This window comes from Leclercia adecarboxylata, assembly GCF_023639785.1.
GTDB lineage: Bacteria > Pseudomonadota > Gammaproteobacteria > Enterobacterales > Enterobacteriaceae > Enterobacter > Enterobacter adecarboxylatus_D.
Window position 1 is genome coordinate 3,890,447 of the sequence record NZ_CP098325.1, and the last position, 57,267, is coordinate 3,947,713.

The window sequence follows — 57,267 nt, forward strand, 5'->3', positions numbered from 1 at the left end:
CTGTGGCTAACGCATTACAGCCGCCCCTGCGCCCTGCGCTCGGCAAGGCTCTGCTCGAAGTTTTGCATGCCTGCCTGCTGCCCGGTCTGGATCACGCCGGGCAGTTGCCAGGTTTTACCTTCCCGGATCAAATTTGCTGCGGCAGGGGTATTCACCAGCAGCTCAAACAGCGCAACGCGACCCTGCTGGTTATCCCTTTCGAGCTTTTGCGCCAGCACGGCGCGCAGGCTACCTGCCAGCTGCTTACGCACCGGCTCTTTTTCCTGCGCGGGGAAGGCATCCACCAGCCTCTCTACCGCCTGAGCCGCTCCCCGGGTATGCAGGGTCGCCAGCACCAGATGCCCCGTCTCGGCGGCGGTAAGCGCAAGGCGGATTGTCTCGCTGTCACGCAGTTCGCCCAGCAGGATCACATCCGGATCCTCACGCAGGGCAGCTCTTAGCCCGTCGGCAAACGACGGGCAATGCAGGCCAATCTCCCTCTGCTGCACCAGGCAGCGCTTGCTCTGATGGATAAACTCCACCGGATCTTCCAGGGTCAGGATATGCCCGTCGCTATGGTGATTAAGAAAATCGACCATTGCCGCAAGGGTGGTGGATTTCCCACTGCCGGTTGCCCCGGTCACCAGAATCAGGCCGTTATCGTTGGTCAGCAGCTCGGGTATCGCCCGCGGCGTCCCCAGGGTCCGCAGCTGCGGACACTGCTGTGCCAGCAGACGCAGCGCCAGCGAACACCCTTGCGTATGGGCAAAGGCGCTGGCACGCAGCCGGTGGCTCTCCAGCGCGACGGCAAAATCCACCTGCCCCTGGGCGTACCAGGCTCCCTGCTGCTCATCGCTGAGCCAGCTTTTCAGCAGCATGGCGACATCCGGCCCTGGAAAAGGGGCGAATTCCATTTTCCCGCGCCGCCGCCAGCGAGGTGGCGCGTTACTGCACAGGTGTAGATCCGACACGTTATGCTTTACACTAAGGGCCACAATTTCTTCCATATCCATTTAATGATCCCCGGAAAATGAACGACATTGCGCATAACCTGGCACAGGTCAGGGACAAAATCTCAGCCGCAGCAACAGGTTGCGGCCGTGCTTCAGAAGAAGTTTCGTTGCTTGCAGTCAGTAAAACCAAACCTGCGAGCGCCATCGCAGAAGCGATTGACGCAGGCCAGCGCATGTTCGGTGAAAACTACGTGCAGGAAGGGGTGGAAAAGATTCGCCACTTCCGGGAAGCCGGCACCGCGGATCTGCAGTGGCACTTTATCGGGCCCTTGCAGTCGAACAAAAGCCGGCTGGTGGCAGAGCATTTCGACTGGTGTCATACGGTCGATCGGCTGCGCATCGCCACCCGTCTGAGCGAGCAGCGACCGGCAGAGATGCCTCCACTTAACGTGCTGATTCAAGTCAATATTAGTGATGAAAACAGCAAATCCGGTATTGCGCTGGAAGCGCTTGACGAGCTGGCGGAACAGGTGGCTACGCTGCCCGGCCTGAGGCTTCGCGGGTTAATGGCGATCCCGGCGCCGGAGTCAGATTACGACAGGCAGTTTGCCGTTGCCCGGCAAATGGCTGTAGCATTTGAGGCGCTTAAAACACGCTTCCCAACGGTCGACACGCTTTCACTGGGCATGACGGACGATATGGCTGCCGCGATTGCGGCTGGCAGCACCATGGTGCGCATCGGGACTGCTATTTTCGGCGCGCGCGATTACACCCAATAATAAGGAAACCTGAGGAACGCCATGAAGACGTTGACCTTCCTGCTCTCAACGGTCATTGAACTGTATACGATGGTGCTTTTGTTACGCGTCTGGATGCAGTGGGCCCGTTGTGATTTTTACAACCCCTTCTCACAGTTTGTCGTGAAAGTCACCCAGCCGATTGTCGGGCCCCTGCGCCGGGTGATCCCGCCGATGGGGCCTATTGACAGCGCTTCTCTGCTGATTGCGCTGATCCTGTGCGTGGTAAAAGCGATAGTGCTGTTTATGGTCATCACCTTCCAGCCGATCATCTGGATCGCGGCGGTGTTGATCCTGATAAAAACGATCGGCCTGCTGATTTTCTGGGTGCTGCTGCTGATGGCGATCATGAGCTGGGTAAGCCAGGGCCGAAGCCCGGTGGAATACTCTCTGATTCAGCTCGCCGACCCGCTGCTGCGCCCGATTCGTAATCTGCTGCCGGCCATGGGCGGAATCGATTTTTCCCCGATGATCCTCGTCCTGCTGCTGTACGTGATCAACATGGGTATCGCTGAACTGCTGCAGTCCACAGGCAACATGCTGCTGCCGGGGCTGTGGATGGCGTTATGAGTGCTGTCAGCACTTGCGCCGACGGGCTGGTTTTACGGCTGTATATTCAGCCAAAAGCCAGCCGTGATTCGATTATCGGGCTGCATGGCGACGAAGTAAAAGTCGCCATCACCGCGCCCCCTGTAGACGGCCAGGCGAATGCCCACCTGGTGAAGTATCTGGCGAAGCAGTTTCGCGTCGCGAAAGGCCATGTGCTGATCGAGAAGGGTGAACTGGGACGCCACAAGCAGGTCAAAATTCGTAATCCGCAACATATCCCGACGGAAGTCGCGGCACTGATACAACAGGATTAACACATGCAAAAAGTTGTTCTCGCTACCGGTAACGCCGGTAAAGTGCGCGAGCTGGCCTCGCTGTTAAATGATTTTGGCCTGGACGTGGTTGCCCAGACCGAGCTGGGCGTGGACTCTGCCGAAGAGACCGGCCTGACGTTTATCGAAAATGCCATTCTGAAGGCGCGCCACGCTGCACAGGTCACCGGCCTGCCAGCGATTGCCGACGACTCCGGTCTGGCAGTGGACGTGCTTGGCGGTGCGCCGGGGATCTACTCCGCCCGCTATTCCGGCGTCGATGCCAGCGACCAGCAGAACCTTGAAAAACTGCTGGACGCGCTCAAGGAGGTACCGGATGAACAGCGCCAGGCACAGTTCCACTGCGTACTGGTCTATATGCGTCATGCCGAAGACCCAACGCCCATTGTCTGCCACGGCAACTGGCCGGGCGTGATCGCCCGCGAGGCGGCAGGTAGCGGCGGCTTTGGCTATGACCCGATCTTCTTTGTCCCGACCGAGGGCAAAACCGCTGCGGAACTGACCCGCGAAGAAAAAAGCGCGATCTCCCACCGTGGACGCGCCCTGAAACTGTTACTGGAAGCATTACGTAATGGCTAATTTGCCACCTCTGAGTCTTTACATTCACATCCCGTGGTGCGTGCAGAAATGCCCGTACTGCGATTTCAACTCGCATGCGCTGAAAGGCGAAGTGCCTCATGACGATTACGTCCAGCATCTGCTTGCCGATCTGGACGCCGACGTTGCCTGCGCCCAGGGACGTGAAGTTAAGACCATTTTTATCGGTGGCGGTACGCCGAGCCTGCTCTCAGGCCCGGCGATGCAGACGCTGCTGGACGGCGTGCGTGCGCGCCTTAATCTGGCAGCGGATGCAGAAATTACCATGGAGGCCAATCCGGGGACGGTTGAGGCCGACCGTTTTGTGGAGTATCAGCGCGCCGGGGTGAACCGTATATCCATTGGCGTACAGAGCTTCAGCGAGCCGAAGTTAAAGCGTCTGGGACGAATTCATGGCCCGGATGAGGCGAAGCGTGCCGCGCACCTGGCAACGGGTCTGGGATTGCGCAGCTTTAACCTCGACCTGATGCACGGCCTGCCCGATCAGTCTCTGGAAGAGGCGCTGGACGATCTGCGCCAGGCCATTGCGCTGAACCCGCCGCACCTGTCGTGGTATCAGCTGACAATTGAGCCGAACACGCTGTTTGGATCGCGCCCCCCGGTACTGCCTGACGATGACGCGCTGTGGGATATTTTCGAGCAGGGCCACCAGCTTCTGACCGCCGCCGGGTATCAGCAGTACGAAACCTCGGCCTACGCAAAGCCGGGCTACCAGTGTCAGCACAACCTGAACTACTGGCGTTTTGGCGATTACCTGGGCATTGGCTGTGGCGCTCATGGCAAAGTGACTTTCCCGGACGGGCGTATTCTGCGTACCGCCAAAACGCGCCATCCGCGTGGCTATATGGAAGGACGCTATCTTGAGCGCAGCCATGATGTCGAAGCCGAAGATAAGCCGTTCGAGTTCTTTATGAACCGCTTCCGTCTGCTGGAAGCCGCACCGCGCACGGAGTTTACGCTGTATACCGGATTAGCGGAGTCGGTGATTCGCCCGCAGATTAACGAGGCGCTGGCGCAGGGGTATCTGACCGAGAGCGCAGATTTCTGGCAGATTACCGAGCATGGCAAACTGTTCTTAAATTCCCTTCTTGAGCTGTTCCTCGCCGAAGATTCTGAAGCCTGATTCCGGATTTTGCATCCCGTTCTGCTGGCTGAGGGAAAAGCTGGCAGAGTGTGGGGATGGAAATTATCTATTCTTATGCAAAACGGCTCCGCCGTGATATGACCAAAGAAGAGAGACGGCTCTGGTATTTGTTACGCAGCCGTCGGTTCGCTCATTATAAATTTCGTCGCCAGCATCCTGTCGGGAATTACATTCTGGATTTCGTTTGTTGCGAGGCTCGTCTGGCTATCGAGCTGGATGGAGGACAACACGATGAAAGAGAAGAATATGACCAGCAGAGAACCGCCTGGCTGGATCAAAAAGGCTGGCGGGTGATTCGGTTCTGGAACAACGAACTCTGGAATAACGAGGAAGGGGTGTTAGAAAAAATATTAGCTACCCTGCAAACGCTTCTACCCTCACCCCGGCCCTCTCCCTGAAAGGGAGAGGGAGAAAACCACTCCCGTGCCCGCCTCGGGCAACAGACTGTTCCCTCTCCCCTTGGGGGAGAGGGTTAGGGTGAGGGGCCCAGACCGCACTAACCTACTTCAGCGACCCCACCAGCCCCTTACGGCTCTCTTCCAGCGAAACCACGCGTTTACACACGTCTTTGCCGAATTTCTGGAAATCCGCTTCCTGGTTTTTCCATTCGTTCTGAATAGAGGTTTGCAGGCCGCCCAGGCTACCCAGCACGCCCTGCAGCGGGTTGCCACCGCCCTTCAGCACCGCTTTGGCGCCCATCTCGTTAATGCTGTCCTGCAGAATGCCGCCCATCGCCTGGTTCACCAGCTGCTGCCCGTCGGCACGCACCTGGTCGATCGCCTGATAGTGGAACGTCAGGCCATCAGTACGATGTTCAATAATGCGGTTCATCTGCTCTTTTAGCTGCGCGTCCAGTTTGGTCAGGCGCGAGCGCATGTTGCTGCTCTCCCCTACCTCTTTGGCGATGATCTTATCCAGCGCAACACGGCCTTTTTCCACGCGGGTCTTCGCGCCTTCATCGATCCACGGCAGCGCGCTGCGCAGATCGGCCTGGTAATCTTTCGCCTGTTCACGCTGGGCGGCGCTGAGCGGGTACTGCTTACCGTTGAACATGACGTTGCCATCAGGAGTGATCACCAGGTTGCCGTTCTCACCTTTTACCTGCACGGTTTGTGGACTGAGGATCACATCGTCGCGCGGCGTGACTTCGCATTTGTACTCTGCGTGAGCAGTCAGAGCCGTGGTCATTAAAGCCGCAGCGAGCAGCGTTTTGCGCATCATATCTTCTCCCTCATACAAAATGGGCCAGCAATTGCTGGCCCCTGATGCTCTATTAGTCCCACCAAATGTCGAAAAGTTCGCTGATGCGCACCTCTTCGAATTTGTGGTCTTCCAGCCACTTGCGCACGATGGCCTGATGTTCTTCAGTGCACTGGCCAATCTCCTGTTTGCAGATCAACCCTTCCCACGCCAGGTAGCCGCTGCCGTCAAACGCCAGCTTGTTCGGCTCGATAACTTCATTGATGAACGCATCCACGTCTTCATCAATTTTTTCTACGCTGGTGCCTTCCGGGAAACGCCACGCAACCGAAAAACCAATCTCCTGGAACTCGTCGATGTGCATTTTCTTACGCAGACGACGGCTACGGTTCTTTGCCATTATTTCACCCTCTCGAACATTAAGTCCCATACGCCGTGACCAAGACGATGGCCACGCTGTTCAAATTTGGTTACCGGACGTGATTCAGGACGCGGCACATAGTCATTGCTCTGCGACTGGTTTTTATACCCGTCGAGACCTGACATCACTTCCAGCATGTGTTCCGCATACTGTTCCCAGTCGGTCGCCATGTGGAAAACACCACCCAGCTTCAGCTTGCTTTTGACCAGTTCGGCAAACGGTGCCTGAACGATACGGCGTTTATTATGACGCGCTTTGTGCCATGGGTCAGGGAAAAAGAGCTGAACCATGTTCAGAGAATTGTCAGGAATCATCTTGTGCAGCACTTCTACCGCGTCGTGACACATGACGCGCAGGTTCTCAACGCCCTCTTCATGCGCCGTCGCCAGGCAAGCGCCCACGCCCGGTGAGTGTACCTCAATGCCGAGGAAGTTCTGCTCCGGGCGCGCTTTTGCCATCGTTACCAGCGAAGCGCCCATGCCGAAACCGATCTCCAGGGTAATCGGCGCATCGCGGCCAAACAGCTCAACAAAGTCGAGCGGCTGGTCGGTGAACTCAACGCCCATCACCGGCCAGTAGTTATCCAGCGCGTGCTGCTGCCCTTTTGTCAGGCGCCCCTGACGGCGGACAAAGCTGCGAATACGGCGCAGCGGGCGGCCGTTTTCATCAAATTCCGGTGATATGACGTCGTTTTTCATAAAAGAGTAGTCTGCTTGTGAGAATGTTCGGGAAACGGGCATTATCCAAAGTTAATGACCGGATGCAAGCATGGGAAAGATCCGGTTTACAGCCGCATGCCTCTGTGCTGCAATCTGCGTCCCTGATACCGCAAAGCGAAGACCATGCAAGCCTCTCAATTTTCAGCCCAGGTGCTGGACTGGTACGACAAATACGGGCGTAAAACCCTGCCCTGGCAAATTGAAAAAACACCGTACAAAGTATGGCTCTCAGAGGTGATGTTGCAACAAACGCAGGTCGCGACGGTTATCCCTTATTTTGAGCGCTTTATGGCGCGTTTCCCGACGGTCACCGATCTGGCCAACGCCCCTCTGGACGAAGTGCTGCATCTGTGGACCGGGCTCGGCTATTACGCCCGCGCCCGCAATCTGCATAAAGCCGCGCAGCAGGTGGTTTCGCTGCACGGTGGCATCTTCCCGGAAACCTTCGATGAAGTCGCCGCCCTGCCGGGTGTCGGGCGCTCCACCGCCGGGGCGATCCTCTCCCTTTCGCTGGGTAAACATTTCCCTATTCTCGACGGTAACGTGAAACGCGTGCTGGCACGCTGCTATGCCGTTGGCGGCTGGCCGGGCAAAAAAGAGGTGGAAAAACGCCTGTGGGAAATCAGCGAAGCGGTGACGCCAGCCAAAGGTGTTGAACGCTTTAACCAGGCGATGATGGATCTCGGGGCGATGGTCTGCACCCGCTCGAAGCCTAAATGCGAACTTTGCCCGCTCAATAATCTGTGCGTGGCCTATGCTAACCAGTCGTGGGCGCACTATCCCGGTAAAAAGCCTAAGCAGACTCTGCCAGAGCGTACCGGCTATTTTCTGCTGATGCAGCACGAAGAGACCGTGTACCTCGCCCAGCGTCCACCGAGTGGATTATGGGGTGGCCTGTTCTGCTTCCCGCAGTTTGAGGATGAGGCCGGACTTCGCGACTGGCTGGCGCAGCGCGGCATCAGCGCCGATACTCTTGTGCAGCTCACTGCGTTTCGCCACACCTTCAGCCATTTCCATCTGGATATTGTGCCGATGTGGCTTCCCGTGTCCTCATTCACGGCGTGCATGGATGAAGGCAGCGCTCTCTGGTATAACTTAGCGCAACCGCCGTCAGTGGGTCTGGCGGCTCCCGTAGAGCGCCTGTTACAGCAATTACGTGTCGGAGCAACGGTTTAGCTCCGGGCGACAAAGAGGAATCAGTATGGCCAGAACAATTTTTTGCACCTTCCTGCAACGTGAAGCAGAAGGTCAGGACTTCCAGCTTTATCCGGGCGATCTGGGTAAGCGCATCTATAACGAGATCTCAAAAGAGGCGTGGGCGCAGTGGCAGCACAAGCAAACCATGCTGATCAACGAGCGCAAGCTCAACATGATGAACGTTGAACACCGTAAGCAGCTCGAAGAGGAGATGGTCAATTTCCTGTTTGAAGGGAAAGACGTGCACATCGAAGGTTATACGCCGCCAGAAAAATAATACCCAGCGGGCGGGTGCCTGACATTCGCCCCGGAACAAACACAACACGCACTCCCGGAATGATGAAAAAATTTTTAGCGCTTGCTCTTGTTGCACCGTTACTTGTTTCGTGTTCCTCCAGTAAAAAAGGCGATAGCTATAACGAAGCCTGGGTAAAGGACACCAACGGTTTTGACATTCTGATGGGGCAGTTCGCCCATAACATCGAAAACATATGGGGTTTTAACGAAGTTCTGATCGCCGGTCCAAAGGACTACGTTAAGTACACCGACGCCTACCAGACCCGCAGCCACATCAACTTTGACGACGGGACTATCACCGTCGAGACCATCGCCGGAACCGATCCTGCCGGGCGGCTGCGTCAGGCGATCGTCAAAACCCTGCTGATGGGCGACGATCCGGGCTCTATCGATCTTTACTCTGACGCTGACGATATCACCATCTCCAGAGAGCCGTTCCTCTATGGCCAGGTGGTGGATCAAACCGGCCAGTCCATTCGCTGGGAAGGCCGCGCCAACAACTTTGCCAACTATCTGCTGCAGACGCGCCTGAAGAGCCGCAGCAATGGCCTGCGCGTTATCTACAGCGTGACCATTAACCTGGTGCCAAACCACCTTGATAAGCGTGCGCATAAATATGTCGGGATGGTACGTCAGGCCTCGCGTAAATACGGTGTGGATGAGTCGCTGATTCTGGCAATTATGCAGACCGAGTCGTCGTTTAACCCCTACGCGGTAAGCCGTTCCGACGCCCTGGGCCTGATGCAGGTTGTGCAGCACAGCGCCGGGAAGGACGTGTTCCGCTCGCAGGGGAGATCCGGCACGCCGAGCCGTAGCTATCTGTTTGACCCCGCAAGCAACATCGATACCGGCACCGCCTATCTGGCGATGCTGAATAACGTCTACCTGAGCGGCATTGATAACCCGACCTCGCGTCGTTACGCGGTGATCACCGCCTACAACGGTGGCGCAGGCAGCGTGCTGCGCGTCTTCTCCAGCGATAAAATCCAGGCGGCAAACATTATTAACAGCATGTCGCCGGGGGATGTTTATCAGACCCTCACCAGTCGTCACCCTTCCGCAGAGTCCCGCCGCTACCTCTATAAGGTCAACACGGCGCAGAAGAGCTATCGAAGAAAGTAGTGCGATTTTTACCCTCTCCGTAAGGGAGAGGGTAAACATTCACGCCTGACCACCCGCCTGACCCATACGAAATTGTTATTTGCATCACAATCCAAACTGCAAATTAATGTGGATTGCATTTTTTTGCGGGAGGTAACAAAACATCACGCCACTCGCTGATAGAATTGCATCAAATACAAAACCCAAATGTTTCTACACCAACATACAGCCCGCTCTCTTGTGAGGAAAGTAACATGAACCTTAAGCTGCAGCTTAAAATCTTGTCGTTTCTGCAGTTCTGTCTGTGGGGGAGCTGGCTAACCACGCTCGGCTCCTACATGTTTGTCACGCTCAAATTCGATGGTGCCTCTATCGGCGCCGTTTATAGCTCTTTGGGCATTGCCGCTGTCCTGATGCCGACGCTGCTCGGGATCGTGGCGGACAAATGGATAAGCGCGAAGTGGGTCTATGCGCTTTGCCATCTGGTGGGGGCCGGTACGCTGTTTATGGCGGCCGAAGTCACCACGCCAGGGGCGATGTTTATGGTGATCCTGCTTAACTCGCTGGCTTATATGCCAACGCTTGGGCTTATCAACACCATCTCCTACTACCGTCTGAAAAACGCCGGTATGGATATCGTGACCGACTTCCCGCCGATCCGTATCTGGGGCACCATTGGCTTTATCATGGCGATGTGGGGCGTGAGCTTCGCAGGCTTCGAACTGAGCCACATGCAGCTCTACATCGGCGCTGCGCTGTCTCTGGTGCTGACGCTGTTCACCCTGACGCTGCCGCACATCCCGGTCTCTAACCAGCAGAAAAACCAGAGCTGGAGCGCTATGCTCGGCCTGGACGCATTCGCGCTGTTTAAAAACAAACGCATGGCGATTTTCTTTATCTTCTCCATGCTGCTGGGTGCGGAGCTGCAGATCACTAACATGTTCGGCAATACCTTCCTGCACAGCTTCGATAACGACCCGATGTTCTCCGGGAGCTTTATCGTTGAGCACGCGTCGGTGATGATGTCGATTTCCCAGATCTCCGAAACGCTGTTCATCCTGACCATCCCGTTCTTCCTGAGCCGCTACGGCATCAAGAACGTAATGATGATCAGTATCTTCGCCTGGATGCTGCGTTTTGGTCTGTTCGCCTACGGTGACCCGTCTGCCTTTGGTACCGTGCTGCTGGTTCTGTCGATGATTGTCTACGGCTGTGCCTTCGACTTCTTCAACATCTCCGGCTCCGTGTTCGTGGAAAAAGAGGTCCGTCCGGAAATCCGCGCCAGCGCCCAGGGCATGTTCCTGATGATGACCAACGGCTTCGGCTGTATTCTCGGCGGCGTGGTGAGCGGCAAGGTTGTTGAGATGTATACCACTAACGGTATTACTGACTGGCAGCCGGTGTGGCTGATCTTTGCAGGGTACTCGCTGGTACTGGCTTTCGCGTTCATGGTGCTGTTCAAGTACAAACATGTTCGTACCCCAACAGGTGCGCAGACCGTCGCGCATTAATCGATTAAGTCCCCCTCCCTGCGGAGGGGGATTTTTTTACTTCAGTACATATCCGTACAAACGCTTAATCCCGTCCGCATCCTTCTCGCTGTATACCCCCTGCAGTTCCGGTGAGAAACCAGGCAGCAAATTGACGCCCTCTTCCAGCGCCAGGAAGTAACGCTGTACTGCGCCACCCCAAAGTTCACCCGGCACCACGCACAGCACGCCTGGCGGGTATGGCAGCGCCCCTTCCGCCGCAATGCGCCCTTCGGCTTCGCTGATGCGAACCAGCTCAACGTTACCGCGAATAAAGGCCTGGTTGGCATCCTGCGGGTTCATCGCCACGGTGGGCAGGCTCTCTTTACGGAACATCGCTTTCTGCAGATCTTTCACGTCAAAGCTGACATACAGATCGTGCATCTCCTGGCAGAGCTGACGCAGCGTGTAGTCGCGGTAGCGCACCGGATATTTGTTCCAGATGGTCGGCAGAACATCCGCCAGCGGGGTATCGTCTTCAATGTGCTGCTCAAACTGGGCCAGCATTGCCACCAGTTGCGCCAGCTTCTCTGCGCTCTCCGCCGGGGTCAGCAGGAAGAGAATGGAGTTAAGGTCGCACTTCTCCGGAACAATGCCTTTCTCACGCAGATAGTGCGCGAGAATTGTCGCCGGAATACCAAAGTCGGTATATTCCCCGCTTTCCGCATCGATGCCCGGCGTGGTCAGCAGCAGCTTGCACGGGTCGACAAAATACTGGTGATCGGCATAGCCCTCAAAGCCGTGCCATTTCGCGCCCGGTTCAAAACTGAAGAAGCGCAGCTCGCTGGCAATGGCGTGGGTTGGATGGTCCTGCCATGGACGACCGGCCACTACAGGCGGGATAAACGGCTTAATCATCTTACAGTTGGCGATAATCGCCTTGCGCGCTTCAATGCCCAGCTCAACGCACTCTGCCCACAGCCGACGCCCGCTCTCCCCTTCGTGGATTTTGGCGTTCACGTCGAGGGCCGCAAAGAGCGGGTAGAATGGGCTGGTGGAGGCGTGCAGCATGAAAGCGTTGTTGAGACGCTTATGCGGGCAGAAACGCGCCTGACCGCGAATGTGGTTATCCTTTTTGTGGATCTGCGAGGTCTGTGAGAACCCGGCCTGCTGTTTGTGTACCGACTGGGTGACAAAGATCCCCGGATCGTTCTCATTCAGCTCAAGCAGCAGCGGCGAGGTGTCTGCCATCATCGGGATAAACTGCTCATATCCCACCCACGCGGAGTCAAACAGGATGTAGTCGCACAGCTGGCCAATCTTGTCGATCACCTGGCGGGCGTTATAGACGGTGCCGTCATAGGTGCCGAGCTGGATCACTGCCAGACGGAACGGACGCGCTTCACGGGCCTTTTCCGGGGCGACGTCACGGATCAGCTCCCGCAGATACGCCTCGTCAAAACAGCGATCATCAATGCCGCCAATAAAGCCAAACGGGTTGCGCGCCGCTTCGAGATACACCGGCGTGGCGCCGGCCTGGATCAGGGCGCCATGGTGGTTGGACTTATGGTTGTTGCGGTCGAACAGCACCAGATCGCCACGGGTCAGCAGGGCGTTGGTCACTACCTTGTTGGCGGCCGAAGTCCCGTTGAGAACGAAATAGGTCTTGTCGGCGTTAAACACTTTCGCCGCGAATTTTTGCGCATGTTTGGCGGAGCCTTCGTGGATCAGCAGATCGCCAAGCTTCACGTCGGCGTTGCACATATCGGCACGAAACACGTTCTCACCGAAGAAATCGAAGAACTGACGCCCTGCGGGGTGCTTCTTAAAGAACGCACCGTGCTGATGCCCCGGACAGGCGAAGGTGCTGTTGTCCATCGCCACGTACTGAGTGAGAGTGTCGAAAAACGGCGGCAGCAGGTTCTCTTCGTAGCGACAGGCGGCCGCTTCCAGCTCTAACCACTCCTGCGCTTTGCCATCGATCACCGCATCCACATCCGCAGGTGCTTCTACAGGTTCTGCTGAGAACATATAAACAGGCAGGTGGAAACCGGTGCGTTTCAGTAAGGCGAGGATGCCGCTGCGACTTTCAGCGACGGTAATGACGACTGCCGCCACATCCGTAAAATCTGTGTTATCCAGCGTCACCACTTCCCGGTGCGTGGATAAGGCGGACGCCAGCTCGCGGCTGACGGCAATTTTCATTGATTTCATAAGCGCAAATACCCGTGCAAGGCGTGAAAAAGCCCCGGACAGGGAGTCCCCCTGCCCAACGAATGTGTCTGACCGGAGTTCAGCTCCGACCGCCAGACATCAGTAAAAACAGAACGCGTCTGATTTTACTGTTGTCCTGCAGTGAGCCTGCGTTACCCTCACCGCATGGTGAGCGTAGAATAAGACGTGTCGATACGGCCAGCCATTCGCACAGCGAGAGGAGATCTGTTCATTGGCGGCTCCGTATCTGAGAGGAGAAAATTCGCGCAATAATGTCACTTTTCGCCAGGGGGCGCAAGGAGGAATCATTATGCAAAAAACAGTATTACGCTTGGCGATTACTCACTGAAAAGAGTAATAATAATGCAATATCAATGAGTAAATAACAGGAGTTCGTAGTGGTTATTGGACCATTTATTAACGCAGGTGCCGTGCTGCTGGGCGGCGTACTGGGCGCCTTGCTAAGCCAGCGATTACCGGAGCGTATTCGCTCCTCCATGCCCTCTATCTTCGGCCTGGCATCATTAGGCATTGGTATTCTGCTGGTCATCAAGTGCGCCAACCTGCCGGTGATGGTGCTGGCAACGCTGCTTGGGGCACTGATCGGCGAGTTTTGTTATCTGGAAAAAGGCATTAACGGTGCCGTCAGCAAAGCCAAGAATCTGCTCTCACGAGGTAAACAGAAAGGCGGTGGGCACGATGCGTTTATTCAGAACTATGTCGCCATCATTATTCTCTTCTGCGCCAGCGGCACGGGCATTTTTGGCTCAATGCAGGAAGGGATGACCGGCGATCCGAGCATCCTTATTGCCAAGGCCTTTCTCGATTTCTTCACCGCCACTATCTTTGCCACTACGCTTGGCGTTGCCGTCGCCGCCATTTGCGTGCCTATGCTGCTCATACAGCTCGCCCTGGCAACCTGCGCCACGCTGATACTACCGCTGACGACCCCGGCGATGATGGCTGACTTCACCGCTGTCGGTGGCCTGCTGCTGCTGGCGACGGGGTTGAGGATCTGTGGGATCAAGATGTTTGCAGTGGTGAATATGCTGCCTGCGCTGGTCATCGCCATGCCGCTCTCCGCCCTGTGGACAGCGTTTTTTGCCTGATCTTGCAGCAAAATGGCGATGGAGTGTGCGGTCAGTAGCGAAATTAACAAATTTCGTTGACGTCGTTGAGTAGATCGGGTTTAATGCGCCCCGTTGCCCGGATAGCTCAGTCGGTAGAGCAGGGGATTGAAAATCCCCGTGTCCTTGGTTCGATTCCGAGTCCGGGCACCACTATTTAAAGAACCCGCCCAAAAGGCGGGTTTTTGCTTTTCCAGAACCCTACATTTCATCAAACTGCACCCAACTCTTTCCTGATGCCCCGAAATTTGCGGCCTGTACGCACCATGCAGGCTTTAACTCCTGTAAGCACCCTCAGCGTCTGGCTCACTTCTTATGGCCGCTCAGGCGTTATAGAGTCGATTATAAATAGCATCTGGTAAGCGACGGTGTTACGCCTTTTTCGCGCTGTAAACTTCTTCACCGGAGAAGGTCGGTTCAGCCCAAAAATTGATATTGAACTGGGCATCATCCGTCATCTCAATACGGTGCCAGTACTGCGGTGGGCTGGTGGCGAAGTTGCCTGCGTTAATCACAACCTTCACCTCTGGCTCTGTCGCCTCTGCGTTCGCGAAGCCGTAATAGGTTACGGTCCCTTCCATTACGCAAAGCTGCCCAAAGATCCCTGCTGCGGTATTGTGATGACTCAGAAGAGCTGCCGGGACGTTATCTTTGGTAAAGAAGGGAGTTGAACGTTTGATTGTCCAGTTTTTAGGGATTCTTTGATGGCTCATAATGACCTCCGACTTAAAACATGCATTTAAAATACATCTTTATCCTTGGCCTGTAAAGCTCATTTGATAATAAATCTCATTTGAACGATTAATTGAAGATATATGAAAGGGAGTATTACCGGCAGGCCGGGTAAGGCACAAACGCAAAAAGCCCGTCCTTGCGGACGGGCTCTCGGCTTTAATTGATGCCTGGCAGTTCCCTACTCTCGCATGGGGAGACCCCACACTACCATCGGCGCTACGGCGTTTCACTTCTGAGTTCGGCATGGGGTCAGGTGGGACCACCGCGCTACAGCCGCCAGGCAAATTCTGTTATCTGTATCAGGCTGAAAATCGTCTCAAATCTCACCGAAACAGCTTCGGCGTTGTAAGGTTAAGCCTCACGGTTCATTAGTACCGGTTAGCTCAACGCATCGCTGCGCTTACACACCCGGCCTATCAACGTCGTCGTCTTCAACGTTCCTTCAGGACCCTTAAAGGGTCAGGGAGAACTCATCTCGGGGCAAGTTTCGTGCTTAGATGCTTTCAGCACTTATCTCTTCCGCATTTAGCTACCGGGCAGTGCCATTGGCATGACAACCCGAACACCAGTGATGCGTCCACTCCGGTCCTCTCGTACTAGGAGCAGCCCCCCTCAATTCTCCAGCGCCCACGGCAGATAGGGACCGAACTGTCTCACGACGTTCTAAACCCAGCTCGCGTACCACTTTAAATGGCGAACAGCCATACCCTTGGGACCTACTTCAGCCCCAGGATGTGATGAGCCGACATCGAGGTGCCAAACACCGCCGTCGATATGAACTCTTGGGCGGTATCAGCCTGTTATCCCCGGAGTACCTTTTATCCGTTGAGCGATGGCCCTTCCATACAGAACCACCGGATCACTATGACCTGCTTTCGCACCTGCTCGAGCCGTCACTCTCGCAGTCAAGCTAGCTTATGCCATTGCACTAACCTCCTGATGTCCGACCAGGATTAGCTAACCTTCGTGCTCCTCCGTTACTCTTTAGGAGGAGACCGCCCCAGTCAAACTACCCACCAGACACTGTCCGCAACCCGGATTACGGGTCTACGTTAGAACACCAGCCATTAAAGGGTGGTATTTCAAGGATGGCTCCACGCAGACTGGCGTCCACGCTTCAAAGCCTCCCACCTATCCTACACATCAAGGACCAGTGTTCAGTGTCAAGCTATAGTAAAGGTTCACGGGGTCTTTCCGTCTTGCCGCGGGTACACTGCATCTTCACAGCGATTTCAATTTCACTGAGTCTCGGGTGGAGACAGCCTGGCCATCATTACGCCATTCGTGCAGGTCGGAACTTACCCGACAAGGAATTTCGCTACCTTAGGACCGTTATAGTTACGGCCGCCGTTTACCGGGGCTTCGATCAAGAGCTTCGCGTTGCCGCTAACCCCATCAATTAACCTTCCGGCACCGGGCAGGCGTCACACCGTATACGTCCACTTTCGTGTTTGCACAGTGCTGTGTTTTTAATAAACAGTTGCAGCCAGCTGGTATCTTCGACTGATTTCAGCTCCACCCGCAGGGGCTTCACCTACATATCAGCGTGCCTTCTCCCGAAGTTACGGCACCATTTTGCCTAGTTCCTTCACCCGAGTTCTCTCAAGCGCCTTGGTATTCTCTACCTGACCACCTGTGTCGGTTTGGGGTACGATTCGTTGTTACCTGATGCTTAGAGGCTTTTCCTGGAAGCAGGGCATTTGTTACTTCAGCACCGTAGTGCCTCGTCATCACACCTCAGCGTTAAAAAGGTACCGGATTTACCTGGAACCTCCGCCTACATGCTTAAACCGGGACAACCGTCGCCCGGCCAACATAGCCTTCTCCGTCCCCCCTTCGCAGTAACACCGAGTACAGGAATATTAACCTGTTTCCCATCGACTACGCCTTTCGGCCTCGCCTTAGGGGTCGACTCACCCTGCCCCGATTAACGTTGGACAGGAACCCTTGGTCTTCCGGCGAGCGGGCTTTTCACCCGCTTTATCGTTACTTATGTCAGCATTCGCACTTCTGATACCTCCAGCAAACCTCACAGTTCACCTTCAACGGCTTACAGAACGCTCCCCTACCCAACAACACATAGTGTCGCTGCCGCAGCTTCGGTGCATGGTTTAGCCCCGTTACATCTTCCGCGCAGGCCGACTCGACCAGTGAGCTATTACGCTTTCTTTAAATGATGGCTGCTTCTAAGCCAACATCCTGGCTGTCTGTGCCTTCCCACATCGTTTCCCACTTAACCATGACTTTGGGACCTTAGCTGGCGGTCTGGGTTGTTTCCCTCTTCACGACGGACGTTAGCACCCGCCGTGTGTCTCCCGTGATAACATTCTCCGGTATTCGCAGTTTGCATCGGGTTGGTAAGCCGGGATGGCCCCCTAGCCGAAACAGTGCTCTACCCCCGGAGATGAGTTCACGAGGCGCTACCTAAATAGCTTTCGGGGAGAACCAGCTATCTCCCGGTTTGATTGGCCTTTCACCCCCAGCCACAAGTCATCCGCTAATTTTTCAACATTAGTCGGTTCGGTCCTCCAGTTAGTGTTACCCAACCTTCAACCTGCCCATGGCTAGATCACCGGGTTTCGGGTCTATACCCTGCAACTTAACGCCCAGTTAAGACTCGGTTTCCCTTCGGCTCCCCTATACGGTTAACCTTGCTACAGAATATAAGTCGCTGACCCATTATACAAAAGGTACGCAGTCACACCACGAAGGTGCTCCCACTGCTTGTACGTACACGGTTTCAGGTTCTTTTTCACTCCCCTCGCCGGGGTTCTTTTCGCCTTTCCCTCACGGTACTGGTTCACTATCGGTCAGTCAGGAGTATTTAGCCTTGGAGGATGGTCCCCCCATATTCAGACAGGATACCACGTGTCCCGCCCTACTCTTCGAGTTCACAGCAAGTGTGCTTTCATGTACGGGACTATCACCCTGTACCGTCGGACTTTCCAGACCGTTCCACTAACACACAAGCTGATTCAGACTCCGGGCTGCTCCCCGTTCGCTCGCCGCTACTGGGGGAATCTCGGTTGATTTCTTTTCCTCGGGGTACTTAGATGTTTCAGTTCCCCCGGTTCGCCTCGTTAACCTATGTATTCAGTTAACGATAGTGCAACGGATTGCACTGGGTTTCCCCATTCGGACATCGCCGGGTCAAAGGTTCATATCACCTCGCCGGCGCTTTTCGCAGATTAGCACGTCCTTCATCGCCTCTGACTGCCAGGGCATCCACCGTGTACGCTTAGTCGCTTAACCTCACAACCCGAAGATGTTTCACTTCATGATTGTGAAAATTTGAGAGACTCGAACACACCTGATTCTGTTCCTGTTTACGGAGAACAGACACGGTGTGTCGTTTCAATTTTCAGCTTGATCCAGATTTTTAAAGAGCAAATATCTCAAACGTCACCCGAAGATGAGTTTTGAGATATAACGGCAGGTGACTTTCACTCACAAACCAGCAAGTGGCGTCCCCTAGGGGATTCGAACCCCTGTTACCGCCGTGAAAGGGCGGTGTCCTGGGCCTCTAGACGAAGGGGACACTGAAGTCTCAATCGCAAGACGCCTTGCTATTTACTTTTCATCAGACAATCTGTGTGAGCACTACAAAGGCAGGTTCTTTAAGGTAAGGAGGTGATCCAACCGCAGGTTCCCCTACGGTTACCTTGTTACGACTTCACCCCAGTCATGAATCACAAAGTGGTAAGCGCCCTCCCGAAGGTTAAGCTACCTACTTCTTTTGCAACCCACTCCCATGGTGTGACGGGCGGTGTGTACAAGGCCCGGGAACGTATTCACCGTAGCATTCTGATCTACGATTACTAGCGATTCCGACTTCATGGAGTCGAGTTGCAGACTCCAATCCGGACTACGACGCACTTTATGAGGTCCGCTTGCTCTCGCGAGGTCGCTTCTCTTTGTATGCGCCATTGTAGCACGTGTGTAGCCCTACTCGTAAGGGCCATGATGACTTGACGTCATCCCCACCTTCCTCCAGTTTATCACTGGCAGTCTCCTTTGAGTTCCCGGCCTAACCGCTGGCAACAAAGGATAAGGGTTGCGCTCGTTGCGGGACTTAACCCAACATTTCACAACACGAGCTGACGACAGCCATGCAGCACCTGTCTCAGAGTTCCCGAAGGCACCAATCCATCTCTGGAAAGTTCTCTGGATGTCAAGAGTAGGTAAGGTTCTTCGCGTTGCATCGAATTAAACCACATGCTCCACCGCTTGTGCGGGCCCCCGTCAATTCATTTGAGTTTTAACCTTGCGGCCGTACTCCCCAGGCGGTCGACTTAACGCGTTAGCTCCGGAAGCCACGCCTCAAGGGCACAGCCTCCAAGTCGACATCGTTTACGGCGTGGACTACCAGGGTATCTAATCCTGTTTGCTCCCCACGCTTTCGCACCTGAGCGTCAGTCTTTGTCCAGGGGGCCGCCTTCGCCACCGGTATTCCTCCAGATCTCTACGCATTTCACCGCTACACCTGGAATTCTACCCCCCTCTACAAGACTCTAGCCTGCCAGTTTCGAATGCAGTTCCCAGGTTGAGCCCGGGGATTTCACATCCGACTTGACAGACCGCCTGCGTGCGCTTTACGCCCAGTAATTCCGATTAACGCTTGCACCCTCCGTATTACCGCGGCTGCTGGCACGGAGTTAGCCGGTGCTTCTTCTGCGAGTAACGTCAATCACTGTGGTTATTAACCACAATGCCTTCCTCCTCGCTGAAAGTACTTTACAACCCGAAGGCCTTCTTCATACACGCGGCATGGCTGCATCAGGCTTGCGCCCATTGTGCAATATTCCCCACTGCTGCCTCCCGTAGGAGTCTGGACCGTGTCTCAGTTCCAGTGTGGCTGGTCATCCTCTCAGACCAGCTAGGGATCGTCGCCTAGGTGAGCCGTTACCCCACCTACTAGCTAATCCCATCTGGGCACATCTGATGGCAAGAGGCCCGAAGGTCCCCCTCTTTGGTCTTGCGACGTTATGCGGTATTAGCTACCGTTTCCAGTAGTTATCCCCCTCCATCAGGCAGTTTCCCAGACATTACTCACCCGTCCGCCACTCGTCACCCGAGAGCAAGCTCTCTGTGCTACCGTTCGACTTGCATGTGTTAGGCCTGCCGCCAGCGTTCAATCTGAGCCATGATCAAACTCTTCAATTTAAGTTTGATGCTCGTGAATTAAACTTCGTAATGAATTACGTATGTTCACTCAGAGACTTGGTATTCATTTATTGTCCGAAGACATTAAGAATCCATGTCACTTTGAGTGCCCACACAGATTGTCTGATAAATTGTTAAAGAGCAGTGCAACGCGGCTTTCGCTCACCGTTGCGAGGTGGCGTATATTACGCTTTCCTCTTTCAGAGTCAAGCGATTATTTCACGCTTTTCTCTTCAACCGGCCCGGCTGTTTGTGTGAAGTGATTCACATCCGCCGTGTCGATGGAGGCGCATTATAGGGAGTTCTCCTGAGGCCGCAACCCTTAAATAACAGAAAAATGACTGACTGCTGCATTCCCCAGCAAAACCCCGCCTTATACCTGTTTACACACAGACTTATCCACAATCACACTGATTTTAGCCGCGGCGTACCCGGTAAGACGGGGTTTTGAGTTATTCGGAGGCTTGCTCTTTTCCTACCAGAACGGTGGTCAGCGTAAAGGACAACACCAGTGAAATCGCCACACCTGCCACGGCAAAGACAAAGTATGGACCTATATAAGCAGGCAAGCTGAAGATGCTCGACAGGATATAGCCGTAGAGACGCACGCCGAAGAAGGCAATAAAGGCAGAGGCGAGAGAGCTGGCCACTGTCGCCGCAATGAACGCTTTTTTGTAGCGTGTCAGCACGCCAAAGAGTGCTGGCTCGGTAATGCCCAGCAGCGCAGAGATGGCCGCCGACAGCGTAACGGTCTTATACTGACGATTACGGCTCAGGCGCCAGATAGCAAACGTCGCCCCGGCAATCGCTATATTGGCCATAAACATCATCGGCATTAGCATGTCGTAACCACGGTCGCTAAAGTTCTGCAGGGCGATGGGCGTCATCGCATGGTGCATCCCGGTCAGGATCGCCACCGGGCGGATGGCCCCGACAATAAGCCCGGCAAAACTGGCCGACACGCTAAACAGCCCTTCTATAAAGAAGGCGAGTCCTTTACCCAGCCAGATGCCGATGGGGCCGATCACCACCAGCGCCGCCAGTGCACCTATAAAGAGAGTGAGCGTGGGTGTAAATACGGTTTTGAGCACATCCGGCATAATGCTGTCGACCCAGCGATGGATATAGCTCAGTGCCAGCACCGAGAAAATCACCGGAATTACGCTCGACGCGTAGTTAAAGACGGAGACCGGGATCGCATTCATTAACCAGAGGGCACTCACCGCACCTTCCTGATGTGTCGCCAGCGCTTTCGCTGCTTCTATTAAGGAGGGGTACATCAGACAGGCAGCAACCGCTGCGGCGAGATACTCATTCGTTTTGAAAATCCTGGCCGCCGACACCGCAAGGAAGAACGGCAGGAAATAAAAGACGCCGCTGGCGATAAGGTCGATCACCATAACGGTATCGCTTTTCGCCGAAACCACCTTCAGCGCGATGAGTCCGGCCAGCAGGCCTTTAATCATCCCAGCCCCGGCAATGGCCGGTACAATTGGGCCGAACACACCCGATACGGTATCCATAAAAAGAGAGACCAGGCTTTTACGTCCCTTTGTGACCGTCAGCGCATCGCTGGCATCCTCCCCCAGCACACTGAGCATTTGTTCGTACCAGCTGTTCACCTTTGGGCCGATGATGACCTGGAACTGATCGCTCTGGAGTTGTGCCCCCAGCACGCCGGGCACATTTTTGATCGCGTTCTGATCCACTTTATTATCGTCGATTAAATCAAACCTCAGCCGCGTCATGCAGTGCCAGACTTTATTAATATTCCCCTGCCCGCCAACCAGACGAATAATATTATTGATGGCTTCTTGCGTCCCCATAAAGACTCCTGCCGGTATTGTTGTCGTTTTATTGATGCAGTGAGCATAAATAAACCACCCAAACAAAAAAAACCAATAAAATTTGATGTCGCTCACAAACAGCCTGAATAAGAGATACAAAACCGTGGCTAACATAAAATTGGTACGGTTTTTAATTAAAATAAAACCAAATAACTGACCAAAATAAATAATAAAAAAAACCATTTACCCGCCAACATTTTTAGGGTGATGATATTCCCATTCTGTATTTCCACAGCGCAGCAAAGGAGTTTCTCGTGACGCCTGTGATCATCAAAAATATCGAGTGTTTTATTACCCGCCCGGACCGGCATAACCTGGTAACCGTGCGCGTCACAACGGAACAGGGACCAGTCGGATATGGCTGCGCCACCTTCCAGCAGCGCCCTCTGGCGGTTAAAACCCTTGTTGATGAGTACCTCAAACCGCTGCTGATCGGCCGGGATGCTAACAACATCGAAGATCTGTGGCAGATGATGAACGTTAACGCCTACTGGCGTAACGGCCCGGTGATGAATAATGCCATCTCCGGCGTGGATATGGCCCTGTGGGATATCAAAGGAAAACTGGCCGGCATGCCGCTGTATCAGCTGCTGGGGGGGAAATCCCGTGATGCGATCCCGGCTTACAGCCACGCCAGCGGCGAGACGCTGGAAGAGCTGTTTGCCTCGGTCGATAAACTGGTGGCGCAGGGTTATCGGCATATCCGCTGCCAGCTCGGTTTTTACGGCGGCACGCCGTCGGCCCTGCATGCCCCGGAAAACCCAACGGCAGGCGCCTGGTTCGATCAGCATGAATATATGAGCAATACCGTGGAGATGTTCCGTGCCCTGCGCGAGAAATATGGCTGGAAGCTCCAGCTCTTGCACGATGTCCATGAGCGTCTGTTCCCCCAGCAGGCGGTGCTGCTGGCCAAACAGCTGGAGCCTTATCAGCCCTATTTTATCGAAGATATTTTGCCGCCCCAGCAGAGCGCCTGGCTGGAGCAGGTTCGTCAGCAAAGCTGCGTCCCGCTGGCAATGGGTGAGTTATTCAATAATCCGGCTGAGTGGCACGACGTGATTGTGAATCGTCGCATCGACTTTATTCGCTGCCATGTTTCGCAGATCGGCGGCATTACCCCCGCGCTGAAGCTGGCGCATTTATGCCAGGCCTTTGGCGTGCGTCTTGCCTGGCATGGCCCCGGCGATATGACCCCGATCGGCGTGGCGGTCAATACGCACCTGAATATTCATCTGCACAATGCCGCCATTCAGGAGTTTATTCCCCGCTCGGCCACTACCGACAGCGTGTTCCCCGGCGCGCCTGAGGTGAAAGACGGGTTTATCTACCCACCTGACGCACCAGGCATCGGCACCGGCTTTAATGAAGAGCAGGCGCTGGCGCATCCGGTGTTCTGGCGCCCGCACGAGTGGACGCAAAGCCGCCTGCCGGACGGCACCATTCATACGCCCTGATTTTGCCGCCAGGCTAAGTTATCGCGGTTCCAGGGGCTGACGTAAGTGCAGGTGTAGTTGATATCAATGATGTCGCTCACCTCAAATACCCGGCCCCCCTCCAGTATTCCCCGGTTATTGATATGCATTGCCGGCCCGCCTTTTTTGCAGCCCAGCAGCACCGCCTGCTCACGGCTGACGCTGACCGCCCGGTAGGTGGTGAGCATATGGGAAATCACCAGTCCTTTACTTAATACGTACTGCTGAATAGAGCGCTCAATGACCTGTTGATTGAGATCCGGGAAATCGGCGGCTGGCATGCTGGATACCTCCAGCTGTACGGGCTGGTTATCGACGTAGCGCAGGCGGCAGAAGTGCCAGATAAAGCTCTCTTCATCGATACCGAAGATCTGCTGTACCGCGCGATCGGGCCGCGTCTTATGCAGGCTGATCATCCGGTAGCGCATCTGATCAAACCGCTTTTCCGTGATCGAGTTGTAGATCAGCGGATTATTGCGGGCGTGCTCGTTGATCCATATCCCCGAGCCCTGGACTATCCGCACCACGCCAATGCTCACCAGCTTCTCCAGCGCCTGGCGGATAGTGAAACGCGACACGCCATACTCTTCGGCAAGCTGCCTCTCAGGAGGAAGTTTGCGTGGCCCCGCCGTGGTGTCCTGATAGATTTTGCTCAGCAGATCCTGGGTCACAAACTCTTTCTTTTTCATTATTCGGTCCTGAAATCCTTCAACCGTCGACGGGGTGTGTAAGGGTAACATTTTGCGATCGGTTTATTCAGCCTCTCAGCAATCCGGCAAACCCTGCGCCAGTAGCTGAGGCCAGATTGCCGCCCAGTCCGAGCCATGCGCCATTGCGCCGATTGCCTCGACCCGCGCGCATTTTTCCCCCACCGCCTGCTGAAAACGCACGGCAACGGCGGGCGGTACGGTAGTGTCATCTCCGCCGCTGAAGTGGATCTGCGGCAGGGCGCGCAGCGCGGGAGCTTTATCGATGGCGCTAGCGGCGGTGGGCATCGGGGTGACATGATGCAGGGCGTTCACGTACGCAACGTCGAGATTCCCCGCCACCGTGCGCAGGGAACGCACATCGCTCCGGCGCGCCGCCAACAGCGCGGCAATATTCCCGCCCCCGGAGTAGCCAATCAGATCGATCCTCACTCCCGGATAACGCTGTATTGCGCGGTCAAGCGCCATATTCATCGCCTCAATCACCGCGGGCGAGAAGCGATCCTGCGTCCAGATATTGACGCGGCAACTGGCCGGCAGAGGTGGCCCGATAAACTGACAGGGCCGGGCAAGGTAAAGCACGCTGGCGTGGTAATCCGCCGCCGCCAGTTTCAGACCGACTGGATTGCGTGGCGTCGGGTTATCGGATGGCTTGATGCGGTTTTTCCAGGCAAAGCCATCTCCCTCGATGTAGACATGCAGCGTCCTGACCGGCGTCGCGATCCGGTGCCAGCCGACAATCGGGAAGGGATCTGTATCAAATTTTTCACTGGTAAGACCAGCGCGTGCTGCGATCTGCTGCGCGGCCACATTGGGATCGACGGAAATACAGCCGCTCAATAATAAAGACAAACTAATCAATAAGCTTCCCTTAAAAAGATAAGGATATATCCACATGCCGCCACCAGCCTTAACTCAAATTATAAACATTAAAAAAAATGTGGAATAAATTCAGGCTGAAATAATTAAGCTCCACTTATTGTTTTCAGCAACAAATTGTATATTCTGCGCCCGAAGATATCGGATTAATCCGAAGAAATCGCCCCAGCATTTTGCACAACATCGCAACTTATGACGGAATACCATGGAAAAGAAACGCCTTAGCCAGCTTATCTCTTTGCTGGTTGCATCGACCGCTGCACAAGCTTTCGCAACGTCTCCCGAGTTAATTATCGACACGCCGACGAGCAATATTCAGATCGCTGACGCAAAAGAGTTAGTGCATATAACTCACGACGGAAGCCTCTCCGGCATCCCCACCACCGCCTTAACCGTGAACGCGGGCGTTAGTGTAACAACGCTTACCAATGACGGGAGCATTAGCGGCAATACTGATAACCCCTTATCAGGAAACGATAATATTGTTCAGATTAATGGAACAGTAGGTACGCTTAACAATAACGGCACCCTTTCCAGCCTGAGCCAGTATCAAAACGGCAGCGTCGTGGCGCTGGGTGCAACAGGCGTGGTTGATACCTTCATCAACACCGGCACCCTTGAGAGTATGCCGGGCTCTTACAACATCTTCGCTTTTAATAACAGCGGTACGGTGAGCAATGCCGGGAAGATCGGCACCCTGACCAACACCATGGATGGCAAGATTGTGGGCTATCGTGGCATCAACAATCTGGGCACCCTTGATAACCTGAACAACGCCGGCCTGATCGCTTCCGTGAACAACCAGAACGGCATGTACGGAGGGCAGAAAGGCGCCATTTTTAACAGCGGTACCATTGGCACGCTGCACAACTCCGGGACGATCGAAGGCGGCACGACCGACTATTATGGTACCTCGGCGATCATCAACCAGGGCGTTATCAACACCCTCGTCAATGACGGTAAAATCAACGGCAGCTCCTACGGCATTATCAACTCCGGCACCCTCGGCTCCCTTGAGAATAACGGGACAATCACTGCCAATGACATCGCTGTCTACAACAACAGCAGTAGCAACACCCTGATTGGCACCCTCGTCAACAAGGGTGAAATAGCAGGTAACTGGAGCGGGATTTACATCTGGAACAACAACAGCCAGGGCAACACTGAGATCGTTAACAACGGTCAGTTAAGCGGTGGCGGCTATGCCCTGTTTGTTAACGGCAATAACAGCGACACGGTGACCCTCGTCAATACCGGCACCGTTACCGGTGACATCTACTCCACCAGCGCGGCGCCATTTATCATTAATGGCGGCACCAGCATGGGCATCCTGACCGGCCTCGACGGCGCGACGGGCACCATTACCGGCTCCAGCGTGACATTCGGCAGCGGCGCCCTGCTGCTCAACGACAATATCAGTACCTTCAGCAGCATCCCCGAATATGGCCTGATGTCACTGCAGATGAGCGAAGAGGTTGAGGTAACCCCCGGCATCGTGCTGAACGAAGCCGCCTCCCTGCAGGTGAACAACAGCATTAATATCCTGGGCGATTACCACCAGAAAGCGGCCGCCACGCTGATCTCCGGCGTCTCCGATCTGGCCGTGGCCAACGGCGATCTGCTTGCCGATGCGGGCTATGGTCGCCTGAACGTCAGCGGCAATGCCACCATCGACGCGGGCTCCAGCATCCATCTGCTGCGCACCGGCAGCACCTATCAGTTTGCCGAAGGGCAGCGTTATGTGGTGATCAATGCCTCAGGCGCCCAGACCGACTACCACGCCGACCAGCTGAACTACAAAGCGCTCGGTTACCATGGAACGGTTAACGGCACCGTCTATGAAGACGCGCAGAGCAAAGCCCTGGTATTAACCCTGGGCGCGGAGCCGGTCATTCCAGACCCGGTAGAGCCGCAGCCTCAGCCGGAGCCGCAACCTGAACCTCAGCCTGAGCCGACGCCAGAGGTCACTCCCCCAGTGGTCACTGAGCCAGAAGTCACCCCGCCAGTCGTGACAGCGCCGGTGCAGCCTGCGCCATCAGAGCCCGCTCCTGCCCAGCCGGACAAACGGGGATATGCCACTATCCCAAGCGCCACTGCGTCACTCGGCGGGCTGGCGAGCTATTCCGGTATCGCCTCTCCAGAGCTGCTGAACCTGTATAACGCCTCGCTGGCGATTGAAGGTAAACAGGAGGCGAACCGCGTTGGCGAGCGTCTTTCCACCAGCCAGAATCTCAATACCAGTTCAGCGGCAAACGTTGCCACCTCTACTGCTCAGGCCGTAGTGGGTGCTCATATCGATGCCGTTCGGCATCCACAAGCCTCCGGCGTAAGCGGAGTGGCAACCGGTGATGACTACGCGGACAACTGGATCGTCTGGGGCCAGCCGTTTGGCGGCTATGCCCGTCAGGACAGCAGCGACGACGTGAGCGGTTACTCGGCGAAATTTGGCGGCCTGATCATCGGTGCCGACCGCGCGTTAGGGGACGACTGGCGTCTGGGCGCGGCGCTGAACTACAGCAACACCTCCGTGCACGGTAAAGACAACCTGAGCGGCAACACCTCCACCGCCGATAACTACGGCGTGATTGGTTACGCAGGCTATACCGGTAACCCGTGGTACCTGAACCTCTCCGCTGGCCTGAACCGTCAGAACTACAGCTCCGTTCGCCGGGCAGATTTCACCGGCTTCTCCGGCGCGGCCCACGGCAAGTTCAACGGTCAGTCCGTTACCCTGCAAAGTGAGTTTGGCTACCCGATCGCGCTGCCGGCCGACGTGGTCCTGACCCCGCTGGCGGCCCTGACCTACGGCTATCAGCATGTGGATGGCTACAGTGAAACCGGCGGTAACGGCATGGCGCTGGATGTAAGCAGCACGCATTCACAGTCGGTCGTGAGCGATATCGGTGCCCGTATCGAGAAGACTTTCTCTACCGGTCTGGGTAACCTGACGCCGTTCGCCCAGATCTCCTGGATCCACCAGTACGATAACCGTCAGGTCAGCAGCCATGCGACCTACGCCGCCGACGCCATCGGCGAAACCAGCTTTATCACCAAAGGCGCTTCACCGGTGGAAGATATGGCTGGGGTTGCTATCGGCAGCACGCTGTACGACGCCAATAACCTGAGCTTCGACGCACGTTACGATCTGCAGGCAGGCGACCGTTACCAGGCGCACACCTTCAGCCTGCGTTTACGCAAGTCGTTCTGATTGTTATGCAGGATCAACGGGGCCCCAGCGGCCCCTTTTTTTATGTCCGGCGTAATACGTTGTGTTTTTCGCCGGGCAGATCGATAGTGTCTGTTTTACTAACCCGTTAAATGATATGACACAATCTGCCCTCTCCTCTGCATTAAAGGTCGGCGCGCTGCTTCTGCTGCTGCTCCTGATCTATACCGGCGTGTATACCCAGGACCGCATCACCTGGCTGATGGAAGTGACCCCCGTCATTATCATCGTGCCGCTGCTTCTCGCCACTCAACGGCGCTACCCGCTGACGCCCCTGCTCTACTTCCTGATTTTCTGGCATGCCATCATCCTGATGGTGGGCGGAATGTACACTTACGCCAAAGTGCCGGTGGGCTTTGCCGTGCAGGATATGTTCGACCTGAGCCGTAACCCGTACGACAAGCTGGGGCACTTTTTCCAGGGGCTGGTCCCGGCACTGGCGGCGCGGGAGATCCTGGTGCGCGGCGGCTACGTCAGGGGCAATAAGATGACGGGCTTTCTGGTGTGCTGTGTTGCCCTGGCGATCAGCGCGACCTACGAGCTGATCGAGTGGTGGGCAGCGCTGGCGATGGGGCAAGGCGCGGATGATTTCCTCGGCACCCAGGGTGACCAGTGGGATACCCAGTCGGATATGTTCTGCGCCCTGCTCGGCGCGCTCACCACGGTGTTGCTGCTGGGGCGATGGCATCAGCGCCAGCTTAAGTATGGGTGTCAGCCAACCCGCGGCTAGTCGCCCGGTAAGACAACGAGCGCATAACCTTATGCGCTCAGTTCGTTAAACCCTTCATGGAACTCCTGCTAAACTGCCTCAACACATCCGCAAAAAGGCAGGTCAACATGTCCGACAATAACTACCAGCCAGCGAAAGTCTGGGAATGGAAGCAGAACCCCAACGGCGGCGCGTTCGCCAGTATCAACCGCCCAATCTCCGGTGCCACCCATGAGAAAACCCTGCCGGTCGGATCACATCCGCTGCAGCTCTACTCCCTGGGTACGCCGAACGGCCAGAAGGTCACCATTCTGCTGGAAGAGCTACTGGCGGCGGGGGTCACCGGCGCAGAATACGACGCCTGGCTGATCCGTATCGGTGAGGGCGATCAGTTCTCCAGCGGGTTTGTTGATGTGAATCCGAACTCCAAAATTCCGGCCCTGCGCGACCACTCCACCACGCCGCCAACCCGCGTGTTTGAGTCCGGCAATATCCTGCTCTATCTGGCGGAAAAATTCGGTCACTTCCTGCCAAAAGATCCGGCTGGGCGCGTTGAAACCCTGAACTGGTTGTTCTGGCTGCAGGGCTCCGCCCCGTTCCTCGGCGGCGGTTTCGGCCACTTCTACCACTATGCGCCGGTAAAAATTGAGTACGCGATTGACCGCTTCACTATGGAAGCCAAACGCCTGTTCGACGTGCTGGATAAACAGCTGGCGCGCGGTCGTTACGTGGCGGGCGAGGAGTACACCATCGCCGATATCGCCATCTGGCCATGGTTTGGCAGCGTGGCACTGGGACAGGTCTACGGCGCAGCCGAATTCCTGGATGCCCAGAGCTACAAGAACGTCCAGCGCTGGGCGAAGGATATCGCCAGCCGTCCGGCGGTGAAGCGCGGGCGTATCGTCAACCGCACCAACGGCGAGCTGAACGAACAGCTGCACGAGCGCCACGCGGCGAGCGATTTCGATACCAGTACGGAAGACAAACGTCAGGGTTAATGTACTGGCAAATGCCCGGGGCGGCATGATCGGTGAAGCCGCCCATTAATAAAAAGCCGGGAGTTACCTCCCGGCGTTTTATTATTTAATGTTCTTATCATTCCGCTATTTTGCCTTAACGCAAATCCTCTACTTTTTTCAACATCATATTTACTTCCTTCTCTTAAACTGGCATCAATAATTTCTTTCTTCAGATTATTCGCATGTCAGAACAGGCGCTGAAACAGCAGATTCAGAATCTCAAAAAGCATAATGCCCGGCTTGCCAGGCTGGCGCGTGACGCCCGAAATAAGCTCAGCGCTGCGCTCGACGGAACCGGTCTCTGTTTATGGCAGCTCGATGTCCCCACCGGGAAGCTGATCATCTATAACCGCCGCTGGGGTTCGATGCTGGGCTATCAGCCCAAGGAGCTGAACGCGCAGTTTGAGATCTGGCGTGAGCATCTGCATCCGGATGACAAACAGAACGTGCTGGATGCGTTCTACGATCACCTGCACGGCAAAACCCCCTTCTATGAAGCGCTGCACCGTATGCAGCACAAAAACGGCACCGTCACCTGGGTGCTGGACCGGGGCCGGGTCACTGACTGGGACGAACAGGGCAACCCCCTGAAGGTGACCGGCACCCACATCGACATGACCAAAGAGAAGCAGTACGAGGAGCAGCTGGCCCAGCTGGCGAACCACGACCCGCTGACCGGTCTCGCCAACCGTCACGCGTTGATCAAGCACTTTACGCAGCTCAAAGCCCAGGGGCCGCTCTGCATCGCTTTTATCGATCTGGATGACTTTAAAACGGTTAACGACACCTTTGGGCACCGCAGCGGCGACGAGCTGTTGATCCAGCTCAGCCAGCGTCTGCGCGAGGCCTGCCCACCGGGGACCGTTGTCGGGCGTTTAGGGGGTGACGAATTCGTGCTGCTGCTGCCCTTCCCGCTCACCAGTTTGCTGGTGAACAGCACCGCCCACAGTTGCCTGAAGGCGGCGCTCACCCCGTTCGAACTGGATAACGGCCAGGCGCAGGTCGGCGCTTCGGTAGGCATTGACGGCGTGCAGGAGCAGGACGATTTCGTTAATGCCCTGCGTCGCGCCGATCAGTCGATGTATCAGATTAAGCACACCGGCAAGAACGGCGTGGCGATCGGCCAGACGCTGCTCTCCATCAACCGTACCGGAACAAACCCATGAAAAGCACCCGTCATCAGGATCTCCTCCGCCTGCTGGCAGCCTCGGACTGGCTGTCGACAGAGGCGCTGGCTGCGGGGCTTGGGGTCAGCAAGGAGACGATTCGCCGCGATCTGAAACAGCTGCAGCAGCAGGGCAGGATCGTGCGGCACCATGGGCGGGCGCGGGCGATCCACCCGGACCACCGCGACGGCGGCGAGCCCTTCGGCGCGCGGCTGAAGAGCCATTACGCGGATAAAGCCGATATCGCCCGTCATGCGCTGGACTGGGTCAGCGAAGGGATGATCCTGGCGCTGGATGCCAGCTCCACCTGCTTTCACCTCGCGCGACAGCTACCGGATATCGCCCTGACGGTGTTTACCAACAGCCTGCCCATCTGCCATGAGATGGCGAAGCGCGAGCGCATCAACCTGATCTGCTCTGGCGGGACGCTGGAGCGAAAATACCGCTGCTATGTGAATCCGGCCCTGGTGACACAGCTAAAATCGCTGGAGATCGACCTGTTTATCTTCTCGTGTGAGGGGGTGGATGAGCAGGGTGTGATGTGGGATCCCACCCCGCACAGCGCCGGATTTAAGTCGCAGCTGCTAAGCCGCGCCAGCCAGTCCTTGCTGCTGATCGACAAAAGCAAGTTCCGGCGCTCCAGCGAAGTGAAAATTGGTCACCTGTCGCAGGTGACGCAATTGATTAGCGACGCGCAGCTCGCCCGGCGTTAGCCTGCCAGGCGGAACTTCTGCACCGAGCGCTGCAGCTCTTCGGTCTGGCGCTCCAGCGCGGAGGCCGCCGCCGAAACCTGCTCCACCAGCGAGGCGTTCTGCTGGGTCACGCCATCCATCTGGGTGATCGCCACCCCAACCTGCGAAATGCCTTTGCTCTGCTCTTCCGAGGCGCTGGCAATCTGCTTCATGATGGTGGTGACGCCGGTAATGTCCCGCAGCACCGCTTCCATGGTGGTGCCGGTATCGTTCACCAGTTTTGCCCCTTCTTCCACCCGGGAGACGGAGTCGGCGATCAGCCCTTCAATCTCTTTTGCCGCGTTGGCGCTGCGGCTGGCGAGATTGCGCACCTCTCCGGCCACCACCGCAAAGCCCCGCCCCTGCTCCCCGGCCCGCGCCGCTTCCACCGCCGCGTTGAGGGCCAGTATGTTGGTCTGGAAGGCGATGCTGTTGATAACGCTGGTGATCTCGGCAATCTTCTTCGAGCTGACGGAGATACCGGTCATGGTGTTGACCACATTATTGACCAGCGCGCCGCCGCGGCTGGCGCTGGCAGAGGCGACATCCGCCAGCTCGCTGGCCTGACGGGCGTTGTCCGCGTTGAGCTTCACCGTGGCGGTAAGCTGCTCCATGCTGGCGGCGGTCTCTTCCAGCGCCGCCGCCTGCTCCTCGGTACGGGACGAGAGATCGTTATTGCCGCTGGAGATCTCCGTCGCCCCGCGCCAGATGTTCTCGCTGCCGTTACGGATGGTGCTCACCGCGTCGCGCAGGCTGTCCTGCATTGCCGTCAGCAGCGGCACCAGCTGGCCCACGCAGTTACGGCCAAAAGGCGCGATGGGCTGGCTAAGATCCCCCTGCGCAATCTGGCGGAAATGGTGACGGAGCTGATCAAGAGGCTTCACCAGCATGGCGACCAGATAGCGGTCGGCGAACAGCAGGATCAGCAGGCCGATAATGGTCGCGGTGATGATCACCGTGCGGGTGAAGCTGGTGAAGCCGTCGACCGTGACGCGGGTGCTGTCGAGAATGGTGTCGGCGGCCTTGTTGAACTGCCCGGCGCTTTCGCCAAAGGCGCGGCTTAACGGTGGAGTGACGTTGTTTGCCTGCTGGCGATAGCCCTCGAGGTTACCCTGCTGGGCCAGCTGCATCTGCGGTTTGACGCCATTGTCCAGCAGCGCCTGCCAGCTGGCGATCACCCGGGAAGAGACCTCTGCATCCATCGGCCCCGGCGACATGGCTTTCATCTCGTCGAGCCTGTTGCTCATGGCCTGCAGCGCCTGCTGCACAGAGGTAAGATCCGCCGTGCCCCCCGCCGCCTGCGTCTCCATCGCACGGCTCAGCCGGGTGACAAAACGGAAGTACTGATCGTTGCCCTGACTGAGCACCGTCATCTGTTTGACCAGCTGGCGATCGACCTCGTTGCCGTCCGCCACGCGGGAGAGCGCCCAGGAGCCATACAGCCCCACGCCCGCCCACATTAAACAGAAGATACCCAGAATCGTCAGCATGACGAAGCGGATTGTGAAATTACGAAATACGCGCATAACTCTTTCCTTGCCTGAGGGAGATTTCGCCCGGAGGCGAGTATTACCCTCGTTATCGGCAAAAAAAGGCGAAGCAATACTTTTTTTGGTTAATTTTAAAAAACTTTTCATTTCTGTTTACCGCGCCGGGAAAGGATAATCATGCGTGGGCAAATACCCCTCCAAATAACGTGATATTAGATTGCGAACAACTTACAAATGTAAATCAGCCTCTCCATTCATTACCCACATAACCCTAAAGGGTTATGCCTTAGGACTTATCTGACGCGCAATCAGCCTTTTCTCCCCCCTGAAAATCCTACTTTTTGTACGTTAATAAAACTGTAACATTCACTAAATAGATATATTTTAAATAACCAATTATTTTCTTTTATAAAAATGGTCACTTAATGACTTGATTTAATTTCAAATTTCATTACATCCTTTTCGACCAAGAAAGTTCTTAATTACGCATACGTGGTTTAAAAAGAGGTCACTTTGAACCGGTATAAGAGATGAAAAAATGCGTATTTCAATGAAAAGAACGTTATTGTCACAGTGTGTATTACTGGCACTTGCCTCGTTTGCTGCTCAGGCAGGCGAGACCCCTGCCACGCCTTGCCAGAATGGTGACACCACCCAGACCTGCGGCCTGAAAGAATATAAAGACGGTAATTTCTATCAGGACCCGGGCGTCACTGATGCCGTTATGGCGAATGAAACGGCAACCAATATTTATATGGATGGCCACCGGGAAGCAGGAGATACACAGACCTTAACGGTGTCAGGCACTGACATGTCAGGTTATTATATTCAGGGGAGCAATGGCGGCACCGTAAATATTAACGTCACCGATAATGCCAAAGTGGATATGATCGAAACAGGTTCTGCACTTAAGACCACCAATACCACGATCAACGTCAATGACTCCACCCTGAACGGCCAGAACAGCGACGGGACCTATGAGCGAAACAAAGATTATATGATGGGCGCTGCCATTTACCTCGACCCGCTCGATGAAGGTTACCACAATGTGGATATCAGCAACGGCAGCGCACTGCACGGCAGTATTATCAGCGCGGGCCAGGGCGCCCAAACCCTCTCCATGAGCGACAGCATCATGGATAATGGCGGTATCTATGTCGGCAGCGACAAATCAGACACGTCCCTTACCCTGACTAACGCCATCGTGGATGCCACGAACAGCCAGGTGGCGCAAAATCTCGATACCCTCGTCGAAACCCTTAGCCAGTACCAGCCCTTCCAGAATATCAACGTTGATGCCTTTGGCGACGTGGCAGTGGCCATGTACGGTACCACTCAGGATACGCTGGCACTGAATAACAGCACCGTGACCGGCGATATCGGGGTCATTAACGAAAAAGGCCAGACCAACCTGTCATTCACCAGTAACAGCGTTGTGAACGGCAATGTTACGCTGGACGGTAACTCCACCAATACCCTTCTGGTGGATAACAGCACCATTAATGGCGACCTGAACGCCAGCCAGAACAGCGGTGACACCACCATCACCCTGCAAAACGGTGCTAACGTTGACGGCAATATTACAACCGGCACAGGCAATGACACTGTGGTCCTGGTGAATGATTCCCACGTCACCGGCAACGTCACCGGCGGCGATGGCGACGATACCCTGTCGATGGATGCCGGAAGCTCTGTTTCCGGACAAATCAGTCAGTTTGAAACGGTAAATACCACCAGCGACAACAGCATCACTCTCGACACCATTAACGATTCAACCACGTGGAATCTGCAAAACGGTTCCACCCTGACCGCCGACACGACGGGTAGCAATGCCGAAGTGAACATGAGCACCGACAGCAGGGTTAACTTCGGCCAGATCACCGGCTCCCGTAATGCTGTGGTCGTCAATGACATCACCGCTTCGGCGATCAATCAGCAAAATATCGTGCTGGGGACCTTTACCACGACGACGGCAACCACCACGCCGCAGACGGCCGCCAATGCCATCTTCAGCAACGGTCAACAGCAGGTTGAAAACCGCAGCGCTGCCTACAACTACAACAACGATCTGAGCATTGTGCCCGCGGATCCTGCACCGCAGGACCTGCTCACTGCCGACAGTAGCCAGAAATGGAATATTGTCTTTAGCAGCTCACGCGGCGAGCTGGCCAGCGATGTCCAGGGTCTGGTCGCCGGGCTGGATGCGGCCGAACAGGCGGGCCATCAGGTCACCGATGACATCGCCAGCCACCTGGACCGTCTGCACTTCGCTGGCCTGACGGGTACACAGCAGGAAGGGGCCCAGCTGTGGGGCGATTTCCTCTATCAGAACGGTAACTTCAGCAACGATGTGGATTACAAGAGCATCACTCAGGGCGCCCAGGGCGGCGTTGACTGGACGGCATACCTCGCGAACGGGGACAGCCTCACCGGAGGCGTAGCGCTGGCCTGGACCCGCAGCCGCGTTGAAGACACTGCCAACGGCCCGGACAGCTTCAAGGACAGCGTCTACGGTAACTACTACAGCCTGTACGGCGGCTGGCAGCAGGCCCTGAATGGTCGTCAGTGGGGAATGTTCGCCGATGCCAGCTTCAGCTATGGCGATATGCGCTATTCCCTCTCCGCGCATAACGTCACCGGCGACACCAGCGGAATGACCGAAGCGCTGCACGGCTCCACAGACGGTAGCCTGTATATGGCCCAGGCCCGTACCGGGGTGAACGTGCTGTTGCCAGGCGAAACCGTGCTGCAACCTTACGCCATCCTCGGCTGGGATCAGACCAAAGCTAACGGCTTCTCAGACAGAGAAGTCACCTTTGCTGACAGCCAGGTCTCTTCCTGGAACGGCGGCGCGGGTCTGCGTCTGACCACCACCCTGACCGATCTGAATAAAAACGTGCAGATCATGCCCTGGGTGGATGCCCGTGTGCAGAAAGAGTTCAGCGATGATACCGATATCCAGGCCGCGGATTATCACAACACCGAAGGTCATAACAACAGTATGGGAATGTTTGGTGCGGGCGTGAATGCCACAATCGCACACAACTTCTCGTTGAATACCGGCATTTACTACGGGACAGGCGATGTTGATAACGACGCCAGCGTTCAGGCAGGTATGAGCTACAGCTTCTGATGACCACGCCTACCCGACAGCCTGAGGCTGCCGGGTAGTGTTATTAACGTAAATACTTTTCAAACCATCCCAACGTCCGTTTCCAGGCTAACCCGGCGGCAGCCTCGTCGTAGCGCGGAGTGGAATCGTTGTGGAACCCGTGATTCACCCCGGGGTAGATATATGCCTCATACACTTTGCCGTTAGCTTTAAGCGCGGCCTCATAAGCAGGCCAGCCCTCATTGACGTTTTTGTCGAGCTCAGCGTAGTGCAGCAGCAAAGGTGCCTTAATTTTGGCGACATCCGCCGCCGGTGGCTGTCGGCCGTAGAAAGGTACGGCGCAGGCCAGTTCAGGCCAGGCGACCGCCGCGGCATTAGAGACCCCGCCGCCATAGCAGAAGCCGGTGATCCCCACCTTGCCGGTAGCGTCCGGGTGTTTTTGCATAAACCCGATAGCGGCGAAGAAGTCGTTCATCAGCTTTGTCGGATCGACCTTCTGCTGCAGGATCTTCCCCTCTTCATCGTTACCGGGATAACCCCCCACCGAGCTCAACCCATCCGGCGCCAGGGCGATGTAGCCCGCTTTTGCCACCCGGCGGGCTACGTCTTCGATGTAGGGATTGAGACCGCGGTTTTCATGGACCACCACCACCGCCGGGACTTTACCTGTGGCTTTGGCCGGTTTCACCAGATAGCCGCGTACCTGACCATGCCCGTCCGGCGAGGGATAGGTGATGTACTCCGGCAGAATATCGGGATCGGTGAATTTCACCTGCTCAGCGAGGGCGTAATTGGGCTTGAGCATATTAAACAGCGCCAGCGCCGTGACGCCGCCAACCGCATAGCGGGCAGCCAGATTAAGGAACTCACGTTTATTGATTTTGCCGTGAGCGTAATAATCGTAGTAGTCGAGCAATTCCTGAGGAAAGTCTTTGGCGGTCATACGCGTCATCGCATATCTCCATGAATTGTGAACGAACTAAGGATAGAATAGAAACGCTGTTTCGAAAATTAATCACTAAGAAAGGAGACATCATGCCCTGGAACGCCTCCCCTGACCGCTACGAGACAATGCAGTACCGCTACTGCGGTAAAAGCGGCCTGCGCTTACCCGCCCTGTCGCTCGGCCTGTGGCATAGCTTCGGCCACGTCCACGCCCTCGATTCACAGCGCGCCCTGCTGCGAAAAGCCTTCGATTGCGGTATCACCCATTTTGATCTCGCCAATAACTATGGCCCACCACCGGGCAGCGCGGAGGAAAATTTTGGCCGCCTGCTGCGGGACGATTTCGCGGCGTATCGCGACGAACTGATTATTTCAACCAAAGCGGGCTACGACATGTGGCCAGGCCCTTATGGTGCGGGCGGCTCACGCAAGTATCTGCTCGCCAGCCTGGATCAAAGCCTCAGGCGGATGGGGGTGGAGTACGTGGATATCTTCTATTCCCACCGGGTAGATGAGAATACGCCAATGGAGGAGACCGCCTCGGCGCTGGCGCAGGCGGTGCAGAGCGGCAAAGCGCTCTACGTCGGTATCTCATCCTATTCCCCGGAGCGGACGCAGAAAATGGCCGAACTGCTGCGCGAGTGGAAGATCCCGCTGCTTATCCATCAGCCTTCCTACAACCTGCTTAACCGCTGGGTGGACAAGAGCGGTTTACTGGATACGCTGGCCGCCAACGGTACGGGCTGCATCGCCTTTACGCCGCTGGCCCAGGGGCTGCTGACCGGGAAATACCTTAACGGTATTCCTGACGGCTCCCGCATGCAGCGCGAGGGCAAAAAGGTACGCGGCCTGACGGAGAACATGCTCACCGAAGCCAACCTGAACAGCCTGCGTTTGCTGAACGAGATGGCCCAGGCGCGCGGACAGACGATGGCGCAGATGGCGCTGAGCTGGCTGCTGAAAGATGAACGTGTAACCTCGGTGCTGATTGGTGCCAGCCGGACAGAGCAGCTGGAGGAGAACGTGCAGGCGCTGAATAATCTGCACTTTAGCGAAGAAGAGCTGCAGCGGATTGACCAGCACGTGGCCGACGGACAGCTGAATTTATGGCAGGCGTCGTCGGACAAGTAAGTTTTTCCTCTCTCCCCGATGGGGAGAGAGGTGTCCAGCCACTTATTTACTGCCGCGGCTGAGCTTATCCAGATACCCCATCACAAACGCCGACAGTACAAAAGTCAGGTGAATAATCACGTACCACATCAGCTTGTTATCCGGGATATTTTTGGCATCCATAAATACCCGCAGCAGGTGAATGGAGGAGATCGCCACAATCGACGCCGCCACTTTGTTTTTCAGCGACGACGCGTCCATTTTGCCGAGCCAGCTCAGCTTCTCTTTATCCGAAGAGATATCCAGCTGCGAGACGAAATTCTCGTAACCCGAGAACATCACCATGACCAGCAGACCGCCTACCAGGGTCATATCCACCAGCGACAGCAGCAGCAGGATCAGGTCGGATTCTGCGATGCTGAAAATATGCGGCAGGACGTGAAAAATTTCCTGGAAGAATTTAATACAGAGGGCCACCAGCGCCAGCGAGAGGCCGAAATAGACCGGGGCTAACAGCCAGCGGGAGGCATACATTGCGTTTTCAAAAAAGCGTTCCATAGAGTCCTGTCTGCAAACGAAACCAGCCCGCAGTATATCGCAATGGTCCAAACAGTTGGCAACAACTAAACAAAGACCCTATACCTGATCGGGCTTTATCACCGGGCGCTGATATTCCGGCCACACCAGCACCACCAGCGACGGATAGGCCTCAAGGCTGAATTCGCGAAAACACTGGCGCAGGTTCATTACCTCAAGATCCGAGTGCGACACTTTTTCACCGTTCAGGCAACGCTTTTTGATATTGTCGTAATATTTATACACCGCCGAGTTAAGATCGCTGCAACGACGCTGAGCTTCAAACAGGTCAGGAATGCTATTTATTTCCACCATATTCATTCGTTTAATTGTGGCGTGAAGGAAATCAATATATTCATGATTAACGCGCCAGTACCAGACCGGCGTAATCGCATTCATTAACACTGAAAAATGGTCTTCGCCCTCTTCTTTTGACATCCGCTCCGGCGGGGCCGGGACGTGCGCGCGCTCTGCATCGCTGCTTTTATTGAACTCACGCATCAATAAAAGAACCACGGCAGTAAGCAATAACAAAGTAATGACAGTATAAAAAATGCTGTTCATATAGGCAGGCTCCATTTTTTTTGATTTTAAATTTGCCTCATGTTATTGTCAACGAATCTCACACTCCAGACAACCCTACCCCATTGAAATTAAAGGAAATATAAAATGTTGCCCGACAATCTGGTTCCGGCCAAGTTTCACATTTCTTCCGTGGAACCGAAACCGCCAGAAGCAGAAAGCAATGCCAATTTCACTAAGGGGAAAAGAACACTCGCTGATTATGCGCCTGATATATTAATTGGCGTTACCCGTACCGGTAACTCCCGCAATATGTTGCTCGAAGAGCACGATCGGCATATTAAAGACCGGTTATTCCGGGTAGTTAAAATCGAAGTGTTCGCCCGCCTGCTGAATGATTTGCAGGCAGAGGGAGAAATAGACGCGCAAGCACTAAGTCAAATACTGGCGGAAAAAACCGATGAAATTAACGAAGCCGGTAATGAAATCTGGTTGAATTTAATTACCTGCGAAAAAAATACACCTGTTTTTTATAAGCTAGAGGATGAATAACGTGAAGGATGTTGATAACAACAACGTTTATTTGGCTTTAGATGACAAAAAAAGCGATGAATTTATCTTAGAGCAGAACCTTACCGCACTGAAAGAGATTAAAAACGCGGAAATACAACGTATTGCAAAAGATTTGCTCTCTATTCCGGCCGGTCTGGTACGCCTGAAATGGCAGAACCGCCGGGAAATTTATCCGTTACAGGTAAAAGAAGAGATCTACGGTGCGACAATAAACGCGATCATGGAACAGCGCCCCGATTTAAAAGAAAAAATACTGGCGCGTCTGGAAACCAATTATCAATATCTGCTGGCACGCGAAACCGCGACCCTGCGCGTTACCCGCAAGCTGGCCGATGAAGGCTATCGCACCTCCAGCGTGACAACCGTGGCGCTGGATGAAGATGTCCTGGCCGCGAAAGCTGACGTCCCGCCGCAAAAGCCGTAATCCCTCTTCGAATCCTGCCGTACCGCCTGCTTCCCTTTAGCCCGTTTTATTTAAGGATTATCCTGAATAATCCTCACAGCCCAGTTGATTCTCCTAAGCTTAAAGTCTGATTAACCCCTCAAGGAGAACAGTAATGGCAAATTCTCAGAGCAAAATTCAGGATCCGACCACCCAGTACTACACCGGGGAATATCCGCAGCAGAAGCAGCCTGCGCCCGGCGTACAGAGCAAAATGGACCCGGTACCGGATTGCGGTGAAAAGAGCTACAAGGGCAGCGGCAGACTACAGGATCGTAAGGCACTGGTGACAGGGGGCGACTCCGGGATTGGACGCGCTGCCGCCATCGCTTACGCGCGTGAAGGAGCAGACGTCGCCATTAACTATCTGCCCGCCGAAGAAGAGGACGCGCAGCAGGTTAAGCAGCTTATTGAAGAGGCCGGACGCAAAGCGGTGCTCATTCCCGGCGATCTGAGCGATGAAAAATTTGCCCGTTCGCTGGTGCATAAAGCGCATCAGGAATTAGGCGGACTGGACGTGCTGGCACTGGTGGCCGGTAAGCAGGTGGCGGTGGAGAAGATTGCCGATCTGACCACCGAGCAATTTAAGCAGACCTATGCCGTGAACGTGCTGGCGCTGTTCTGGATAACCCAGGAGGCGTTGCCACTGCTGCCTGCCGGGTCGAGCATTATTACCACCTCGTCGATTCAGGCCTATCAGCCGAGCCCACACCTGCTGGACTACGCCTCGACGAAAGCGGCGATCCTTAACTTCAGCCGCGGGCTGGCAAAACAGGTGGCGGAGACCGGCGTGCGCGTCAACGTCGTCGCGCCAGGGCCTATCTGGACGGCGCTGCAAATCTCCGGCGGCCAGACTCAGGAGAAGATCCCGCAGTTTGGTCAGCAGACCCCAATGAAGCGCGCAGGACAGCCTGCGGAGCTGGCACCGGTGTACGTCTATCTGGCGAGTCAGGAATCCAGCTACGTGACGGCAGAAGTGCACGGCGTGTGCGGTGGGGAACATCTGGGGTAGTTTAAAACATTGCCCGGTGGCGCTACGCTTACCGGGCCTACAAATCAGAACGTAGGCCAGGTAAGGCGAAGCCGCCACCTGGCAAAAACAATTACGGCAACCCTTGGGTTGCCGTAATTGTTTATTTAGCGGCTGTTTTCTCTTCGCCGACTAAACCTATCTTCAGGTAACCCGCCTGATGCAGCGTGTCCATTACCTTCATCATGGTTTCATAGTCGACCGTCTTGTCGGCACGGAAGAAGACGGTGGTGTCTTTCTTGCCTTCGGTCAGGGCGTTAAGCGCCGGGATCACCGACTCATCCGTCACCGGATCGTTACCCAGGAACATGGATTTATCGGCTTTAACGGACAGATAAATCGGTTTTTCCGGGCGCGGCTGCGGCTGAGTGGAAGACGCAGGCAGATTCACCTTCACGTCTACGGTCGCCAGCGGCGCCGCAACCATGAAGATAATCAGCAGAACCAGCATGACGTCGATAAACGGCGTCACGTTGATTTCGTGCATTTCGCCGTTATCGTCCAGATTTTCATTAAGACGCATTGCCATGGCGAATCAACCTACGTGAAATTTCTGAGCAGAACGGACCGGTTTCGCAGCGCTGGCGCTGAGATCCAGATCGCGGCTTTGCAGCAGCAGAACCTGAGCGGCAACGTCGCCGAGGGTCGCTTTGTAGCTGCCAATCATACGGGCGAAGATGTTATAGATCACCACCGCCGGAATTGCCGCAACCAGACCAATGGCCGTCGCTAACAGCGCTTCGGCGATGCCGGGCGCCACAACCGCGAGGTTAGTGGTTTGCGTCTGCGCAATGCCGATGAAGCTGTTCATGATCCCCCAGACGGTACCGAACAGACCGACAAACGGCGAAATGGCGCCGATGGTCGCCAGGTAGCCGTTACCCCGTCCCATATGACGGCCAACGGCCGCAACGCGACGCTCCAGGCGGAAGCCGGTACGCTCTTTAATACCTTCGTTGTCGTCGCTGCCTGCGGAAAGTTCCAGCTCGTTCTGTGCTTCGTTGATTAACTGGGTGGTCAGACTCTTCGCCTGGAAGGAAGAAGCCATGTCGCTCGCCTGATTCAGGGTGCGGGCTTCTGCCAGCTGCTGCTGCTCGCGCTTAAGACGGCGCTTGTGCGAGATAAGCTCCACGCTCTTGCTAAAGAAAATAGCCCAGGTGACGACAGACGCCAGAATCAGGCCGATCATGACAACCTTCACCACGATGTCGGCATGATGATACATACCCCAGACGGAGAGATCCGTCTGCATCAAATTATTACCCACTCGGTATCTCCAGGACGCAAATCACAAAATCTGAGCATAATAATATCAAAACAGCGTCGAATTGATAGTAGTTCTCATTAGTATTTACATAGTGCCGTAAATTCGTTTCATTTTCCTTGCGCTTACGCAGGAAAAATTTCCCGGAAACAAATTTTAAAAAATTTTCCCCTGATCCCGCACCCCTTCTCGCGACCATTTTTATTTTCGTGATAGTGTGGACGTCCAGACGTATAAAAACAGGTTGCCCAGACATGAAAGAGAAGCATCTTGATACCACCCTCGTCCAGGCGGGACGCAGCAAAAAATATACCCTCGGTTCCGTAAACAGCGTTATCCAGCGCGCTTCATCGCTGGTGTTTGATACCGTCGAAGCGAAAAAGCACGCCACCCGCAACCGGGCCAACGGGGAGCTGTTCTACGGGCGTCGCGGCACGCTGACCCACTTCTCCTTACAGGAAGCGATGTGCGAGCTGGAGGGCGGCGCGGGCTGCGCGCTGTTCCCGTGCGGCGCGGCGGCGGTCGCCAATACCATTCTGGCGTTTGTCGAGCAGGGCGACCATATCCTGATGACCAACACCGCCTACGAGCCAAGCCAGGACTTCTGCACCAAAATTCTCAGCAAGCTGGGCGTCACCACCGGCTGGTTCGACCCGCAAATTGGCGGCGGGATCGCCGAACTGATCCAGCCCAATACCCGGATTGTGTTCCTGGAATCGCCGGGCTCCATCACCATGGAAGTGCATGACGTGCCTGCTATCGTACAGGCGGTACGCAGCAAAGCGCCGGACGCCATCATCATGATCGATAACACCTGGGCGGCGGGCGTGCTGTTTAAGGCACTCGATTTTGGTATCGATATTTCTATTCAGGCGGCGACCAAATACCTGATTGGCCACTCTGACGGCATGATCGGCACTGCGGTCTCTAACGCCCGCTGCTGGGAACAGCTGCGTGAGAATGCCTATCTGATGGGCCAGATGGTGGATGCCGACACGGCCTACATGACCAGCCGCGGTCTGCGCACCCTGAGCGTGCGCCTGCGCCAGCATCACGAGAGCAGTCTGCAGGTTGCCCAATGGCTGGCGCAGCATCCGCAGGTGGCGCGCGTTAACCATCCGGCACTGCCGGGCAGCATCGGGCACGAGTTCTGGCAACGTGACTTTACGGGCAGCAGCGGTCTGTTTTCGTTCGTGCTTAATAAGCGCCTGAGCAACGACGAGCTTGCCGCCTATCTGAACAACTTCTCGCTGTTCAGCATGGCCTATTCGTGGGGCGGCTTTGAGTCACTGATCCTGCCGAACCAGCCAGAGCAGATTGCGGCCCTGCGTCCGGGCGGTGAAGTTGACTTTACCGGCACCCTGATCCGCCTGCATATCGGCCTGGAAAACGTCGACGATCTGATCGCCGATCTGGAAGCTGGCTTTGCGCGTATCGAATAGCGCAGGCCGATAAATGGACTCCACGGACAGGTTTCTGCTTATTCCTTACAGAAAAGTCTGATTTGTTGCGCCTGCGATCAAAGCCCGCCAGCGAAATAGGGAGTACAATAGCCTCATATATGCTGTTCCACAGGAAAGCCCATGGCTGTTATTCAAGATATTATCGCTGCACTCTGGCAACACGATTTTGCAGCACTGGCGGACCCGCACGTGGTAGGGATTGTCTATTTCGTCATGTTCGCCACGCTGTTTCTGGAAAATGGGTTACTGCCCGCCTCCTTTTTACCGGGCGACAGCCTGCTGCTGCTGGCAGGCGCGCTGATCGGTAAAGGGGTCATGGACTTCGCCCCGACGATGGTGATCCTCACCTCCGCCGCCAGCCTGGGCTGTTGGCTCAGCTATTTGCAGGGCCGCTGGCTCGGCAATACGCAGGTGGTGAAAGGCTGGCTGGCGCAGCTGCCGCATAAATACCACCAGCGGGCAACCTGCATGTTCGATCGCCACGGCCTGCTGGCCTTGCTGGCCGGGCGTTTCCTGGCGTTTGTGCGCACGCTGCTGCCCACCATGGCGGGCATCTCCGGGCTCTCTAACCGCCGCTTCCAGTTCTTTAACTGGCTGAGCGCGCTGCTGTGGGTGGGTGTGGTGACAACCCTCGGCTACGCGTTAAACATGATCCCCTTTGTGAAGCATCATGAAGATCAGGTCATGACCTTCCTGATGATCCTGCCGGTTTTCCTGCTGGTCGCGGGCCTGGTGGGAACGATTGTGGTGGTGATCCGCAAGAAGTACTGCAACGCCTGACGGGCAATGCGCCGGGCGGCACTGCGTTTGCCCGGCCTGCATGCCCCTCACATTCCCCTGATCCGCGCCGCATCTTCCCCCGGCGTCACGCCAAAGTAGCGCTTGAACTCCCGGCTGAACTGCGAGGCGCTTTCATACCCCACCCGCAGCGCGGCGGCGCTGGCTTTCATGCCGTCGTGGATCATCAACATCCGCGCCTTGTGCAGGCGGTAGCTCTTGAGATACTGCAGCGGCGAGGTGCTGGTCACCGATTTGAAGTTGTGATGGAACGCCGACACGCTCATGTTGGCCTCGGCCGCCAGCTGATCCACGCTCAGGTTTTCGGTGTACTGGCTCTCGATGCGTTTAAGCACCCGGCCGATCAGGCTGAAGTGGGTCTGACGGCTGACCAGCGCCAGTAACGCCCCGCCGCCCGGCCCCAGCAGGACGTGGTAGAGGATCTCGCGCACAATCTGCTTGCCCAAAATGCGCGCATCCAGCGGACGCTCCATCACATCCAGCAGTCGTTCAATGGCGCAGAGGATCTCATCCGTCAGCGTGGCGGAGTTGATGCCGCTTGCCGCTATCGACGGGCGAAACAGTTCATCTTCGCCGATCTCCATCAGCAGCTCCTGCAGCTGCAAAATGTCGATATTCAGACGAATCCCCGCCAGCGGTACCTTCTCTGTCGCGAAGGTTTCACATTCGAAGGGTAAAGGTACTGTCAGGAGCAGGTATTCGTTGGTGTCGTAACGGAAGACGCGCTCGTTGATATAGCCAATTTTGTGGCCGGAAAAGAGAAAAATGATACCCGGCTGGTACATCACCGGGGTGCGGGCGTAGGGCTGGGTGCCGTACAGCAGGCGAACGTCCGGCAGCAGCGTATTAAGATAATTTTCATTATCTTTCAGTTTGTTAATTTGTTCAGTTAGCTGCTGGCAGATGGCTGCACGTTTCATTTTTTCTCACTCCGGGTACGTTTTCCGACACCAGCAGTGTGCGCATTTTTACCCATTTTCTCCAGCACTGTGTAGAAATGGGCAAGACAACGGCAGGAATGTGCATTGAGAGAAGCGTGCGTGCTCGCCACAATGAGCACCATCAGGCAGCCCTATGGCCGCCCCGTTTTTTCACCCACCAAAGGGAACGAACAATGAACAACTTCAATCTGCATACCCCAACCCGCATCCTGTTTGGTAAAGGCGCCATCGCCGACCTGCGCGGGCAGATCCCGGCCGACGCCCGCGTGCTGATCACCTACGGCGGCGGCAGCGTGAAGAAAAATGGCGTGCTGGATCAGGTCTACTCTGCGCTGGAAGGCCTGGACGTGCGCGAGTTCAGCGGCATCGAGCCAAACCCATCTTACGAAACGCTGATGAACGCGGTGAAAATCGCCCGTGAAGAGCAGATCACCTTCCTGCTGGCCGTGGGCGGCGGTTCGGTGCTGGACGGCACCAAGTTTATCGCCGCGGCGGCCCACTACGACGAAAACATCGATCCGTGGCACATCCTGCAGACCGGCGGCAGCGATATCAGGAGCGCCATCCCGATGGGCTCCGTGCTGACCCTGCCAGCTACCGGCTCCGAGTCCAACAAAGGCGCGGTGATCTCCCGTAAAACCACCGGCGACAAGCAGGCCTTTATGAACGAGCACGTGCAGCCGGTATTCGCGGTGCTGGATCCGGTTTACACCTACACCCTGCCGCCGCGTCAGGTGGCTAACGGCGTGGTGGATGCCTTTGTCCATACCGTTGAGCAGTACGTCACCTACCCGGTAAACGCGAAAATTCAGGATCGTTTTGCCGAGGGCATTCTGCTGACCCTGATCGAAGACGGCCCGCTGGCGCTGAAAGAGCCAGAAAACTACGAGGTGCGTGCCAACGTAATGTGGGCCGCGACTCAGGCGCTGAACGGCCTGATTGGTGCCGGCGTACCCCAGGACTGGGCGACCCACATGCTGGGCCATGAACTGACGGCGATGCACGGCCTCGATCATGCCCAGACCCTGGCAGTGGTGCTGCCTGCGCTGTGGAATGAAAAGCGCGACACCAAACGCGGCAAACTGCTGCAGTACGCTGAGCGCGTCTGGGGTATTACCGCCGGGTCTGAAGATGAGCGCATCGATGCCGCCATTGCAGCTACCCGCAACTTCTTCGAGCAGATGGGCGTGCCAACGCGCCTCTCCGGCTACGGCCTGGACGGGAGTTCCATCCCTGCCCTGCTGGCAAAACTTGAAGAGCACGGTATGACCCACATCGGCGAACATCACGACATTACCCTCGACGTCAGCCGCCGTATTTACGAGGCCGCTCGCTAAGCGATTTTACGCGATTGCCTTTCGTTTTTCGGCATTTAGGCCAGGCTTAATGCACATACGCCACCGGGGGATTACCCCTGGTGGATGTCCAATGAAGGAGGAAAAATGGCAAACCAAACCGTAATCAAGCTTCAGGACGGCAACGTAATGCCCCAGTTGGGGCTCGGCGTATGGAAAGCAGGTAACGACGAGGTCGTCTCCGCCATTCACAAAGCACTGGAAGTCGGCTATCGCTCCATCGATACCGCTGCCGCCTACAAAAATGAAGAGGGCGTCGGCAAGGCGCTTGCCAGCGCTGGCCTGCCCCGGGATGAGTTATTCATCACCACCAAGCTGTGGAACGACGACCAGAAGCGTCCCGCGGAAGCCCTGCAGGAGAGCCTGGACAAGCTGCAGCTCGACTTTGTCGATCTCTATCTGATGCACTGGCCGGTTCCGGCTATCGATCATTATGTCGAAGCCTGGCAAGGGATGCTCGATCTGCAAAAAGCCGGGCTGGTGAAGAGCGTCGGGGTCTGTAATTTCCAGATCCACCACCTGCAACGACTGATTGATGAAACGGGCGTCGCCCCGGTGATCAACCAGATTGAACTGCACCCGCTGATGCAGCAGCGTCAACTGCACTCCTGGAATGCGACCCACAAGATCCAGACTGAATCCTGGAGCCCGCTGGCGCAGGGCGGCGAAGGGGTATTCGATCAGAAAATCATCCGCGACCTGGCCGACAAGTACGGCAAAACCCCGGCACAGATCGTCATTCGCTGGCATCTGGACTGCGGCCTGGTGGTGATCCCGAAATCCGTCACGCCGTCGCGCATCGCGGAAAACTTCAACGTCTGGGATTTCCGTCTGGATAAAGATGAACTGGGTGAAATCGCGAAGCTGGACAAAGGCAAGCGTTTAGGCCCGGATCCGGACCAGTTTGGCGGATAATAGTTAAAAAGCCGGGTGGCGGCTTCGCCTTACCCGGCCTACGTTCAGACGTGCAGGCCCGGTAAGCGCAGCGCCACCGGGCATTTTTACGAGGTTAACCGACCTTACGTTTTACACTCTTCTTCGCCGCCGCCCCACCGTTCGAACGCTGGTGCACAATCGGCGTATGCTTGGTCAGGGCCGGACGCGTATTGCGGTTCTGGCGACGCGCTTCGCGCATCTCTTCCACCGTTGGCGCAGGCACCAGGCAGTCGCGTCGGGAACCGATCAGGTGCTTTTTACCCATATCTTCCAGCGCCTGGCGGATCAGCGGCCAGTTTTTCGGATCGTGATAACGCAGCAGGGCTTTGTGCAGGCGGCGCTGCTTGTCACCCTTCGGCACCACCACATCCTCACTCTTATAACCAATCTTACTCAGCGGGTTCTTGCCGGTGTAATACATGGTCGTTGAGTTCGCCAGCGGCGACGGATAGAAGTTCTGCACCTGATCCAGACGGAAGCGGCGCTGTTTCAGCCACAGGGCGAGGTTCACCATGTCTTCATCACGCGTACCCGGGTGCGCGGAGATGAAGTACGGGATCAGATACTGCTCTTTCCCGGCCTGTTTCGAGTAGGTGTCGAACAGCTCCTTGAAGCGGTCGTAGCTGCCCATCCCCGGCTTCATCATCTTCGACAGTGGCCCCTCTTCGGTATGCTCCGGGGCAATCTTCAGGTAGCCGCCCACGTGGTGGGTCGCCAGCTCTTTGATGTAGCGCGGATCTTCCACGGCGATGTCGTAACGCACCCCGGACGCGATGAGGATCTTTTTGATGCCCTTCAGGTCGCGGGCGCGGCGGTAGAGGTTGATCGTCGGCTCGTGGTTGGTGTCCATATGCTCGCAAATGCTCGGATAGACACAGGAGAGACGACGACAGGTCTGCTCTGCACGCGGCGACTTACAGCGCAGCATGTACATGTTGGCCGTCGGGCCGCCCAGATCGGAGATCACGCCGGTAAAGCCCGGCACTGTGTCGCGAATGGCTTCGATCTCGTTGACGATAGAGTCTTCAGAGCGGCTCTGAATGATGCGCCCTTCGTGCTCGGTGATCGAACAGAAGGAGCACCCGCCGAAGCAGCCACGCATGATGTTGATCGAGAAGCGGATCATCTCATACGCCGGGATACGCGCGTTGCCGTATGACGGATGCGGCACGCGCTTGTACGGCAGCGCAAACACGCTGTCCATCTCTTCGGTAGAGAGCGGGATCGCCGGCGGGTTAACCCAGATGTAACGCTCACCGTGCTTTTGCATCAGCGCACGGGCACAGCCCGGGTTGGTTTCGTGGTGCAGAATACGCGAGGCGTGCGCATAAAGAACCTTATCGCTTTTTACCTTCTCAAAGGAGGGCAGCAGTACATAGGTCTTTTCCCACGGCTTAGGACGCGGCGGCTGCACCACAATGGCCTTCGCTTCGGCTTTCTTCGGCGCGACAGGTTTGTTATCCGCACAGGGCAGATCTTCGCCGTAAGGATGCGGGATCGGGTCGATTTTGCCCGGCATGTCGATGATACGGGAATCCACCCCTTTCCAGCCTGGCAGCGCCTCTTTCACCATAATGGCGGTATTGCGCACGTCGCGGATGTCGCCCACCGGTTCGCCCTGGGCCAGACGGTGCGCCACTTCCACCAGCGGACGTTCGCCGTTGCCAAAGATCAGCATGTCGGCTTTGGAATCCACCAGCACCGAACGGCGCACGGTATCAGACCAGTAGTCATAATGCGCGGTACGGCGCAGGCTCGCTTCGATACCCCCCAGGATGACCGGCACGTCTTTCCATGCTTCTTTGCATCGCTGGGTGTATACGAGGGTGGCGCGGTCCGGACGCTTGCCCGCCACGTTATCCGCGGTGTAAGCGTCGTCGTGACGCAGTTTGCGGTCGGCGGTGTAGCGGTTGATCATCGAGTCCATGTTGCCCGCGGTGACGCCGAAGAACAGGTTCGGTTTACCCAGACGCATAAAGTCGTCTTTGCTGTTCCAGTCCGGCTGGGCAATGATCCCGACGCGGAAGCCCTGGGCTTCAAGCATACGGCCGCAGATCGCCATGCCAAAGCTCGGGTGATCGACATAGGCATCGCCCGTCACCAGAATAATATCGCAGCTGTCCCAGCCAAGTTGGTCCATCTCTTCACGGGACATCGGCAGGAAAGGTGCCGGTCCAAAGCAGGCCGCCCAGTACTGGGGCCAGGAGAAGAGGTCACGATCCGGCTGGATCAGGGAAATGGCGCTCATAATGCTTCCGAAGAAAAAATAATCAAAGGGCGGCGATTATACGCTGTTCTTCTGCCATAAATGAAGGGGAGAAGGTGCCAAAATGGCGCCAGGTTAACGAAACTATCACAAGCGCTGTAAACAACCTGCTACTATGCCGCGCACTGGCGAATAACCGCTTTGACACTCAGGACTTTAAGCCGTTTCTGCTCAGCAGAACGGTGATGACGGAGAATTTTACGTTGCGAGGCAGTCACTCATCTCAGATCTCCCAGCTACAGGTCGTGCTGCATCTGTGCGGGTTTTTGGTGTTGCTCTACAGCTTCTCGATGCTGCCGCCGATGGCCATCGCGCTGGTGAATAAAGAGCGCAGCTACATGGCTTTCCTGAGCACCTTCGTCACCTTTTTTACCCTCGGCGGCGGCACCTGGCTGATGACCCGACATGCCGGGATCCAGCTGCGCACCCGGGACGGGTTTGTCATTATCGTGCTGTTCTGGTTTCTCTTCTCAATAATCAGCGCCATGCCGCTGTGGATGGATGACGTGCAGGCGCTGTCGCTGGCGGATGCGCTGTTTGAAGGGGTATCGGGGATCACCACCACCGGCGCGACGGTGATTGGCGACGTCAGCGCCCTGCCCAAGTCCTACCTCTACTATCGCGCCCAGCTTAATTTTATCGGCGGCCTCGGGGTCATCGTGCTGGCGGTGGCAGTGCTGCCGTTCCTCGGCATCGGCGGCATGAAGCTTTATCAGTCGGAAATGCCCGGGCCCTTTAAAGAGGAGCGGCTCACTCCCCGGCTGGCGGATACCTCGCGCACCCTGTGGCTCACCTATCTGCTGCTGGGGCTGACCTGTACTCTGGCCTACTGGCTGGCGGGCATGTCGTTTTTCGACGCGCTGTGTCACGGGCTCTCTACCGTCTCCCTCGGCGGTTTTTCTACCCGCACGGAGAGTATCGGTTTTTACGACAGCCATGCCGTGGAGCTGGTCGCCGGGCTGTTCTCCCTGCTCTCCGCCTTCAACTTTACGCTCTGGTATGTGGCCATCACCCGCCGCACGCTGAAGCCGTTTCGCCGCAACCAGGAGCTGAAGTTCTTTCTGGCCGCTGCCGCTATCATCATTCTGATCACCGCCTGGCAGGTGTGGCATGCGGGGATGTACAACATTCCTGACAGCCTGGTGCACGCCTTTTTCCTCGCCAGCTCGATGATGACCGATAATGGCCTCGCCACCGGCGACTATGCCCAGTGGCCCGCGCACACCATCTTCCTGCTGCTGCTGGCCAGCTTCTTCGGCGGCTGCGTCGGCTCAACCTGCGGCGGCATCAAGGCGCTGCGCTTTCTGATCATGTTCAAACAGTGCCGCCAGGAGCTGCACCAGCTCGGCCATCCGCGCGCCCTTTTGCCGGTGCGTATTGGCAAAAGCGTGGTTAACGAGCGCGTGCTGCGTTCGGTCTGGAGCTTCTTCTTTCTTTACGTGCTGTTCACCGCCTTTTTTATCTGGGCGCTGAATCTGATGGGGTACGATCTGTTCACCTCCTTCGCCACGGTCGCCGCCTGCATCAACAACATGGGGCTGGGATTCGGTGAAACCGCATCGACGTTCGGCACGCTGTCGGAAGAGGCGAAATACCTGATGTGTATGGCGATGATTCTGGGGCGTCTGGAGATCTATCCGATTCTGATCCTCTGCTCGCGCTTCTTCTGGCGGGCATAGAAACAATACGCCCGGCAGGGATGCCGGGCGGGAGAGGATTACGGGGCCGGGTTTACCAGCAGCTGCCCCACCGAGCCGCGATCCGCCATCTCCAGCGTCTGGCTGTGGAACAGGAACGGGAAGTGCGGCCAGGAAGGTTGCCCGTAATAGACCAGCAGCTCCACCTGCCCGTCGACCCAGACGGTATCTTTCCAGCCGCGGTCTTCCGGGAACGGCATGGCACCGTTGACGTTACGGATCAGGAAACTCACCCCTTCGATGTGGAACGACTGCGGCATATCGGCCCGCACCGTCCAGCGCTCCCAGGAGCCCTGCTGGGCGGTGATATCGATGCGATTCACGTCCCACAGCTGGCCGTTAATGCCCGGGTCGTCGCCGAGGCTGATATCCCGGCTGCGCACCGGCGTGCCGCTGATGATCTCCTCCGACAGCAGACGCATCGGCAGGGTATCGGTGACCAGCGGCAGCAGGCCGGTTGGACGCAGGGTTAACACCAGGGTTGAGACCAGAATGCTCGACGGCTCAAAGAAGCCCCGCAGGCGGTCGACAATACCTGCCGCCTCACCACAGGTAATTGACACCTCTTCACCGTTGGTCATATCCACCAGGATTTCGCGCCGCTCGCCCGGGGCCAGCGCCAGCTGTTTTACCGACACCGGTGCCGGTAAAAAGCCCTGGTCCCCGGCGATCACGTGCAGCGGGCGGCCATCGCTCATCTGCAGCTGATAGCGACGGGAGTTAGAGGCATTGAGCAGTCGCAGGCGCACCCAGCCGCGGGATACCTCGACATACGGACTTTGCGCACCGTTAACCAGCAGCGTATCGCCAACAAATCCGCCGCTGCCCGGCTCGCTGTACTCCGGCGTGCCGAAGTTATCCAGACGTTTATCCTGAATAATAAGCGGGAAGTCATCGACCCCGTAATGGTTGGGGATCGGCAGGGATTTGCTGACCTCATCCTCTATCAGCCACATCCCGGCCAGACCGTTGTAAACCTGCTGCGCGGTGCGGTTCGGGGTATTGGCGTGATACCAGAGGGTGGCGGCACGCTGGCGGACCGGCAGAACCGGTGCCCAGTCGGCGCTTGCGGACATCATGCGCGGGGCGCCGCCCAGCAGCGGGCCCGGCACCTGCATACCGCTGATGGTCATGGCGACGTTTTCCGCCAGGCGGTTGCTGTAAATCAGTTTGACGTCATCCCCGCTCCAGACGCGCACCGTCGGGCCCAGGTAGCGCCCGTTGATGCCCCACACCGAGGCCCGCGTGCCTTGGGTGAACGACCAGTGGGCGCGCTGCAGCGTCAGGAACAGCGGCTGTCCGCGGCGGGATTCGAGTAACGGCGGGATGGGCAGCGGCGGCTGCTGCCCGGCGGCGTTTGCCCTCAGCGGAACCGCGCCTGCACAAAGGGCGATCCCCGATGCCTGAATAAACTGACGGCGACTGAGTGACATATTGGCTCCATCTGTAAACGCACTAACAACACGGGAATTCGTTTTCCCTTTAAACCGGCTTAAACCTTGCCAGCGGCTTCTCGCTCTGCGACTTCTTTATCGAGCTCGGCGATTTTATTCAGCATTAATTCTCGGCAATGTGCCGCCAGCTCACGCACCTGATCCCTGCCATATTGACTGACATCGACCGGCGGCAGCATCTCGACAATCACCAGACCGTTACGCAGACGGTTCAGGTTTATCTTATTCGATGTATTGGAAACACACACTGGAATAATCGGAACGCCTGCCGCAATTGCGGCATGAAACGCGCCAGTTTTAAACGGCAGCAGGCCGCGACCCCGACTGCGTGTCCCTTCCGGGAACATCCAGATAGAGATTTTGCGCTTTTTGAAGTGGTTCACCACCTCGGCAATGGTGCCGTGCGCTTTGGCGCGGTTGTTACGATCGATCAGCAGGTTGCCGGTCAGCCAGTAGAGCTGGCCAAAGAACGGGATCCACAGCAGGCTTTTTTTGCCCACGGTAACGGTTGGCGGCTGCACAATTTTCGCTGCGGTCACCATGTCGTAGTTATTCTGATGGTTACCGATATAGATAGCGTTGCCATAGTTCTCTGCCCCTTCCGGCAGGCGGGTCTCAACTTTCAACCCAAACAGCGGCGCCAGACGGGCAAACATGTGGCCAAAGGTGGCAACGTGCTTTGGATTACGCGGGCTGAAAAGGCAGTAAACAGAGCCGAAGATACAGACCAGAATGCAGTAGATAACGGCAAGAATGGCACGAAAAATTAATAGCATAGCGACCTCAAAAACCCCTGACAGCTGACAATTATACTGCAACTGCTCCCGGGTAACTGCTTTGTTTTTATAAAGGATGTGTTCCGCGATACCCCCTCCTGAACGGAGGGGGAGAGGCACTGTTACTCTGCGGTGTCGCCCGCGTTACCACGATTCGGAGAGTCTATCTCCACGCGGTCAATACGCTGCAGACCACGCATCAGCGATCCTCTGCGTCCACGTTCGCCCACCACTTTCTGCAGCTCTTCCGGGCGCAGCTTGATTTTGCGTTTACCCACATGGATGGTCAACGTGCTCTGCGGTGGCAGAATAAAGAGGTGCGCCAGGCTATCCTCCCCTGCTGCCGCATCCGCCGCGGAGATGTTGATGATCTTATTGCCTTTGCCTTTCGACAGCTGCGGCAGATCGCTGAGCGGGAACATCAGCATACGGCCGGCAGCGGAGATCGCCAGCAGCATGTCGCTCTCGTTTTCAATCACCAGCGGCGGCATGACCCGGGCATTATCCGGCAGGCTAATCAACGCCTTGCCCGCGCGGTTACGCGAGATCAGATCGTTAAAGGTACAGATAAAGCCGTAGCCCGCATCGGAGGCCAGCAGCAGCTTCTGCTCATCGCCTTCCATCAGCATATGCTCAACGGTCGCACCCGGCGGCAGCGTCAGCTTGCCGGTGAGCGGCTCGCCCTGCCCGCGTGCTGACGGCAGGGTGATCGGGTCGATGGCGTAGCTGCGCCCGGTCGTGTCGATAAAGGCCACCGGCTGGTTGCTCTTGCCCTTCACGGCGGCTTTGAAGCTGTCGCCGGCTTTGTAACTCAGCCCCGGCGCGTCGATGTCATGACCTTTGGCGCTGCGTACCCAGCCGCTTTGTGACAGCACAATGGTCACCGGCTCGGACGGCTGCATGTCATGCTCGCTCATCGCTTTGGCTTCTTCGCGCTCGTGCAGCGGAGAACGTCGGTCATCGCCAAAGGCGTCGGCATCGGCCTGCAGCTCTTTCTTCAGCAGGGTGTTCATCTTGCGCTCGGAGGCGAGGATCGCCTGCAGCTGATCGCGCTCTTTTTCCAGCTCATTCTGCTCACCGCGGATCTTCATCTCTTCCAGTCTGGCGAGATGGCGCAGTTTGAGCTCGAGAATCGCTTCGGCCTGGGTTTCGCTGATGCCAAAGCGCGACATCAGGGCCGGCTTCGGCTCGTCCTCGGTACGAATGATCTCAATCACTTCGTCGATGTTGAGGAAGGCCACCAGCAAACCTTCGAGGATATGCAGGCGCTTAAGCACTTTCTCCAGACGGTGATTCAGTCGGCGGCGCACCGTATCGCGACGGAACGTCAGCCACTCGGTGAGGATCTCCAGCAGGTTTTTCACCGCCGGACGACCGTCGAGGCCAATCATGTTCAGGTTGATACGGTAGCTTTTTTCCAGATCGGTGGTGGCGAACAGGTGGTTCATCACCGGCTCCATGTCCACGCGGTTGGAGCGCGGCACGATCACCAGACGGGTCGGGTTCTCGTGGTCGGACTCGTCGCGCAGGTCGTCCACCATCGGCAGCTTTTTGTTGCGCATCTGGGTCGCGATCTGCTCCAGCACTTTCGCGCCTGAGACCTGGTGCGGCAGCGCGGTGATGACCACGGCGCCGTCCTCTTTGGTCCACACCGCGCGCATGCGCACGGAGCCGCGACCGTTCTGGTAGATTTTGCGGATTTCCGCGCGGGAGGTGATGATCTCCGCTTCGGTCGGGAAGTCCGGCCCCTGCACGATATCCAGCAGATCGTCCAGCGAGGTCTTCGGCTGTTCAATCAGGGTGATGGCCGCTTTCGCCACTTCACGCAGGTTGTGCGGCGGGATATCCGTCGCCATCCCTACGGCGATACCGGTGGTGCCGTTCAGCAGAATGTTTGGCAGACGCGCAGGCAGCATCTTCGGCTCCTGCAGCGTACCGTCAAAGTTCGGTACCCACTCCGCGGTGCCCTGGCCCAGCTCGCTGAGCAGCAGTTCGGCATATTTCGAAAGACGGGATTCGGTGTAACGCATCGCCGCGAACGACTTCGGATCGTCCGGCGCCCCCCAGTTCCCCTGGCCATCGACCAGCGGATAACGGTAGGAGAACGGCTGGGCCATCAGCACCATCGCTTCATAACAGGCGCTGTCGCCGTGCGGATGGTATTTACCCAGAACGTCACCCACGGTACGGGCGGATTTTTTAAACTTGGCGCTGGCGTTCAGGCCCAGCTCAGACATCGCATAAACGATGCGGCGCTGGACGGGTTTCAGGCCATCTCCAATAAACGGCAACGCCCTGTCCATGATGACGTACATGGAGTAGTTCAGGTAGGCGTTTTCCGTGAATTCATGTAGCGCGAGGCGCTCTGCCATATCGCTCATTAAATGGGATTCCTCAACTCAGAAACCTGCTGGTTTCAGGCAATATTGCCGCAGATACTACCTCATCTGGCGAGTCGAGTCACAAAGAAAAAGGGCCGGAATACCGGCCCCTTGATGGGTTATTTATTCAGCTTGATAACCTGTTTCACGTCGATTTCGAAATCGTTCCACTCTTTATCAACTTTGCCCTGCAGCTCCACCTTATCCTGCGGGGTGATGGTCTGGCCGTTCCAGTGTTTATTGTCGATCTCCACGTTTACCGTGCCGCTCTCATCGCGGAAGGTGTAACGGTCGTCAGACAGGCGCTCGGTGATGTTCCCGCGCAGCTTCACCCAGCTGTCGTCCTTCATATCCTTGACCTTCTGGGCCGTGGTGAGGTTGGCGTC

General features: G+C 56.3%; 49 protein-coding genes, 2 tRNA genes and 3 rRNA genes (1 of these 54 running past the window's edge). 28 read left to right on the forward strand and 26 right to left on the reverse strand.

Going from position 1 to position 57,267, the window contains the following annotated elements; translation table 11 throughout:
* Positions 1–14 precede the first annotated feature (14 nt).
* On the reverse strand, positions 15–992 hold the full coding sequence (locus NB069_RS18335) for a type IV pilus twitching motility protein PilT (protein ID WP_250585878.1): 978 nt from the start codon (positions 990–992) through the stop codon (positions 15–17).
* A gap of 17 nt (positions 993–1,009) precedes the next feature.
* Between NB069_RS18335 and NB069_RS18340 the strand changes: the two genes are divergently transcribed.
* The 6 genes from NB069_RS18340 to NB069_RS18365 are packed head-to-tail and all read left to right on the forward strand — an operon-like array spanning position 1,010 to position 4,749.
* Positions 1,010–1,711, forward strand: coding sequence for a YggS family pyridoxal phosphate-dependent enzyme (locus tag NB069_RS18340; RefSeq protein ID WP_250585880.1), 702 nt, complete (start codon positions 1,010–1,012; stop codon positions 1,709–1,711).
* 21 nt (positions 1,712–1,732) lie between these two features.
* The gene (locus tag NB069_RS18345) at positions 1,733–2,299 is read left to right on the forward strand and encodes a YggT family protein (RefSeq protein WP_250585882.1); all 567 of its coding nucleotides are present in this window, start codon (positions 1,733–1,735) and stop codon (positions 2,297–2,299) included.
* Complete coding sequence (gene yggU, locus NB069_RS18350; RefSeq protein WP_250585884.1) at positions 2,296–2,592, forward strand: DUF167 family protein YggU; 297 nt, start codon at positions 2,296–2,298, stop codon at positions 2,590–2,592. Before NB069_RS18345 ends, yggU begins: the two co-directional genes overlap by 4 nt.
* Positions 2,593–2,595: 3 nt before the next feature.
* Positions 2,596–3,189, forward strand: a complete 594-nt coding sequence (locus NB069_RS18355) for an XTP/dITP diphosphatase (RefSeq protein WP_250585886.1) — start codon at positions 2,596–2,598, stop codon at positions 3,187–3,189.
* A complete protein-coding gene (hemW, locus tag NB069_RS18360) occupies positions 3,182–4,330 on the forward strand; it encodes a radical SAM family heme chaperone HemW (RefSeq protein ID WP_250585888.1) in 1,149 nt (382 codons plus the stop codon). The genes NB069_RS18355 and hemW overlap by 8 nt, the downstream gene beginning before the upstream one ends.
* Positions 4,331–4,386: 56 nt before the next feature.
* Positions 4,387–4,749, forward strand: coding sequence for an endonuclease domain-containing protein (locus NB069_RS18365; protein WP_250585890.1), 363 nt, complete (start codon positions 4,387–4,389; stop codon positions 4,747–4,749).
* Between the two features lie 103 nt (positions 4,750–4,852).
* Here NB069_RS18365 and NB069_RS18370 read toward each other — a convergent pair whose 3' ends face one another.
* From NB069_RS18370 to trmB, 3 genes are read right to left on the reverse strand one after another with little or no spacing between them, the layout of a single operon-like run.
* Positions 4,853–5,572, reverse strand: coding sequence for a DUF2884 domain-containing protein (locus tag NB069_RS18370; protein WP_250585892.1), 720 nt, complete (start codon positions 5,570–5,572; stop codon positions 4,853–4,855).
* A gap of 52 nt (positions 5,573–5,624) precedes the next feature.
* Positions 5,625–5,951: a YggL family protein gene (locus NB069_RS18375; RefSeq protein WP_039029792.1), complete on the reverse strand. Its 327-nt coding sequence runs from the start codon at positions 5,949–5,951 to the stop codon at positions 5,625–5,627.
* On the reverse strand, positions 5,951–6,670 hold the full coding sequence (gene trmB / locus NB069_RS18380) for a tRNA (guanosine(46)-N7)-methyltransferase TrmB (protein ID WP_250585894.1): 720 nt from the start codon (positions 6,668–6,670) through the stop codon (positions 5,951–5,953). The genes NB069_RS18375 and trmB overlap by 1 nt, the downstream gene beginning before the upstream one ends.
* 144 nt (positions 6,671–6,814) lie before the next feature.
* On the opposite strand from trmB, the gene mutY reads away from it, so the two are divergent.
* The 4 genes from mutY to NB069_RS18400 all read left to right on the forward strand — a co-directional run bounded on the left by mutY (position 6,815) and on the right by NB069_RS18400 (position 10,797).
* Positions 6,815–7,867 carry an A/G-specific adenine glycosylase gene (gene mutY, locus NB069_RS18385; protein ID WP_250585896.1) on the forward strand — a complete coding sequence of 351 codons (1,053 nt, stop codon included), beginning with the start codon at positions 6,815–6,817 and terminating at the stop codon, positions 7,865–7,867.
* Positions 7,868–7,892: 25 nt separating this feature from the next.
* Positions 7,893–8,165 carry an oxidative damage protection protein gene (locus NB069_RS18390; RefSeq protein ID WP_103176936.1) on the forward strand — a complete coding sequence of 91 codons (273 nt, stop codon included), beginning with the start codon at positions 7,893–7,895 and terminating at the stop codon, positions 8,163–8,165.
* A 62-nt stretch (positions 8,166–8,227) separates the two neighbouring features.
* On the forward strand, positions 8,228–9,307 hold the full coding sequence (gene mltC, locus NB069_RS18395) for a membrane-bound lytic murein transglycosylase MltC (protein WP_250585898.1): 1,080 nt from the start codon (positions 8,228–8,230) through the stop codon (positions 9,305–9,307).
* A 233-nt stretch (positions 9,308–9,540) separates the two neighbouring features.
* Positions 9,541–10,797, forward strand: a complete 1,257-nt coding sequence (locus NB069_RS18400) for a nucleoside permease (RefSeq protein ID WP_250585900.1) — start codon at positions 9,541–9,543, stop codon at positions 10,795–10,797.
* 36 nt (positions 10,798–10,833) lie between these two features.
* Here NB069_RS18400 and NB069_RS18405 read toward each other — a convergent pair whose 3' ends face one another.
* The gene (locus NB069_RS18405) at positions 10,834–12,969 is read right to left on the reverse strand and encodes an ornithine decarboxylase (protein WP_250585901.1); all 2,136 of its coding nucleotides are present in this window, start codon (positions 12,967–12,969) and stop codon (positions 10,834–10,836) included.
* A 398-nt stretch (positions 12,970–13,367) separates the two neighbouring features.
* On the opposite strand from NB069_RS18405, the gene NB069_RS18410 reads away from it, so the two are divergent.
* Complete coding sequence (locus NB069_RS18410; protein ID WP_250585903.1) at positions 13,368–14,078, forward strand: DUF554 domain-containing protein; 711 nt, start codon at positions 13,368–13,370, stop codon at positions 14,076–14,078.
* Positions 14,079–14,173: 95 nt separating this feature from the next.
* Positions 14,174–14,249, forward strand: a tRNA-Phe gene (locus NB069_RS18415).
* A gap of 218 nt (positions 14,250–14,467) precedes the next feature.
* Here NB069_RS18415 and NB069_RS18420 read toward each other — a convergent pair.
* The 6 genes from NB069_RS18420 to NB069_RS18445 form a co-directional block, all read right to left on the reverse strand.
* Positions 14,468–14,809 (reverse strand): DUF1971 domain-containing protein, encoded by a 342-nt coding sequence (locus NB069_RS18420; protein ID WP_138370478.1) that lies wholly within the window; start codon positions 14,807–14,809, stop codon positions 14,468–14,470.
* Between the two features lie 187 nt (positions 14,810–14,996).
* Positions 14,997–15,112, reverse strand: a 5S ribosomal RNA gene (rrf, locus tag NB069_RS18425).
* 66 nt (positions 15,113–15,178) lie between these two features.
* Positions 15,179–18,083: ribosomal RNA gene (locus NB069_RS18430) — 23S ribosomal RNA — on the reverse strand.
* 210 nt (positions 18,084–18,293) lie between these two features.
* A tRNA-Glu gene (locus tag NB069_RS18435) sits at positions 18,294–18,369 on the reverse strand.
* Between the two features lie 85 nt (positions 18,370–18,454).
* Positions 18,455–19,994, reverse strand: a 16S ribosomal RNA gene (locus NB069_RS18440).
* The 16S, 23S and 5S rRNA genes sit together here with 1 tRNA gene alongside, the layout of an rRNA operon.
* 452 nt (positions 19,995–20,446) lie before the next feature.
* Entirely contained in the window at positions 20,447–21,820 is a 1,374-nt protein-coding gene (locus NB069_RS18445; protein WP_250585905.1) for a PTS transporter subunit EIIC, read from the reverse strand.
* Positions 21,821–22,095: 275 nt separating this feature from the next.
* Here NB069_RS18445 and NB069_RS18450 point away from each other — a divergent pair, with 275 nt between their 5' ends.
* A complete protein-coding gene (locus NB069_RS18450) occupies positions 22,096–23,295 on the forward strand; it encodes an enolase C-terminal domain-like protein (protein ID WP_250585908.1) in 1,200 nt (399 codons plus the stop codon).
* Here NB069_RS18450 and NB069_RS18455 read toward each other — a convergent pair.
* Together NB069_RS18455 and NB069_RS18460 are read right to left on the reverse strand one after the other, a co-directional pair.
* Positions 23,283–24,002 (reverse strand): GntR family transcriptional regulator, encoded by a 720-nt coding sequence (locus tag NB069_RS18455; RefSeq protein ID WP_250585909.1) that lies wholly within the window; start codon positions 24,000–24,002, stop codon positions 23,283–23,285. The two genes, NB069_RS18450 and NB069_RS18455, sit on opposite strands and share 13 nt — an antisense overlap.
* A gap of 75 nt (positions 24,003–24,077) precedes the next feature.
* A complete protein-coding gene (locus NB069_RS18460; protein WP_250585911.1) occupies positions 24,078–24,917 on the reverse strand; it encodes an alpha/beta hydrolase in 840 nt (279 codons plus the stop codon).
* Between the two features lie 187 nt (positions 24,918–25,104).
* Between NB069_RS18460 and NB069_RS18465 the strand changes: the two genes are divergently transcribed.
* The 5 genes from NB069_RS18465 (at position 25,105) to fucR (ending at position 31,732) form a co-directional block, all read left to right on the forward strand.
* Positions 25,105–28,107: an autotransporter outer membrane beta-barrel domain-containing protein gene (locus NB069_RS18465; RefSeq protein ID WP_250585913.1), complete on the forward strand. Its 3,003-nt coding sequence runs from the start codon at positions 25,105–25,107 to the stop codon at positions 28,105–28,107.
* 115 nt (positions 28,108–28,222) lie between these two features.
* The gene (locus NB069_RS18470) at positions 28,223–28,855 is read left to right on the forward strand and encodes a DUF2238 domain-containing protein (RefSeq protein WP_250585914.1); all 633 of its coding nucleotides are present in this window, start codon (positions 28,223–28,225) and stop codon (positions 28,853–28,855) included.
* A 107-nt stretch (positions 28,856–28,962) separates the two neighbouring features.
* Positions 28,963–29,832, forward strand: coding sequence for a glutathione-dependent disulfide-bond oxidoreductase (gene yghU, locus NB069_RS18475; RefSeq protein WP_250585916.1), 870 nt, complete (start codon positions 28,963–28,965; stop codon positions 29,830–29,832).
* A 203-nt stretch (positions 29,833–30,035) separates the two neighbouring features.
* Positions 30,036–31,019, forward strand: coding sequence for a sensor domain-containing diguanylate cyclase (locus NB069_RS18480; protein ID WP_250585918.1), 984 nt, complete (start codon positions 30,036–30,038; stop codon positions 31,017–31,019).
* Positions 31,016–31,732: an L-fucose operon activator gene (gene fucR, locus NB069_RS18485; protein ID WP_250585920.1), complete on the forward strand. Its 717-nt coding sequence runs from the start codon at positions 31,016–31,018 to the stop codon at positions 31,730–31,732. The genes NB069_RS18480 and fucR overlap by 4 nt, the downstream gene beginning before the upstream one ends.
* Here the strand turns inward: fucR and NB069_RS18490 are convergent.
* On the reverse strand, positions 31,729–33,276 hold the full coding sequence (locus NB069_RS18490; RefSeq protein WP_250585922.1) for a methyl-accepting chemotaxis protein: 1,548 nt from the start codon (positions 33,274–33,276) through the stop codon (positions 31,729–31,731). The two genes, fucR and NB069_RS18490, sit on opposite strands and share 4 nt — an antisense overlap.
* On the reverse strand, positions 33,234–33,353 hold the full coding sequence (locus tag NB069_RS22565) for a hypothetical protein (RefSeq protein ID WP_350223397.1): 120 nt from the start codon (positions 33,351–33,353) through the stop codon (positions 33,234–33,236). Before NB069_RS22565 ends, NB069_RS18490 begins: the two co-directional genes overlap by 43 nt.
* 437 nt (positions 33,354–33,790) lie before the next feature.
* Between NB069_RS22565 and NB069_RS18495 the strand changes: the two genes are divergently transcribed.
* Positions 33,791–36,373 (forward strand): autotransporter outer membrane beta-barrel domain-containing protein, encoded by a 2,583-nt coding sequence (locus NB069_RS18495; RefSeq protein WP_250585924.1) that lies wholly within the window; start codon positions 33,791–33,793, stop codon positions 36,371–36,373.
* 43 nt (positions 36,374–36,416) lie between these two features.
* On the opposite strand, the gene yghX is transcribed toward NB069_RS18495, so the two are convergent.
* Positions 36,417–37,304, reverse strand: a complete 888-nt coding sequence (gene yghX, locus NB069_RS18500; protein WP_250585926.1) for a YghX family hydrolase — start codon at positions 37,302–37,304, stop codon at positions 36,417–36,419.
* Positions 37,305–37,387: 83 nt separating this feature from the next.
* Here yghX and NB069_RS18505 point away from each other — a divergent pair, with 83 nt between their 5' ends.
* Positions 37,388–38,428 carry an aldo/keto reductase gene (locus NB069_RS18505; RefSeq protein ID WP_250585928.1) on the forward strand — a complete coding sequence of 347 codons (1,041 nt, stop codon included), beginning with the start codon at positions 37,388–37,390 and terminating at the stop codon, positions 38,426–38,428.
* Between the two features lie 42 nt (positions 38,429–38,470).
* Here the strand turns inward: NB069_RS18505 and NB069_RS18510 are convergent, their stop codons facing one another.
* The gene (locus NB069_RS18510) at positions 38,471–38,965 is read right to left on the reverse strand and encodes a TIGR00645 family protein (RefSeq protein ID WP_250585930.1); all 495 of its coding nucleotides are present in this window, start codon (positions 38,963–38,965) and stop codon (positions 38,471–38,473) included.
* A 78-nt stretch (positions 38,966–39,043) separates the two neighbouring features.
* Complete coding sequence (locus tag NB069_RS18515; protein ID WP_250585932.1) at positions 39,044–39,547, reverse strand: ESA_00282 family adhesion-associated protein; 504 nt, start codon at positions 39,545–39,547, stop codon at positions 39,044–39,046.
* A 105-nt stretch (positions 39,548–39,652) separates the two neighbouring features.
* On the opposite strand from NB069_RS18515, the gene NB069_RS18520 reads away from it, so the two are divergent.
* From NB069_RS18520 to NB069_RS18530, 3 genes are all read left to right on the forward strand, one after another.
* Positions 39,653–40,057: a hypothetical protein gene (locus NB069_RS18520; protein WP_250585934.1), complete on the forward strand. Its 405-nt coding sequence runs from the start codon at positions 39,653–39,655 to the stop codon at positions 40,055–40,057.
* Positions 40,050–40,502 (forward strand): cytoplasmic protein, encoded by a 453-nt coding sequence (locus NB069_RS18525; protein WP_250585936.1) that lies wholly within the window; start codon positions 40,050–40,052, stop codon positions 40,500–40,502. Before NB069_RS18520 ends, NB069_RS18525 begins: the two co-directional genes overlap by 8 nt.
* 133 nt (positions 40,503–40,635) lie before the next feature.
* Positions 40,636–41,532 (forward strand): SDR family oxidoreductase, encoded by an 897-nt coding sequence (locus tag NB069_RS18530; protein ID WP_250585938.1) that lies wholly within the window; start codon positions 40,636–40,638, stop codon positions 41,530–41,532.
* A gap of 121 nt (positions 41,533–41,653) precedes the next feature.
* Here the strand turns inward: NB069_RS18530 and exbD are convergent, their stop codons facing one another.
* The gene (gene exbD / locus NB069_RS18535) at positions 41,654–42,079 is read right to left on the reverse strand and encodes a TonB system transport protein ExbD (protein ID WP_250585939.1); all 426 of its coding nucleotides are present in this window, start codon (positions 42,077–42,079) and stop codon (positions 41,654–41,656) included.
* 6 nt (positions 42,080–42,085) lie between these two features.
* Positions 42,086–42,817 carry a tol-pal system-associated acyl-CoA thioesterase gene (exbB, locus tag NB069_RS18540; RefSeq protein ID WP_250585941.1) on the reverse strand — a complete coding sequence of 244 codons (732 nt, stop codon included), beginning with the start codon at positions 42,815–42,817 and terminating at the stop codon, positions 42,086–42,088.
* Positions 42,818–43,068: 251 nt separating this feature from the next.
* On the opposite strand from exbB, the gene metC reads away from it, so the two are divergent.
* Complete coding sequence (gene metC / locus NB069_RS18545; protein ID WP_250585943.1) at positions 43,069–44,256, forward strand: cystathionine beta-lyase; 1,188 nt, start codon at positions 43,069–43,071, stop codon at positions 44,254–44,256.
* Between the two features lie 141 nt (positions 44,257–44,397).
* Positions 44,398–45,057, forward strand: a complete 660-nt coding sequence (gene yghB / locus NB069_RS18550; protein ID WP_250585945.1) for a DedA family general envelope maintenance protein YghB — start codon at positions 44,398–44,400, stop codon at positions 45,055–45,057.
* A gap of 47 nt (positions 45,058–45,104) precedes the next feature.
* Here the strand turns inward: yghB and NB069_RS18555 are convergent, their stop codons facing one another.
* A complete protein-coding gene (locus tag NB069_RS18555; RefSeq protein WP_250585947.1) occupies positions 45,105–45,995 on the reverse strand; it encodes an AraC family transcriptional regulator in 891 nt (296 codons plus the stop codon).
* A 194-nt stretch (positions 45,996–46,189) separates the two neighbouring features.
* Here NB069_RS18555 and yqhD point away from each other — a divergent pair, with 194 nt between their 5' ends.
* The gene (gene yqhD, locus NB069_RS18560) at positions 46,190–47,353 is read left to right on the forward strand and encodes an alcohol dehydrogenase (protein WP_250585949.1); all 1,164 of its coding nucleotides are present in this window, start codon (positions 46,190–46,192) and stop codon (positions 47,351–47,353) included.
* A 105-nt stretch (positions 47,354–47,458) separates the two neighbouring features.
* The gene (gene dkgA / locus NB069_RS18565) at positions 47,459–48,286 is read left to right on the forward strand and encodes a 2,5-didehydrogluconate reductase DkgA (protein ID WP_250585951.1); all 828 of its coding nucleotides are present in this window, start codon (positions 47,459–47,461) and stop codon (positions 48,284–48,286) included.
* A gap of 94 nt (positions 48,287–48,380) precedes the next feature.
* On the opposite strand, the gene NB069_RS18570 is transcribed toward dkgA, so the two are convergent.
* A complete protein-coding gene (locus NB069_RS18570; protein WP_250585953.1) occupies positions 48,381–50,555 on the reverse strand; it encodes a YgiQ family radical SAM protein in 2,175 nt (724 codons plus the stop codon).
* A gap of 203 nt (positions 50,556–50,758) precedes the next feature.
* On the opposite strand from NB069_RS18570, the gene NB069_RS18575 reads away from it, so the two are divergent.
* Complete coding sequence (locus NB069_RS18575) at positions 50,759–52,252, forward strand: TrkH family potassium uptake protein (RefSeq protein ID WP_250585955.1); 1,494 nt, start codon at positions 50,759–50,761, stop codon at positions 52,250–52,252.
* A gap of 38 nt (positions 52,253–52,290) precedes the next feature.
* Here NB069_RS18575 and ftsP read toward each other — a convergent pair whose 3' ends face one another.
* The 4 genes from ftsP to NB069_RS18595 all read right to left on the reverse strand — a co-directional run.
* Positions 52,291–53,703, reverse strand: a complete 1,413-nt coding sequence (gene ftsP, locus NB069_RS18580; RefSeq protein WP_250585957.1) for a cell division protein FtsP — start codon at positions 53,701–53,703, stop codon at positions 52,291–52,293.
* 59 nt (positions 53,704–53,762) lie between these two features.
* On the reverse strand, positions 53,763–54,500 hold the full coding sequence (gene plsC / locus NB069_RS18585; protein ID WP_250585959.1) for a 1-acylglycerol-3-phosphate O-acyltransferase: 738 nt from the start codon (positions 54,498–54,500) through the stop codon (positions 53,763–53,765).
* Positions 54,501–54,622: 122 nt separating this feature from the next.
* Positions 54,623–56,881 (reverse strand): DNA topoisomerase IV subunit A, encoded by a 2,259-nt coding sequence (parC, locus tag NB069_RS18590; RefSeq protein WP_250585961.1) that lies wholly within the window; start codon positions 56,879–56,881, stop codon positions 54,623–54,625.
* Between the two features lie 119 nt (positions 56,882–57,000).
* On the reverse strand, positions 57,001–57,267 hold the 3' portion of the coding sequence (locus NB069_RS18595) for a YgiW/YdeI family stress tolerance OB fold protein (RefSeq protein ID WP_250585963.1). Its footprint extends 135 nt past the window's final position; the window shows 267 of its 402 coding nt (coding positions 136–402); its start codon lies off the right edge, out of view; it ends in the stop codon at positions 57,001–57,003.

Excerpts from the sequence above, each read along its gene's own strand:
- NB069_RS18335 (WP_250585878.1), bottom strand. The coding sequence starts at position 992 with ATGGATATGGAAGAAATTGTGGCCCTTAGTGTAAAGCATAACGTGTCG.
- NB069_RS18340 (WP_250585880.1), top strand. The coding sequence starts at position 1,010 with ATGAACGACATTGCGCATAACCTGGCACAGGTCAGGGACAAAATCTCA.
- NB069_RS18345 (WP_250585882.1), top strand. The coding sequence starts at position 1,733 with ATGAAGACGTTGACCTTCCTGCTCTCAACGGTCATTGAACTGTATACG.
- yggU (WP_250585884.1), top strand. The coding sequence starts at position 2,296 with ATGAGTGCTGTCAGCACTTGCGCCGACGGGCTGGTTTTACGGCTGTAT.
- NB069_RS18355 (WP_250585886.1), top strand. The coding sequence starts at position 2,596 with ATGCAAAAAGTTGTTCTCGCTACCGGTAACGCCGGTAAAGTGCGCGAG.
- hemW (WP_250585888.1), top strand. The coding sequence starts at position 3,182 with ATGGCTAATTTGCCACCTCTGAGTCTTTACATTCACATCCCGTGGTGC.
- NB069_RS18365 (WP_250585890.1), top strand. The coding sequence starts at position 4,387 with ATGGAAATTATCTATTCTTATGCAAAACGGCTCCGCCGTGATATGACC.
- NB069_RS18370 (WP_250585892.1), bottom strand. The coding sequence starts at position 5,572 with ATGATGCGCAAAACGCTGCTCGCTGCGGCTTTAATGACCACGGCTCTG.
- NB069_RS18375 (WP_039029792.1), bottom strand. The coding sequence starts at position 5,951 with ATGGCAAAGAACCGTAGCCGTCGTCTGCGTAAGAAAATGCACATCGAC.
- trmB (WP_250585894.1), bottom strand. The coding sequence starts at position 6,670 with ATGAAAAACGACGTCATATCACCGGAATTTGATGAAAACGGCCGCCCG.
- mutY (WP_250585896.1), top strand. The coding sequence starts at position 6,815 with ATGCAAGCCTCTCAATTTTCAGCCCAGGTGCTGGACTGGTACGACAAA.
- NB069_RS18390 (WP_103176936.1), top strand. The coding sequence starts at position 7,893 with ATGGCCAGAACAATTTTTTGCACCTTCCTGCAACGTGAAGCAGAAGGT.
- mltC (WP_250585898.1), top strand. The coding sequence starts at position 8,228 with ATGAAAAAATTTTTAGCGCTTGCTCTTGTTGCACCGTTACTTGTTTCG.
- NB069_RS18400 (WP_250585900.1), top strand. The coding sequence starts at position 9,541 with ATGAACCTTAAGCTGCAGCTTAAAATCTTGTCGTTTCTGCAGTTCTGT.
- NB069_RS18405 (WP_250585901.1), bottom strand. The coding sequence starts at position 12,969 with ATGAAATCAATGAAAATTGCCGTCAGCCGCGAGCTGGCGTCCGCCTTA.
- NB069_RS18420 (WP_138370478.1), bottom strand. The coding sequence starts at position 14,809 with ATGAGCCATCAAAGAATCCCTAAAAACTGGACAATCAAACGTTCAACT.
- NB069_RS18445 (WP_250585905.1), bottom strand. The coding sequence starts at position 21,820 with ATGGGGACGCAAGAAGCCATCAATAATATTATTCGTCTGGTTGGCGGG.
- NB069_RS18455 (WP_250585909.1), bottom strand. The coding sequence starts at position 24,002 with ATGAAAAAGAAAGAGTTTGTGACCCAGGATCTGCTGAGCAAAATCTAT.
- NB069_RS18460 (WP_250585911.1), bottom strand. The coding sequence starts at position 24,917 with ATGTGGATATATCCTTATCTTTTTAAGGGAAGCTTATTGATTAGTTTG.
- NB069_RS18465 (WP_250585913.1), top strand. The coding sequence starts at position 25,105 with ATGGAAAAGAAACGCCTTAGCCAGCTTATCTCTTTGCTGGTTGCATCG.
- NB069_RS18470 (WP_250585914.1), top strand. The coding sequence starts at position 28,223 with ATGACACAATCTGCCCTCTCCTCTGCATTAAAGGTCGGCGCGCTGCTT.
- yghU (WP_250585916.1), top strand. The coding sequence starts at position 28,963 with ATGTCCGACAATAACTACCAGCCAGCGAAAGTCTGGGAATGGAAGCAG.
- NB069_RS18480 (WP_250585918.1), top strand. The coding sequence starts at position 30,036 with ATGTCAGAACAGGCGCTGAAACAGCAGATTCAGAATCTCAAAAAGCAT.
- fucR (WP_250585920.1), top strand. The coding sequence starts at position 31,016 with ATGAAAAGCACCCGTCATCAGGATCTCCTCCGCCTGCTGGCAGCCTCG.
- NB069_RS18490 (WP_250585922.1), bottom strand. The coding sequence starts at position 33,276 with ATGCGCGTATTTCGTAATTTCACAATCCGCTTCGTCATGCTGACGATT.
- NB069_RS18495 (WP_250585924.1), top strand. The coding sequence starts at position 33,791 with ATGAAAAGAACGTTATTGTCACAGTGTGTATTACTGGCACTTGCCTCG.
- yghX (WP_250585926.1), bottom strand. The coding sequence starts at position 37,304 with ATGACGCGTATGACCGCCAAAGACTTTCCTCAGGAATTGCTCGACTAC.
- NB069_RS18505 (WP_250585928.1), top strand. The coding sequence starts at position 37,388 with ATGCCCTGGAACGCCTCCCCTGACCGCTACGAGACAATGCAGTACCGC.
- NB069_RS18510 (WP_250585930.1), bottom strand. The coding sequence starts at position 38,965 with ATGGAACGCTTTTTTGAAAACGCAATGTATGCCTCCCGCTGGCTGTTA.
- NB069_RS18515 (WP_250585932.1), bottom strand. The coding sequence starts at position 39,547 with ATGAACAGCATTTTTTATACTGTCATTACTTTGTTATTGCTTACTGCC.
- NB069_RS18520 (WP_250585934.1), top strand. The coding sequence starts at position 39,653 with ATGTTGCCCGACAATCTGGTTCCGGCCAAGTTTCACATTTCTTCCGTG.
- NB069_RS18525 (WP_250585936.1), top strand. The coding sequence starts at position 40,050 with ATGAATAACGTGAAGGATGTTGATAACAACAACGTTTATTTGGCTTTA.
- NB069_RS18530 (WP_250585938.1), top strand. The coding sequence starts at position 40,636 with ATGGCAAATTCTCAGAGCAAAATTCAGGATCCGACCACCCAGTACTAC.
- exbD (WP_250585939.1), bottom strand. The coding sequence starts at position 42,079 with ATGGCAATGCGTCTTAATGAAAATCTGGACGATAACGGCGAAATGCAC.
- metC (WP_250585943.1), top strand. The coding sequence starts at position 43,069 with ATGAAAGAGAAGCATCTTGATACCACCCTCGTCCAGGCGGGACGCAGC.
- yghB (WP_250585945.1), top strand. The coding sequence starts at position 44,398 with ATGGCTGTTATTCAAGATATTATCGCTGCACTCTGGCAACACGATTTT.
- NB069_RS18555 (WP_250585947.1), bottom strand. The coding sequence starts at position 45,995 with ATGAAACGTGCAGCCATCTGCCAGCAGCTAACTGAACAAATTAACAAA.
- yqhD (WP_250585949.1), top strand. The coding sequence starts at position 46,190 with ATGAACAACTTCAATCTGCATACCCCAACCCGCATCCTGTTTGGTAAA.
- dkgA (WP_250585951.1), top strand. The coding sequence starts at position 47,459 with ATGGCAAACCAAACCGTAATCAAGCTTCAGGACGGCAACGTAATGCCC.
- NB069_RS18570 (WP_250585953.1), bottom strand. The coding sequence starts at position 50,555 with ATGAGCGCCATTTCCCTGATCCAGCCGGATCGTGACCTCTTCTCCTGG.
- NB069_RS18575 (WP_250585955.1), top strand. The coding sequence starts at position 50,759 with ATGACGGAGAATTTTACGTTGCGAGGCAGTCACTCATCTCAGATCTCC.
- ftsP (WP_250585957.1), bottom strand. The coding sequence starts at position 53,703 with ATGTCACTCAGTCGCCGTCAGTTTATTCAGGCATCGGGGATCGCCCTT.
- plsC (WP_250585959.1), bottom strand. The coding sequence starts at position 54,500 with ATGCTATTAATTTTTCGTGCCATTCTTGCCGTTATCTACTGCATTCTG.
- parC (WP_250585961.1), bottom strand. The coding sequence starts at position 56,881 with ATGAGCGATATGGCAGAGCGCCTCGCGCTACATGAATTCACGGAAAAC.